Source organism: Neisseria sp. P0014.S002 (assembly GCF_051958295.1).
GTDB classification, from domain to species: domain Bacteria; phylum Pseudomonadota; class Gammaproteobacteria; order Burkholderiales; family Neisseriaceae; genus Neisseria; species Neisseria flavescens_B.
The window spans coordinates 81,498-131,091 of the sequence record NZ_JBQCVO010000006.1 but is presented as its reverse complement, the minus strand read 5'-3'; the positions used below and the strand labels follow the sequence as shown (position 1 = coordinate 131,091).

The following is a 49,594-nucleotide window of genomic DNA, read 5'->3' as shown; positions in this document are numbered from 1 at the left end:
AACAGGGGATAGGCGGGACGGCCGCGGTGGTCTCGAAGGTAACGGGTTCTTTGACGATTCAGGTACTGTTCGATCGGCTGCCAATCAATCACCTGATCCAACTTTAATAGTGGGAAGCGGTCGATGTGTTTGGCAATCATGGCTTGTGCGGTTTGCTGAAAGAAGATGGTCATAAGAAATCCCCTAAATGTCTTAGTAGGAATTTAGGGGATTTTGGGGAATTTTGCAAAGGTCTCGGCCTTTGATATTGAGTTTTGTTGGTACATGACCCAAGCTGCGTTTGCTACCGACTGGATTACGGCATGGTTTGGAATCATTCGGTAGCAACAAAAACCGCGTGCGTGCGTACCGCACACACCCTACACCTTAATCTTAAGGTTTGCGTCGCCCGCAGGTAGGGTGTGTGGCGTAGCCACGCACGCGGTTGGTGGGAATGCTGTACTACAGTCTATTTATCAAAATATTGTGGTACGGTGAAAGTACTCAGTTACACAAAGGAATTAGCAGAGTGGATGAACACATTTAAGATTTGAGCTGCCTGTAGATAGGGGATGTAGTATAGGCTACAGTTTGCTACTATAGTTATTTGACTGTAAGAAATTCGTTCAGTAGAATATTTACAATACTTTAAATAGATTTATTTTATGTTATCCTCCAGCCCCAATAATAGAAAAATTAGAAATTTCCTAATAACGATAAATCAAGATTTGTTTTTAATAAGAGAGAAAATTGAGAAAATCTCTTATATCCAAATAATTAGTTATGATGATTATGATGAACTACACTATCTAGTAATGGCTCTCGAAGATAGACGTTTCTTGAAACATTGTGGAGTAGATTTTCGGTCTATACTTAGAGAATGCAAAAAATTTCTTTTTGGAGAAAAATTCGGTGGTGCAAGCACAATTGATATGCAAATGGTGCGTACTATTACTGGCTTCAAAGAACGTACCTTATATCGAAAGATTTATGAATCAATATTAGCTTTTATTGTTAATTTTAAATTTTCTAAGAAGCAAATTATTGATTGCTATCTAGACAATGCATTTTTTGGTAGCCACCTATATGGAGTTAAAAGGGCAACTCAGGAACATTTTGGTAAAGATATAAGTCAACTTACTTATGATGAAAAAGCACAATTAGCAGCTATGCTACTGAGACCCCGCCCCTTACACCCAAATGATAAATGGCAAGAGAAAATCTTAGTACGATCGAGGTACGCGAAGGACATTCGGGGTGGAATGAAAGATCGCAACCAATAGTGTCCAGTTGGAGGCTTTGTTTAAATTATATGCAGATAACTCTTCGGTATTCCCATTAAGAATTTCTTCTTTTTTATCATGAGCTTCTTTAATTAAGATATTATTTATTTCTTGGGTAGAGGCATAAACTTGATTAAGTCTATCTAATATGCTTTTTAATATATTATTTAACTTATCTTTTCCTTGATTGTTTAAATAAAAATTAAGTTCTTCATGCGCCAGATAAAACTGCCTTTGTACACTATACTCTAAACGGTTTGCTAAACCCTCTAAAGATAAGCTAGATAATTCTAATAATAGTAATTGCAATTCTAAATTCCATGATTGAACTGCTTCCCTATAAGTTACTCTAAGAGGGTCATCCTTTTCAATATTTTTTGTAGTAATAAGCGCATCGATTAGATTTTGTAATGCAAATCTTCTTTTACTTACCGCTTGAATCAATCTAGTGCTAATTGCTGTCAACCTTTCCATCTCTGCTTCTGCATTTTTAATCTTTTGTTGATTGCGAAATGCTTTTTCTTGAAATATTTTAGTAATTTTATTTCCAATCCAACCAGATATTACTACCAAAATAATTTTTTCAAAAAATTCCATTCTTTTTCTCCAAAATACAGAAATTTAGGCTGCCTGAAACCCACTTTCAGGCAGCCTGTACTTTCCTATATTACAGCTTCTCTTTAACCCAACCTTCCACGCTTACCAGCATTTCAGGCAATTTGTCGGCATCTGTACCGCCGGCTTGCGCCAAGTCAGGACGGCCGCCGCCTTTGCCGCCGACTTGTTCGGCTGCGAATTTGACCAAGTCGCCTGCTTTCACTTTTCCGGTCAAGGCTTTAGATACGCCGGCGCACAGGGAAACTTTGCCGTCGTTGACTGCGGCGAGCAATACGATGGCTTGTTCTGATTTTCCGGTCAAGTCGGTCACGATTTCACGCAGGGCTGCGGCATTGGCTTCGATTTGTGCGGCAACGAGTTTGGCTGCGCCCAAGTCTTTTGCATCGTCCAAGAGTTTGGCGCCTGCATGGACGGCGAGTTCGGCTTTGGCGCGTGCCAATTCTTTTTCCAATGCTTTGGCGTGTGCTGCGCCTGCTTGGATTTTTGCCAGTACGTCTTTTTCGGTTTGGGCTTTGGTTTCGGCAATAATATCTTTAACCAAACGCTCTTGTTCTTGTGCCCATTTGAGTGCGTTCAGGCCAGTGATGGCTTCAATACGGCGCACGCCTGCGGCAATACCGCCTTCGCTGATTATTTTGAAGAGGCCGATGTCGCCGGTGCGTGAAACGTGTGTACCGCCGCACAATTCGGTAGAGAAACCGCCCATTTGCAGTACGCGTACTTCGTCGCCGTATTTTTCGCCGAAGAGCATCATGGCGCCGGTTTTTTGGGCATCTTCCATGCTCATAATGGCTGCGTTGACGGCAACGTTGGCCAAAATGGCTTCGTTGACGCGGCGTTCTACTTCGGCGATTTCTTCGGCAGTTACTGCTTGTGGATGGGAAATGTCGAAACGGGTGGATTCGGCGGTAACCAAAGAGCCTTTTTGTTCAACGTGTTCGCCCAATACATCGCGCAGGGCTTTGTGCATCAAGTGGGTCGCGCTGTGGTTGCGCATATTGGCATTGCGGATTTCGTCATCCACTTTGGCGGTAACGCTGTCGCCGACTTTCAGACGGCCTGAAGTTTGTACGCCGAATTGGCCGAATACGGCCGCTTTGATTTTTTGGGTATCGCGTACTTCGAAGCGGTTTTCACCTGCGAAGATATAGCCGACGTCGCCAACTTGGCCGCCGGATTCTGCGTAGAACGGGGTAAAGTCGATAACGACGGCACCTTCGTCGCCTTCGTTCAATTCGTTGACTTGCTCGCCGTCTTTGTAAAGGGCGAGGACTTTGGATTCGGTTTGGCGTTCGCTATAACCTTTAAACTCGGTGTCCTGACCTTCGTAAGGCAGTTGGGCGTTGGCTTTGAAACTTTGTGCGGCGCGTGCGCGTGCGCGTTGGGCTTCCATTTCGCGCTCGAAGCCTGCTTCGTCCAAATCGATACCCAATTCGCGCGCCATGTCGGCGGTCAGGTCGTAGGGGAAGCCGTAGGTGTCGTAGAGTTTGAAGATGTGTTCGCCGCTGATAACGAGTTTGCTGTTGGCGATGTTGTCCATCAAGTAGGTATTCAAGGCTTCGGCAAACGGTTTTTCCGCGTCGGGAATATGGGCGGTTTCCAAAGCAGCCTGCAAATCGATATACATGCCTTCGTTCAGGCTACCTGAAACTCGAGGACGGATAACGATTTGCTTTTTGCTCGGAGCAACACGGGAAGCGGCGGTAAATTCCACACCATCTGCGGTTTTCAATGTCAGAGGTTTGCCTATACCGTCTTGCGGCAACAAGCTTTCCAGTTTCAGGAATTTCATGCCGTTGAGCACTTGGTTGAACAAGCCCATGCCTTTTTCCAGCGTTTCGCCGAAGCGGCTTTCTTCCGCGCGCAAGGCTTCCATAATCTGTGTCTGTTTCTCTTTCAACTCAGGATACGCGGCGCCCATTTCTTTCACCAAATCGGGCACGAGTTTGTAGAAAAACGCCTGTTTCTGGCCTAGTTTGTAACCGTGGCGCACGGCGCGGCGGATAATGCGGCGCAATACGTAGCCGCGGCCTTCGTTGGAAGGCAATACGCCGTCTGCAATCAGGAAGGAGCAGGAGCGGATGTGGTCGGCGATGACTTTCAGGCTGGGTTCTTCCATGCTGAATGGCGCGCCGGTTTCGCGGGCAACGGCTTTGAGCAGGTCTTGGAACAAGTCGATTTCGTAGTTGCTGTGAACATGCTGCATGACGGCGGCCATACGCTCCAAGCCCATGCCGGTATCAACGGAAGGCTTAGGCAGCGGATTCATATTGCCTTGTTCGTCGCGGTTGAACTGCATGAACACGCAGTTCCAAATTTCAATCCAGCGGTCACCATCTTCTTCAGGGCTGCCCGGAATACCGCCCCAGATTTCTTCGCCGTGGTCGTAGAAAATTTCGGAGCAAGGGCCGCAAGGGCCGGTGTCGCCCATTTGCCAGAAGTTGTCGGATGCGTATTTCGCGCCTTTGTTGTCGCCGATGCGGACGATGCGCTCGGCAGGCATGCCGATTTCGTTCAACCAGATGTTGTAGGCTTCGTCGTCTTCTGCGTAAACGGTCGCCAACAGTTTTTCTTTAGGGATGTTCAACCATTCGGGGGAAGTCAGGAATTCCCAAGCGAAGTGGATCGCGTCGCGTTTGAAGTAGTCGCCGAAGGAGAAGTTGCCCATCATTTCAAAGAAGGTATGGTGGCGGGCGGTGTAGCCGACGTTTTCCAAGTCGTTGTGTTTGCCGCCTGCGCGTACGCATTTTTGCGCGGTAGTAGCGCGGTTGTAGGGGCGTTTGTCAAAGCCGAGGAACACGTCTTTAAATTGGTTCATGCCTGCGTTGGTAAACAGCAGGGTCGGGTCGTCGTGTGGCACGAGCGAGGAGGAGCGGACGATGGTGTGGCCTTTAGATTCAAAAAATTTCAGGAATTTTTGGCGTAGTTCGGTGGTTTTCATAATGTCTCGATAAATTTTTTACAAGGATTTCAGACGGCCCGGACGGCGCGTTGCGATTAAAAACGAATGGGCGTTATCTTACCGCAAAACCATATTTCAAGCTATCGGCAGAAAGGTTTTAAGTTGGCGGCAAGCTGTCTTTCAGACGGCCCTAAGCGGGTCGATATCTTTTAACAATGAAGCCTATCCGCCCCGGCTTGCCTGCTTTATAATGCCTTTCTCTTTTCAACCGGATACGCAAGGAATGATAATGGCCAAACATCTGCCCCTCATCGTACTGACTGCGCTGGCGCTGGCCGGCTGCGGCGGCTCGGACAAAAACTCTGCCGACAAGGCGGCGCAAACCGATAATCAAAAGGTATTGAGCATTTACAACTGGTCGGAATATGTCGATCCCGAGACGGTTGCCGCGTTTGAGAAAAAACACGGTATCGCAGTAACTTACGATGTATATGACAGCGATGAAACACTGGAGAGCAAGGTGTTGACCGGCAAGTCGGGTTACGACATCGTGGGTCCTTCCAATGCGTTTGTCGGTAGGCAGATTAAGGCAGGTGCGTATCAGAAAATCGACAAATCCCTGATTCCCAACTATAAAAACCTCAATCCACAATTAATGAAGTTGATGGAAGGCGTTGATCCGAACCACGAATATGCCGTTCCATTTTATTGGGGGACTAACACTTTCGCCATCAATACCGAGCGTGTAAAAAAGGCTTTGGGTACGGACAAACTACCGGACAATCAATGGGATTTGGTGTTTAACCCTGAATACACGTCCAAACTTAAACAATGCGGCATCAGCTATTTGGACAGCGCGGCGGAGATTTATCCTATGGTGTTGAACTATATGGGTAAAAATCCAAACAGTAGCGAAACGGCAGATATTAAGGCGGCTACGGAAGTTTTGAAGAAAAACCGTCCGTACATCAAGCGTTTTACCTCGTCCGGTTTTATCGATGATTTAGCGCGCGGCGATACTTGCGTAACGATTGGTTTTGGCGGTGATTTGAACATTGCCAAACGCCGTGCCGAAGAAGCAGGCGGCAAGGAAAAAATCCGCGTGATGATGCCGAAAGAAGGCGTGGGGATTTGGGTGGATTCGTTTGTGATTCCGAAAGATGCCAAACATGTGGCCAATGCCCATGCGTATATCAATGATTTCTTAGATCCTGAAGTTGCGGCGAAAAACGGCAATTTTGTTACTTATGCGCCGTCCAGCAAACCGGCTCAAGAGCTGATGGATGAAGAGTTTAGAAACGACAATACGATTTTCCCGACCGATGAGGATTTGAAAAACAGCTTTATCATGGTACCTATCCAACCGGCGGCGTTGAAATTTATGGTCCGCCAATGGCAAAGCGTGAAAGCAGGGACATAAGCTGATTTGAACGTATTAAGGCCGTCTGAATGGTGTAATCGAGATATTTGATTTCGTTTTACGGCTGTTCAGACGGCCTTTGGTTCGTGTTAGATTGGCTTGGATAAGGTTTAAAAACAAAGGGCGTGTCTATCAATCACGCCCTTTGTGTTTGTTTCAGACGGCCTTAGAATTTCACACCTTTATGCAGGGCGACGATGCCTGCGCTCATGTTGTGGTAATCCACGCTGTCGAAGCCTGCATCCAGCATCATTTGTTTCAAGGTTTCTTGGTCGGGATGCATACGGATGGACTCGGCAAGGTATTGATAGCTGTCGGCATCTTTTGCAATCAGTTTGCCCATAATCGGTAACAGTTTGAAAGAGTAGAGGTCGTACACGCCTTCCAAAGGTTTGTACACTTTGGAGAATTCCAACACCAGCAGGGTGCCGCCCGGTTTCAATACGCGGTACATTTCTTTCAGCGCGGCATCTTTGTGCGTCATGTTGCGCAGGCCGAATGCGACGGAAACCAAATTGAAATAGTTGTCGGGGAACGGCAATTTTTCAGCGTCTGCCAATGATACGGGCAAAATCATGCCTTCGTTGAGCAGGCGGTCGCGGCCGACCGTCAGCATGGAGGAGTTGATGTCTGTCAGCCAAACTTCGCCTTCTTTGCCCACACGTTTCGCCCAGCCTCGGGACAAATCGCCTGTACCGCCGGCGATATCCAATACTTTGTCGCCTTTTTTCAGACGGGCGGTATTGATGGTGAAATGTTTCCAAACACGGTGCAGACCGCCGGACATTACGTCATTCATAATGTCGTAGTTTTTTGCCACGGAGTGGAAGACTTCGGCAACTTTGCCTGCTTTTTCGTCTTCGTCAACAGTCGTGAAGCCGAAATGGGTTTTGTGGTCGCTCATAGTGTCTGCCTTCTTAAAATAATACGGATTCAGATATCGAATACGTCGAAATCGCCAACCACTTTCGACGCGGGAAATATAGTTTGTACCTGCCGCTCCAGCATCAGGCGTTGCTCTTCTTCAGTATGACGTGCGCTGATGTGGGTCAGGTAAAGTTGTTTCACATTGGCTTGCAAAGCCAGTTTGGCGGCATTGTATACGGTCGAATGGAACACTCGTTCTGCTGTCTCTTCATCGCCTGCGGCAAAGGTTGTTTCATGCAGCAAAATGTCTGCGTTTTGAGCGGCACGCACTGCCTGCGGGTAGGCTTTGGTATCGCTGAAGATAGCCACACCCGTCCTTTTTTGGACGAGGGAGGAACGCTTTGCCGTCAATGATTCTGCCGTCGTCCAATATTACGGTCTCGCCTTTTTTCAGACGGCCTTTCCGCCGCAACCGCCGCTACCGCAGGAATGTGTGTGTTTGGGTTTTAAATCTTCGGCACTTGGCGTTCTGGACGCACCGGCTTTCTCGAGGCGGTCAAGATAGTCTTGCCAAAGCGCATCTTGATTATGCGCCAGTCGGTAGAGATAGTCCCAATCGTAAAGGCCGCTGTCATGGCCGTCTGAAAAAGTAATTTTCAATGCGTATTGGCCGACGGGGTCCAAATCGGTAATGCTGACTTCGGCTTTGCCTGTTTGCAAAACATCTTGGCCTGGACCGTGTCCGCGCACTTCCGCGCTGGGCGAGTACACGCGCAGGTATTCGGCAGGAAGGCTTTTGGCACCGTCAACATAGACCAAAGTCAGTACGCGCCGCTCTTGCTGGAGACGGATTTCTTGTGGAATTTTATCGGCTTGGGTCATGTCATGCTCCGTTCTTTTTACGCAAATAGGCAACGCGTACAGAAAAAATACCGCCAAGTACGGCAAACAGCACGATTGCGTAGAGTGAAAACCGTATCAGGATCACTTGCGTGTCCGCCGTCAGCCCCAAAGGCAACAACATCACGGCAACGAACAGTAAAAACGCGGCCAACATGGCGGCAATGCTGGCAAAGGCATAGCGGGTATTGGCTGCTGTTTGCGGATGTTTGGTCATATTGGATAGCTTGCCGTAGGGTGGTGAGGCGGTATTTTATCAGCTTTTTGGTGCTTCATGCCGTCTGAAAACGGCTTTATTTCCATAAATAAAGTGTAATGGCGCGCCTGTCTTCGCCTTCGGGCATTAAGCGGATGCTGCTGCCTTTGCTTCCGTTGACACGGATAATAATACCGCCGGCCTGCCGTTCGATAATGTCGAGTTGGCTGTCGCGGTTCATGCGGTAGTTGTAGCGTTCGCATTGCTTCAAGCACCAAAAATCCTGCCAATGGATAAAATATTTTTGTCCGGATTCAATGGCCAGCGTTTCGCCGCCTTTGACGATGAAGTAAGGATAATCGGGTTTTTGCGTGCTGAATGTCCATTCGGCCGTTTTGTCTTTTCCGTTTTGATGGTATTGGAACACGGCACGGTAGTCGGTGTCGTATTCCAATGGCTGTAAAGGAAACAGCGCAAATTGGCGTTCGGTCAGGAGGCGGTTTGGGTCATTATCTTTATCTAAGATTTTGACGTCTCTGATTTCTTTTGTGTCCTGATACAGTTTGAACAAACGCATTTTGACCGGAGGCGATTGCTCTGAGAAGGCAATGCTGACCGGATTGCCGGTCATTTCATAATGTGGCATAGGGTCGGGACGTTCGCCGTGGAAAACCGGCGAGGCGAAATTGCCTTGCGGATAGGTGATGTAAGGCCGGAGTTTGCGGTTGGAGATTTCATCCGCATAAACAATGGCATGGCCATGACAGGCATCTTGATAAAACGAGCGACTGAGGTCGGATAGGGGGCGGTTTTTTTGGCAGAGGCTGTTGAATCTGCTGTCGCCTTGATTGATGCTCAACGCAATTTGTTTACCTTGCGATTCAAATGCTGCACCGGCCTCGTCGATATTTTGATCGAGTAAGGAGAGACGGTGATAAATCGCTGTCATCAGATTGTCCAGTTGATGTTGGGCAGGTAGATGGTCGTTGATTTTTTCGTTTGGCGGATGCTGGCCGGTGCTGACGTTTTCATGCACGCCTTTATAGGCATAACCGGCTTTGCGCGTGCGGTCTGATGGGCGTGGGCCTGTATAAAAGGGATTGCGCGTATTGTGTTCGTCATGACCGTCGTCAGGGTTTTGCAGCAGATAGCGGGCATGATTGCGCGCGGCGCGTTCGAGTGTGTCTGAGTGCGCCAGTGCGGGCAGATTGGCTGAGGAGCGGAGGAAGTTTAAATACGCCAAGGCGTCAAAATCGGCAACGGCAGAACGATTTTGCGGCGGTTGGGCGTAGATGAGCTGGTCTTCGGAATAGCGATGGGTTTCGTAGTATTGGAATATACCGAGCGCGACGGCAAAACCACCCAACCAGTAAAGAATGTGTTTCATTATATGTACTGCGTTCAGACGGCCTTGAGCTACGGCTCTTTCCCCTTGAAACTCATGCCGTTAAATGATTATTTTGATAGCGGCTTGACTTGGAATGCTTCAGGATGGGATTTGAAATATTCAACAGCGATAAATCCGCCGCCAATAATAATCAACAGGGCAATGGCCATGCCGATCATCGCTAAAATGAATTTGTCCATATTTGTCCGTTTGAATGAAGGCCGTCTGAAACACTTGAAAGCGTTCAGACGGCCTTAATGTCAGGTTAATTAACGTTCGATTTGCGATACGTCGCGTACTGCGCCTTTGTCGGCGGAAGTCGCCATCGCGCCGTAGGCACGCAGGGCCGCGGAGACGTAGCGGTCGCGGTTTTCCGGTTTCCACGCTTTGCTGCCGCGCGCTTCCATTTCGGCACGGCGTGCGGCAAGCTCTTCATCGGAAATGACAAGGTGGATGCTGCGGTTTGGAATGTCGATTTCGATGGTGTCGCCTTCGTGTACCAAACCGATGGCGCCGCCTTCTGCCGCTTCAGGTGAAGCGTGGCCGATGGACAGGCCGGAAGTACCGCCGGAGAAGCGGCCGTCGGTCAGCAGGGCGCAGGCTTTGCCCAAACCTTTGGATTTCAGGTAAGAAGTCGGGTACAGCATTTCTTGCATGCCCGGGCCGCCTTTAGGGCCTTCGTAGCGGATGATGACGATATCGCCTGCCACAATTTGGTTGCCCAAAATGCCTTCTACTGCATCTTCTTGGCTTTCAAACACGCGGGCGCGGCCGGTAAATTTGAGGATGCTCTCGTCCACGCCTGCGGTTTTTACCACGCAACCGCGCTCGGCGATGTTGCCGAACAATACTGCCAAGCCGCCGTCTTGCGAGTAGGCATGTTCAACATCGCGGATACAGCCTTTTTCGCGGTCGAGGTCGAGGGTTTTCCACATACGGTTTTGCGAGAACGCCTGAGTAGTGCGTACGCCACCTGGAGCCGCTTTGAAACGCTCGATGGCATGAGTGTTTTCAGGGTTGGTCACGTCCCATTTTTCAATCGCGTCTTTCAGTGTCGGCGCGTGGATGGTGTACACGTCGGTGTGCAGTTTGCCTGCTTTGTCCAATTCTTTCAGGATGGCGAAGATGCCACCGGCACGGTGCACGTCTTCCATGTAGTAGTCGTGGTTGTTTGGCGCGGTTTTGCAGATGCAAGGCACAACGCGGCTCAGGCGGTCGATGTCTGCCATTTTGAAATCGACACCGGCTTCGTTAGCAACGGCGAGCAAGTGCAAAATGGTATTGGTAGAACCGCCCATAGCGATGTCCATGGTCATGGCGTTTTCAAACGCTTTTTTGGTGGCGATGCTGCGCGGTAATACGGTTTCGTCGTCTTGCTCGTAATAGCGTTTGGTGATTTCGACAATCATGCGGCCGGCTTCGAGGAACAATTCTTTGCGGCCTGCGTGGGTCGCCAAGTATGAACCGTTGCCGGGCAGGGACAGGCCGAGTGCTTCGGTCAGGCAGTTCATGGAGTTGGCGGTAAACATGCCGGAGCAGGAGCCGCAAGTCGGACAGGCGTTTTGTTCGACTTCTTCGACTTGTTTATCGCTGATATTGTCGTCTGCTGATTCGATCATGGCATCAATCAAGTCCAGACGGCGTTCGGGCTGAATATTGGCCACGCCGATAACTTTACCGGCTTCCATCGGGCCGCCGGAAACAAAGATGGTCGGAATGTTCAGGCGCATGGCGGCAATCAGCATGCCCGGGGTGATTTTGTCGCAGTTGGAAATGCACACCAGCGCGTCGGCGCAGTGGGCGTTGACCATGTATTCGATGGAGTCGGCAATCAGGTCGCGGCTGGGCAGGGAGTAGAGCATGCCGCTGTGGCCCATGGCGATACCGTCGTCAATGGCGATGGTGTTGAATTCTTTGGCAATGCCGCCGGCTTTTTCGATTTCACGGGCAACCAGTTGACCCATATTGTGCAGGTGTACGTGGCCTGGGACGAATTGGGTGAAGGAGTTGGCAATGGCGATAATCGGTTTGCCGAAGTCGGTTTCCATTACGCCGGTCGCACGCCACAATGCGCGCGCGCCTGCCATATTGCGGCCGTGGGTAGAGGTTTTGGAGCGGTATTCAGGCATTTTTGTTCCTTTGTTTTATGCTGAGGCCGTCTGAAATAGGCTGGTTGGTTGGCGGCCCGTTGTAGAAATAACTCGGTATTTTATACCAATTACGAGCGATGAAGCACGCTATTTTGTAATAAAACTAAACTGTATTTGCTTCACCTGAATTTGCTGCTCAATCCTTCAGACGGCCTGAAGTTTTCTTAAAATGAAACGCTGTCTTTCTCAGTTGCAAAAGATGTTGGCATCAAAAAGTGATATGATAGGGAACTTCTCACATTTTTAAGGATAAGACGATGAAAAAAATCATGTTTGCATTGTGTTCGGCCATGTTGGCTTCTGCTGCGTCTGCCGCTGTTTATAAAGTGGACGAATTCCACACCAATGCCCGCTTTGCCATCGACCATTTCAACACCAGCACCAACGTCGGTGGTATTTATGGTTTGATCGGCAATTTGGAATTTGACCGTGCCAAACGCCAAGGCTCCATCGATATCGTATTGCCTTTGTCCAAACTGCAAACCGGTTCTGACCACTTTACCCAACACTTGAAATCTGCCGATATTTTCAATGCAGACAAATACCCTGAAATCCGTTTTGTATCCACCAAATTCAATTTCAACGGCAAAAAACTGCTGTCTGTTGACGGCAATCTGACCATGAACGGCAAAACTGCGCCGGTAAAACTCAAAGCCGATAAATTCAACTGCTACCAAAGCCCGATGGCAAAAGCAGAAGTGTGTGGCGGCGACTTCAGTACCACCATCGACCGCACCAAATGGGGCTTGGATTATTTGGTAGGTGCCGGTATGAGCAAAAAAGTAAACATCAATATTCAAATCGAAGCCGTGAAACAATAATTCTGCTTGATTTCAAAATAAAGGCCGTCTGAACGGAATCTGTTCAGACGGCCTTATGATTAAAGACGTTTAGGATTCTTTATTTTTATCGGCTTTGGCTGCCCAATAAGTTGCCAAAAGCGAGCCGGAGATATTGTGCCACACGCTGAACAATGCACTGGGAACGGCAACAACCGGCGCGGCAGCAAAGTGTGCGGCAGCAAGGGCGGCGCCTAAGCCTGAGTTTTGCATACCGACCTCAATGGCCAGCGTTTTTTGTGCATCATAAGGCAGGCCGGTCCATTTGGCGGCAAAGAAGCCGAGCAGATAGCCGATGCCGTTGTGGAGTACGACAACTGAAAAAATCAGCAGGCCGCTTTCAATAATCTTGCCTTTGCTGGCGCCGACAACCGCGCCGATAATCAGCACGATGGCGGCAACGGAAACCAGCGGCAGCGCATCGGTCAGTTTTTCAGTTTTGTTGCCCAAGACTTTATGGACAATCAAGCCCAAAACGATGGGGAGCAAAACCATTTTGACGATGGACATCAACATACCGCCTGCTTGGATTTCCAGCATTTCACCGGCAAGCATCAGGAAGATGGCAGGAGTCAGCAATGGGGAAATCAGGGTGGAAACCGATGTAACGGCAACCGACAAAGCCACATTGCCGCGCGCCAAATAGGTTATCACATTGGAAGCCGTACCGCCCGGGCAGCAGCCAACCAAAATCACACCGACCGCGATTTCGGCAGGCAGGTTCAACAGTTTCGCCAGCAGATAGGCAGTCGCAGGCATGATGGTGAATTGGGCAATCACGCCGATAATGACGGCTTTGGGGTGTTTGAACAAAATGTCAAAGTCGGAGGGTTTGAGGGTCAAGCCCATGCCGAACATGATGATGCCCAGTAGCCAAGGAATGTAAGGGCCGACCCATTTGAAGGTGTCGGGTGCGAAAAAAGCGATGCCGGCAAAGAGTGCGGCCCAGAGGGAAAAGGTCTTTCCGATAAAATTACTGATTTTGTTGAGGGTGTTCATGATGATATGTTGTGAAGTTGTTTTTAAAGGAAACCAAGGATACACGCCTTAACCTTAATTTGCAAAATGGATTAGAATAAATAAGGCCGTCTGAAGATAAGAATTGATTTTCAGACGGCCTGTGATTTGTATTTGCTATATAGACGGCATTATTCTTTTGATAAAATATTGCGCAGCCATCGGGCGGCAGGTGCGATTTCTCCGGCGAGCATACCGGTTTCGATTTGGCTGCTGTGTTTGATGACATCGGCCGCCGCACCATGCAGCCATACGCCGGCGCAGGCGGCTTGGAATATTGGAATGCCTTGAGCCAGCAGGCTGCCGATAATGCCGCTCAAGACATCGCCGCTGCCTGCGGTGGCCAAACCGGCATTGCCGCTGGTGTTGGTATAGACTATGCCGTCTGCAGTGGCCACTAATGTATGATGGCCTTTCAATACAACGGTCGCGCCATATTTACGGCTGATTTCGGTTACGGCTTTTTGCCTGTCAGCTTGAACTGATTGGGTATTGGTGCCGAGTAAGCGGGTGGCTTCGGCCGGATGAGGTGTCAAGATGATATGTTTGTACAATTTGAGGCGTTCGGCCAATTCAGAAGAACGGGCAAGCAGTGTCAAAGCATCGGCATCGAGCAATAAAGGCTGGTCGTGGTGTGTAGACAGGATTTGGGGCAGCAGCTGCTCTGATAATCCGTCCAAACCAAAGCCGCAGCCGATTACGCGTGCGCTGACATCGTTGTGCTCCATTAGTTGGGCCGTAGTGGCGAGCATAATTTCAGGGCGTTCGGGAATAATGGCAAAAGGCAGCGTGGCTTGGTTGAAGCCCGCCCAAACCTTGCCGCACCCTTGATACATGGCGGCTGTGGCTGCCAAAACCACTGCGCCGCTCATTCCCGTTGCGCCGCCGATAATGGCAAGTGTGCCGTATGTGCCTTTGTGTGATTCTTGGGCGCGGGGGCGGAATACGTCGGGAAATGCTAAGGCCGTCTGAAAAGCCTGAAGCGATTCGGGAAGCGTGTAGATGGGCTGCATGGCGTAACCTTCCAAGATAAGAAATTTAATTTTAAATCAGAAAGTAAAAGGTAATGAAGCAAAAAATAAAAGTTTGGGACGCACCTACGCGCCTGTTCCATTGGCTTTTGGTGTTATTGATGGGTTTTATGTGGTACAGCGCCACCCAAGGCGGCGATATGCTGGTATGGCACTTGCGCGGCGGCTTGTTGATGCTGGCGTTGGTGGTTTTCCGCTTGTGCTGGGGGATATGGGGCAGCGATACGGCAAAATTCAGCCGATTTGTGCGTCCGTTTTCCGAAATCCGCCGCTATACGCAAGGCCGAATGGCTGAAGACGAATTGGTCGGCCACAATCCTTTGGGCGCGCTGATGGTCATCGCTTTATTGGCTGCCTTGGTTTTCCAGACGGCCACAGGCTTATTTGCCGCCGATGAAAATACGTTTACCAATTCCGGCTTTTTGAATCATTTGGTCAGCGAACACGCTGGTACGCTGGCGCGAAAAATCCATGTCAATTTCTTTAATGTCTTAGCTGTTTTGGCGGGCGTACATATCGCGGCTGTTTTGCTGTATCGCTTTGTGAAAAAACAGGATTTGCTTACGCCGATGATTAACGGCTTTAAAACCATCGATGCCAAGCAGCCTAAATTGGCCGGAATGGGACAACTGTTTGTCGCTTTGTTGGTGGCGATTGCGGTGGTGTGCGCAGTATGGATGTTGCGCGGTTGATGTTTTAAGGCTGATACCTAAAAACAAACCGACCCCGATAGCTGAAATGGCTGTTGGGGTCGGTTTCTTTTTAGGGTTTAAAAGATGATGTTCAGACGGCCTTAACGCAGCGCAGGATGCTGTGGCCGCGGCCGATGCCGTCTGAAATTTCCGCGACTTTCAATCCGGCTTTTTCAACGCAACGAATCAGGTCTTCGGAGTGGAAGATTTTGCTGTTGCCGTTGGCCATGGCAGTGAAATACAGGCTGGTCATGGTCAGGCAGTAGGCGGCGGTTTCGTAGCGTTGTCTGTCCCAGAAAGGCTCCATGATGTAGAGGCTGGTGTTTTCACTCATGGATGCAGCGGCGCGTTGAAGAATGCTGGTGGCTTGTTCTTCGGTAAAACAGTCTAGGAATTGGCTCATCCAGATTGCGTCAAAACCGGTTGGGAACGGAATTTCAGGATCAAGCAGGTTGGCCGGATGGGCGTGGATACGGTCCGTGCCGTTTTTGCCTTTGGTCGCTTCGCGCATCAAACCGATTTGTTGCGGCAGATCCATGATGGTTACTTCGACCTCGGCATTGTGGTTGACGCATTGCTCCGCCCAGCGGCCGGTATTGCCGCCGACATCGAGCAGTTTTTTAACCGGTTTGGCGAACACGGTATTCAGTGCTTCGGCGAAGGAATTGTCGGAATAATAATGGTCAAATGCAAACCATTTTTCCTGCGCGATGCTTGGCAATGAAGACAAGCCTTCGTAAATGGTCGGCCAATCGCCGAATACTTTCAGGCCTTCGGGCTTGCCGGTTTGCAGGGTTTTCTCTAAATCAAACATGCCTTGGTAGCAGATTTCCTGCGTGAAATCCATATTGACGCGGGCCATTTTGTCTTTGAGGACAAACCAACCGGCCTTGCTGATGAAATAGCGGTTGTCGCGAGTCAAGACAGTGCCGATAGACAGCGAAGCTTCTAGCAGGACTTGTGCCGCGTAGCTGCTGATTTTCGCTTTTTCAGCAATTTCGGCTTGAGTGAGGCCGTCTGGATGGTCGTTCAGCAAGTCCAGAATGCCAAATTTCACCATCAGGCGGGAAACTTGGAACACAATCGGTGCAAAAGCGATTTCTTGAGCCAGACGTTGAGCCTCGCCTGCGGACTGGTGTTCGTGGGAATAGCGTTGTTCTAGGGCAGGGAAGAGTTGCATATTGTTGGTTTTCCACTAAAAAGTTAATAAGTATATTCAGACGGCCTCAAACACAATCCGTCCTGATGCACACGGATGCTCTCCGTTGTTGATTTTAAAGCTCAGTTTATTTTTACCTTCATCGTATTTCAGCTCTACCGACACTTCATCGTGAGGACGGATAAACTGCTGATATTTCAGATTTTCGATGCGGATGACGCGCTGTTTACTCCATGGCTTGGGCGCGATCAGGTTGCGCACCCATTGCAGCTCGACCACGCCGGGAACCAGCGGGAAGGTGGCAAAATGGCCGCCGAAATAAACCAAATCTAAAGGCACGCGCCCGATAAAAGTTTCGGTATTGGTTTCATCGTCAGATGATGTTTTCGACCAAACGGGCGAAGTTTGGGCAACGGTAAAGGCCGTCTGAAAATCTGCCGCTGCAATTTTGGCTTGGGCATTGCGCGGCAGGCTGTCGGTAAAACGCCAGTAACGCGGCAGGGCAATAGTGTCCTGCGTGGCGGCCAGATGGCGTTTGAGTGTATCGGCAACCGCAGCACGGCCTTTCTCACGCAAGGCGGCGATACCGTCTGCATTCAATGCCGCCCATATGGCAATGCGTTGGTGTTGCGGATGGCGGCCGCAATGGGCATCGGCAATCCAAGGATGTTGTAAAAGTTCGTGTTCGATTTGGGTCAGCGACACGCGTTTGTCCTCAAATTTAATAATGCGGTCTTGGCGACCGAGTAACAGAAAACCGTCATCTTGCGGCTCAATCAAATCGGCTGTTTGACGGCGTTCGGGCGACCAAGGCGAAGAAGCCCAGAGTGCGCCTTCTTCGTTTTGCCCGATTTCCACGCCTTTGAAAGGCTGCCATTCTTGGCGTTCGCAACGTGAGGCAATCACGCCGGTTTCGGTACTGCCATAGACTTCAAACGGGCGGACGGCAGCCTGTTGCAGCAAATCTGCTGTGGCTGCGGGCAATGCGCCACCGGCCGAGACAATGCCTGCAATTTTATGGCCGATACTTTGCCAGTTGCGGTTTTCGCCCAAGCGGTTGAGTACGGCCGGACTGGCAATCCAAACCACTTTATCATATGCAGCCGTGCTGGAAAGCAGGTTTTCCGGATAAACCGCCTGCTGTCGTTCCATAGTCCAACCCATTGTCAGCGCGAGTGCGAAGCGGAACGTGAAGCCGTAAAGGTGTTGCGGAATCACGCTGCCGACCACGGTTTCACCATGTTGTCCAAATGGTAGCGTATTTGCCAAAGTCAGGGCTTCCGCCTGCATTTGCGCGGTGGTTTTCACAATAATCTGCGCTTCGCCGCTGGAGCCTGATGTTTTTAACCATGCTTCGGCATGATCGGGAATCAGATGGTTTTCAGGATAGGTGTGTAGCCCTTCCGATTCTGTTTGAGTCAATACATCAGGCAAGTGCCAGATATTCAGGCCGTCTGAAGACAGCTTTTTATCTGTTGAATCCGTTAAAAACGCTTCTGCCGTTTTGCCCCACTCCAAATTGTCTTGCGCCAAATTGGGCAACAATAACACCTTTCCGCCAGAATGCCATACCGCCAACACGGCGCAGGTAAACAGCGCGGCATCGTCAAACCACAACGCGGCAGTTTGCACGCCTGCCTGTTTCAGACGGCCTGACAGATGGAAAACCGCGCGGTTGAAATCAGCACGCGTCCAATTCGGATGCGTGGCGATAAGGTCGTGTTGGGGTAGGTCGGGGGATAGGATTAGGGTTAGGTGCATGATGGTTCTAAGGTTTTATAATTTTGATGTATTTGCCTTGGTATCTTCTTTGAATTGGGCCAAGCATTCATCGTATTGTTTGTTTGTCGTTTGGCGTACCAATTCGTAATCATTTGCCTGCCACTCTTCCAATGAATGGCTTTCACTTCTTTTGAAGCAATGGAGTAACCGATCGGTTTTGCCGTTTTGTCCGTCTAAAAACAGGCTGACTTCATTGTTCAGAAAGAATCGGTCTCGTTTATTAAATTTTTCATAAACCAAATAGAAACGGCCCGGTTGGACAAATAGTTTTTTATTGGCACTATTGCCTTTAAATGACTGTTTTGCCGCCCAATCGCGAACTTTTGGGGAGAATTGTTCAAAAGCAGGATTCGCAAAATTCGGTTTAATGGGCTTCCCGCTTAAACTGTGTTTGTCCAGCAGGTCAGGGCCTTCATATCCAATATGATTGCTGTTGCGTGCAAGAATCAGTAATGCAAAAGTTGCTGTAAATACGGCTGTTTGTGCAGCCCTTGCTTTTACCGTATTGGATTTACGGATAATCATCAAATTCATGCTGCTGGCTGTAGTATCGTCAGAATAACTATTGTGTATTCGGTCAATGACGGTCAGGTTTCCCGAGCGCGTTTTGATGGTGTGGCTGGCAACTTCCGTATAATTTTTCTTGTATTCGGCTTCTGCCTTTTCTTCAGGGGATAAAGGCGTTTTAGACGTTGAAGAACATGCGGTAAATGTGAAGGAAATCAGGGTAAGTAGGATGATTTTTTTCATTATGGTTATTCGTCTAATTGGTGAAATATTTTTAATGGTTTAAACCTTCAAAACCAATTTCCGATAAATCCACTCTCCGGCAAATAAGATTCCCATTAACACATACGACACAATGCCTGTATAAGCCGCCCACCAATCGTAATATTGCAAGCCTGCCAAAATGGCGGCGGTTGCGCCGTTGAAGATAAAGAACGCGCACCAGATTTGCGTAACCCGACGGGTATGCAGCACACCTTCGGGCGGCAGGTCGGGGTGTTGCAGTCGAGCGAGGCGTTCGATAACCGTTTGTTTGGCAAACAGGCTGCCGCCGAAAACGGCAAGCATCAGCGCATTGACGGCAACGGGATACCAATACATCGAGTCGGGCCATCTGAAAACAAGTACCGCCGCAAAAAAGGCTGCAAGGATAATCGCCGTAATGCGTTGGGCTGTGGTTTGCGGCATGGCGGCGCGTATCAGCCATAACACACACATGGCCACTGCAAGCCAGAAAAATGCGCCGTTTTCCCTTCCGTAATACCATAGAAGCGGATAGGCGAGGCTGGCGAGGGTCAGTAGGAGTTTTCCCAGTGTTTTCATAATGGTGTTCGGTTTCAGACGACTTTTGGGGTTTTTTGAGGGGGAAAGGTCGTCTGAAAGTTGTTTGTAAAATAGCAGGGTCAGTTCAACATGGCAATGGCGGCGGACAGAAAAAACGGTGCGACAAGGGTCAGGATAAAGCCGCTGACGATGGCGTATTTGATGTATTCGACACGGCAGTTTTCTTTGACAAAGGGTAGGGCGGAGTCCATTGCCGCTGCGCCAGAAATGCCGATTGCCGCCATAGGCTGCTTTCGTCCGTAGAAATACAGGAAGACGATGCTGATCATTTCGCGGAAAAAATCGGTCATAAACGCTGCCGCACCCATTTCGGGCGATACAGCTTTTCCAACCATAGGACCCGAAAGGGAGAACCAGCCGAAACCGCCAGACAATACCAGGCTTTGGGCAAACGAATAGGGCGAACATAGCGAAAAAACGAAACACGCGGCGGCGGTTGCAGCAACGGTCAGAAGCGGCAGCAGGAAAATCCTACGTCCGAATCCGCCAAGCTGGAAATGAACCAAGTCTATGCCAACCATGAAAATCAGCAGATAGAGGATATGGGTGCTGTCGATGGGCAGATTGCCGACCTGTCGCCCGAAAAAGGCAAATGTCGCGACACCCAAACCGAAAAAAGCAAAGGCTTTGAAACAGCCGTAAAAGGGTTTGATAAAGCTGCCCGATGGAGTGGGAGCAGTCGAGGCTTCGGGTTTGCGATAAAGCGCAATCAAGGTAAACGCGCTGATAATCAGTGCGAGCAGCAGGGCATATTTGACGATGTCCGCGCCCAGATTCGGGTCGGTAAAGACGCCGCCGAACTCATAGCCCATGAAAAAGAGCAGCAGCAGGACAATAAAGGACAGGGGTTTGAGTAGGACTTGTCGAAGGGGTGGTGCAAGAAATTTACCAGATAGGAAACCGGTAGATAACAATGCAAGAACAATAAAGATCGATGATAAAGATGATTCCATATTTATAACTCTCCAGTTGAAAATTATTGATTTGATATTAAATATTTTGTTTCGTAAGAGAGAAGTCAATTAATATCATTGTTCTTTGAGCAGGTTTGCCGGTTGCAGTTTGCGGTCGCTTTCGCGTTTGATGTGGTCAATAAGGTCGATGGCGTCTTGGGTTATTCGTTTTCTTCCTTATTTTTATTTTTTTCAAAGGCTTCATATTCTACGAGCAGCTTATAGTATTTTGGATAGAGCTTGGCAATGTGTTTGCGGTTTTTCGGGGTACAGAATTTTGCCACCTCTTTGGGTTCATGAGATTGTGGATAGCGGGAATAAAATTGAGTTTGCTCTTGTTTGGTCATTTTTTTGACTGTTGGGCAGATGGGCGACATTGCTGATTTACTGTTGATAAATCCAGCCATAGTCGATGCCAGCGAACCGTTGTCTTCAGCCTCATCGTTTGCCTCTTTTTCACAAAAAACTATATCGTTATACATATCCAATGAATCACGGATGACTTGCATACACTCGGTATGTGTCATTTTTTTGATGAGAGAAATTTCAGCGTGCGCAGACAAGGCGGGGAGTAAGAGCAGTAGGGAAATGAATTTTTTCATGGTGTCAGTTGTATATTATGGATAAGTGAGAAAGGTTGATGTTGTTTATTGATGTTCAGACGACCTTGCGGATTGACAAGGCCGTCTGAAAATATGCTGATTCAAAGCGGAATCAGGAATCTTGTTGTACTTTAAAAACCGCTTGAACCACGTCTTCTACGGTGCGCACATTACGGAAGTCTTCGGCTTGCAGTTTACGGCCGGTTTCGCGTTTGATGTGGTCGATAAGGTCGATGGCGTCGATGCTGTCGATTTCCAAATCTTCGTAGAGGTTGGTTTCGGGTTTGATGCGTTCTGGTTCGATTTCAAACAGGTTAACCAGTGCATCGGTCAGCAGGGTGCGTACTTCTTGTTCGGTCATCTTGTCTCTCCCTTATGCTTGGCGGCTCTTGACGAACTCGGCCAGAGTTTTGACGTTGGCAAAGTTTTCGCGCAGGTTGTCGTTTTCACCGTCGAGCTGGAAGCCGAAGGTTTTTTGTACGGCCAAACCAAGTTCCAATGCGTCAACCGAATCCAGACCCAGGCCGTCGTCGCCGAAAAGCGGATCTTCGCTGCCGATGTCGGCAACGGTAATGTCTTCCAGACCTAAGCTGTCGATGATTAATTGTTTGATTTGGTTTTCTAAATTGCTCATGTGGTTTTCCTTGTAAAATAGTCTTGCAGGTATTCGTTTAAACGGCGTGCGGCGATGGGCAGGGGTTTTTCTGCCAGCCATTCTTCTGGCAGGATGTCGTCGCCGACGGTAATTTCATAATGAATTTTTTGTGGCGGGATTTTGTACCACGGTTGCCCCTTTTTAAAATTGGGCGGCGTCATCTTGATGCACACGGGCGTGATGACTGATGCGCTGCGCAAACCGAGCGATACCGCGCCACGGTGCATTTTAACCTGTCCGTCCCAGCCTGTGCGCGTGCCTTCGGGGAAAATCAGCAAACTTTGTCCGCTTTTGAACACGGCGTCGATTTCTTCCAGCATTTCCATGCTTTCATCGTTAGGGATGTAGCCGGAAGCGATAATCTGGCTTTTCATGCTGGGGTTGTGCAACAGGTCTTTTTTAACCAGTACGTTCGGCTCGGAATAGTGGCTGATCAGCAAGACGACATCCAAAAGCGAGGGATGGTTGGCAAGAATGAGCTGGCCGGGCCTGCCGAGTTTTTCCAAGCCGTTGAAGCGGACGCTCAATACGCCCGACCATTGCAGATAGCCGACAAAGAAACGCCAAACTCTGCCTATCATGCGTCTTGCTTCAAGTTGGCGTTTGATGTCGCCTTTGGTCGATTTTAGCGTATAGGGCAAGAGTGCGATTTTGAACAATACGCCTGCAACGCCGAAGAGGATGAAGCCGAAGAGTGTGGCAAAAAAGCGACGGAAATAGTCTAAAGTCTTCATACGTTTTTCTGCCAGTGCCAGTTTCTACCGGCATAGTGTTGCGTGTGTTGTCGGTCGTCTAAAAGCAGGAAGCGTACCCACTCCAAGCTGCTCCAATAGGGCTCGACTGTTGTATCGTTAGGGTTTTCAGACGGCCTTTCGGATGTGGTTTCCAAGCTTAAGGTATAGTCTTCGCCCTTTGTGATGACCAGTGCCAATGCATAGGCAAACGGCGCACGTGTAGCCAAGACGGGATAGTCTTCAGACAACGGATCATCGGCAACAATCACTAAAACGGATAGTGCGCCGTCTTGCAAAAGCGCGAATGCCTCGGTCAGCGCGGTTTCAAAGGAATCGGCGGCAACGGCCAACGCGGTATGCTCGCTCATGTCTTTACGCAACATCGACCATTGCCCAATTGTTGCGTTGTGGACGGACAGGCCGAATGAGGTCGGCGATACGGTATGCGTGTTCAAAAGCTCTTGCCACAATTCAAAGCTGCGGTTGCTTTCGCCGTCGTGAGAAACGTACACCGGTACGCTTTCAGGATATTGGTCGGCCAGATTCCATGCGGCATCACAAACCAAGCGCGCCGTTTTTCCCAAGCGGCGGCGTTGCATAGGCGGCAAAAAGGAGAGCGCGGGTTTGCACTCCGGTAGTGAGGCGGTATCGAGTTTTCCCTGCGCCCAGTCCTGCCATTGCTCCGGCGTACTGATTTTGCTGGAGGAGGCCTGCCATGCGGCGATATTGAAGCTGAAACGGCAAACGTTTTGAGGCATGATATCTTTCAATGTTTTACATTTTCATACATTGTAATGAAATGGGTTAGTAAAAGCTAGGCTCTGTTATAATGCATATTGTAACGTAATTTATTCCCGGATGACATTTTATGCCTTCAATACCGAGTGCCCCGATTTATGATGTGGCTTCGCTGCTTCCGCACAGCGGACATATGGTGCTAATCGATTGTGTGAAAGAATTTGGCGATGACTATACGGTTTGCCGTGCGCCGGTTGGCGACAAGCATATTTTGCTGCAGGATGGTGTGTTGCCGTCTATGGCTTATATGGAATTGATGGCGCAGGGCATAGGCGCGTTCGCAGGCATTGAGGCTTTAAAGGCCGGAGAGCCTGTCCGCTTGGGTTTTTTATTGGGAACGCGCAAGCTGGATTTGTTTGCCGATTCCGTGCCTGTCGGTACTGAGCTGGAAGTTAGGGCGCATGTGTCCATTCAGGATTTGGTCGGTATGGGCGTATTTGATTGCGAGTTGCGTTGGACGGATGCGCCGGAAGATGTGAAGCATCTGTTGCCGCCGGACGGTTTGCTGGCAAAAGCTTCTTTAAATGTGTACAGTCCGAAAGACGGTCAAATCATTTAAACCGTTTACAAGGCCGTCTGAAAAGACAAAGATTCAGACGGCCCGTCGATATAGTGAGAAAATGTATGAGTGAAACTATTTTAATTACAGGGTCTAATCGCGGTATTGGCAAAGCCATCGCGCTTGGTTTGGCGCAGGACGGCTTTGATATTGTCGTCCACTGCCGCAGCCGCCGCGATGAAGCAGAAGCCGTCGCGGAAGAAATCCGTACATTGGGTAGAAATGCGCGCGTGTTGCAGTTTGACGTGTCCAACCGCGAAGCCTGCCGAGAAATTTTGACTGCCGACATTGAGGCAAACGGCACATATTACGGCGTAGTACTGAATGCCGGTCTGACGCGAGACAATGCGTTTCCTGCTTTTACAGATGATGATTGGGACTTGGTACTGCGTACCAATTTGGACGGTTTTTATAATGTGTTGCACCCTTTGACCATGCCGATGATCCGCCGCCGCAAAGCCGGACGGATTGTGTGCATGGCATCGGTGTCCGGTTTGACGGGCAACCGTGGTCAGGTCAATTACAGCGCGTCCAAAGCGGGCCTAATCGGCGCGGCAAAAGCCCTGGCGGTTGAGTTGGCTAAACGCAAAATTACCGTCAACTGCGTGGCGCCGGGCCTTATCGATACCGATATTATCGATGAGAACGTGCCTGTCGAAGAAATCTTAAAGGCCGTCCCTGTCGCGCGTATGGGATTGCCCGAGGAAGTGGCGCATGCGGTGCGCTTTTTGATGGATGAAAAAGCGGCGTACATTACGCGCCAAGTGATTGCTGTGAACGGAGGTTTGTGTTGAATACCAGAAGAGTCGTAGTAACAGGTATCGGCGGTATTACCGCTTTCGGCCGTGATTGGCAAAGTATTCAGACGGCCTTTAAAGCCGAAAAAAATGCCGTCAAATACATGGACTGGAGAGAACGTTTTCCTGAATTGGAAGCGCAACTGGGGGCGCCGATTGAAGGCTATTCTCCTCCCGAACACTGGACGCGCAAGCAGCTCAGAAGCATGGGACGCGTGTCGCATTTGTGTGTCGATGCGGCGGAACAAGCTTTGACGGATGCAGGCTTGCTGGGCGATGAAAGCATTACCGACGGCCGTATGGGCGTGGCGTGCGGTTCGTCTGTCGGCAGTACCAAAGACATTGGCGATATGGGTGAGCTTTTGCTCACCGGCACATCGCGCAATTTCAACACCAATACTTATGTGCGCATGATGCCGCATACGACTGCCGCCAATATCGGTATTTTCTTCGGCTTGAAAGGCCGCATTATCCCGACTTCGAGCGCGTGTTCTTCGGGTAGCCAAGGCATTGGTTATGCTTATGAAGCGATTAAATACGGCCTGATTGATATGATGTTGGCCGGCGGAGGCGAAGAGTTTTGTCCGTCTGAAGTTTATGTTTTCGACTCGCTTTATGCAGCCAGCCGCCGCAACGGCGAACCTGAGCTGACGCCACGCCCTTACGACAACGCTCGAGACGGATTGGTCATCGGCGAAGGAGCAGGCATTTTTGTATTGGAAGAATTGGAACACGCCCGTGTGCGCGGTGCGAAAATCTATGCCGAGCTTGTCGGCTATGGTGCCAACAGCGACGGCAGCCACGTTACTCAACCGCAAAAAGAGACCATGCAAAAATGTATGGAGCTTGCGCTGAAAGACGCCGGTATTACGCCTGATAAAGTCGGCTATGTCAGTGGCCACGGTACGGCGACCGAAAAAGGCGATATTGCCGAAACATTGGCGACTGAGGCAGTATTTGGTTTTGTGCCGATGAGTTCGCAAAAAAGCTATCTCGGCCATACACTCGGCGCGTGCGGGGCATTGGAAGCCTGGTTTACCATCGAAATGATGAACAACGGCTGGTTTGCGCCGACCGTTAATTTGGAAAACATCGATCCGCGTTGCGGTAAGGTGGATTACATTCAAACAGGCGGACGCGAGATTCAAACCGATTATGTGGTCAGCAATAACTTTGCTTTTGGCGGTGTCAATACATCACTGGTGTTCAAACGTTGGCAAGAATAATTATTGCTTGATGTTATGATTAAAGGCCGTCTGAAACTTATCTTGAGTTTCAGACGGCCTTTATTTTATTAAGAATTAGAGATGCTTGCGGATTTTATTCGTTTGTTTTCTTCTGATTCAAATCCACCAGCCTTGTTCCGGCCAAAAAGTCATAGAGGAACTGGTGGTCGGGCTGGAACAGGGCGAAGCCCCATGGCAGGATGAGCCAAATGAGCGCGGCGCCGAATGCGCCTTTAGGAGGGATATTGAGCAGATGGCGCAATCCGGCGTAGGCAAACAGGGGAATGAAAACAATAAAAATGCTTGCCCAAATAAAGCGCAGGCGCAGCTGCGGCAGGGGCGGCTGGGTATCGTTTTTATCGGCTAAACCGATTTTCCATGTCTGCATGGCGAGGGTTTGGCCTTTTTTGTGCCAGTTGGCGCGGAAGTAGAGCCACCATGCGTAGAACAGAATCAGACAGGTTGCCAGCATGGACAGGCGCGTGGAAACGGGATTGAGAAAGATGGCGACAATACCGGCTGCAAGGGCGGCAATGCTGGTCACGGCGCCGGTCAGCAGAAGTTCGTAAACCAGTGCGGCGAGGCGGCGTTTGAGTGGGGCGGTAGGAAGACGGGTCATAATGCGATGGAAACGGAAATGGGTTTGATGGAAATAAAAACAGGCCGTCTGAAACGGGATAGGATGTTCAGACGGCCTGTTACTGTCGGGATTAGCGATGTGGACGTTTTTGACCGCGTGCCTGTTGGGCAGCCATTTGGTTCATTTCCTGACGGGTCGGACGTTTTTTGAAGATGGCGTGCGCTTCGTCAACGGAACATTTTTGTGACAGGCAAACCAAGGTAATCGCGTCTTTTTGATGTTGGCCGCCGCTGTGGTACATACGGCGCAGGTTGGCTTCGTTGATACGGCCTTTTTCCGGATCGATGTCGAATTTTTTCAGGCGTTCGAGGAATTGGCGTTGCTGACGGCGTGAAGTCCAAACGAAACCGCCTGCGGCAGCGGCCACGATGATGACGGCCAACAGGATGGCCAGCGGCCATGAATCGACGATCAGAACGATGATGAGGCTTAATACGGCAGTGGTCAGCAGGGCCAGACCGCCGATGCGAAGTTTGGTTTTATTATCCATATGGTTGGTGTTTCCTTGTTTTTTGCTGGAAGAGGCCGTCTGAAATGCGAGGTTCAGACGGCCTGAATTTAAGTTTACGCTATTTTACAGTATTTTCTGTTTTTGGGGCGTATTGCGTGCAAGTTTCTTGACACGTGGCAACGGTTTCAAGCGGCCAGCGAGGTAATGAGTTGTTTGAACTCAGTCCATGCATCGCCTTCTTCCGCGCCTTTGATGATGCGGTCGATTTTGGCGCAGGTTTTGAGTGCGTCGAGCAGGCGGTTGATGGAAATGCGTTTGGCCGCCATCGGTGCAAGGGTCTGCTTGTCGCCCCATAAGCGCAGGCTGTTGCGCAGGCTTTGGATGTTTTGTCCCTGCTTGAGTGCGGCAGTCAGGCGGATTAGGGTGCGGATGTCTTCGGCAACCGCCCACAACAGCAAAACCGGCTCTTCGCCTTCTTCTTCCAAGCCGTCCAGTAAACGGGAAACGCGCAGGGCATCGCCTTTCATCCATGCGCCTGCCAGTTGGAATACGTCGAAGCGGGCGACGGTGGCAACCGCGGCCTCTGCATCGGCAATATTGATTAAATGGCCTTGGGGGTGGAGCAGGGCGAGTTTTTCGATTTCCTGACGGGCGGCCAAAAGATTGCCTTCGACGCGCTCGGCAAAAAGGGCGAGTGCTTCAGGTTCAATATCTAAACCCTGCTGTTTCAGACGGCCCTGTATCCATTGCGGCAAAGCATGTGGCGCAACGGCTTTGGCTTCTAAGATGATGCCTTTGCCTGCCAATGCGGAAAACCATTTGGACTGGATTTGCGCTTTTTCAAGCTTGGGCAGGAGGATGAGCGTAACCGTATCTTCGGGCAGGCGTTCGGCGAAGGCTTGCAGGGCATCGCCTCCGTTTTTGCCGGGTTTGCCGTTGGGAATGTGGATTTCCAGTAGTTTCAAATCGGCAAACAAACCTGCGCTGCCGGCACTTTGCAACAGCTCGTTCCAGTCAAAATTGTTTTCGGCGGTATAGACTTCGCGGTTGAGATAGCCTTGTTTTTTTGCGGCCGCGCGCAGGGTATCCAAAGCCTCGATGCGCAACAAATCCTCTTCGCCGTGAATAATGTACAACGGTTGGAGCGGCGTATCGGGGCGCAGGCTCTCAATGGACGCGGCAGCCATTATTGTGCTTTCAGGAAAGTCAGGCGGCGGACGATTTGATCTGCGGCGTCGATGCGCATTTCAGACCAAATGGTTTCTTCCTCTTCCTGTTTGCCCAAAACTTCGCTGTCGGCGTAGTCCATGGTGCGGTGAACCTTAACTTCCATCGGTTCGCCAACCGGCTCGCCGTTACGGAAGGCTTGGGCTTTGATGGTCATGGCCAGCAGGTATTCGTTGATTGCGGCGGCGCGGGTGATGGTGTAGATATCGCGGCGTTTTTGGAAGTCGACAACGCGCAGGGTGATTTGTGATTCGGCTTCGCTAACCGGATGACCGTCGGCACGGCGTAAGGCATTTTCCAGCGCTTTTTGCATGACAGCTCCGCCTTCTACATGCCAATTTTGATAAGGCAGCGGCTGCGAAGTCACGCCTGTGCCTTTCAGGTGGAAACCGCAAGAGGCAAGCAATAGGGCGAGTGCAGGCAATAGGATTTTTTTCATTGGATATTCCTTCGTTGAAACCGGTTACGGTATCGTCGGATTATAACGAATAATGTTTAGGCCGTCTGAAACCGCAAACGGAAAATATTTCAGACGACCTTGTCTTTGATGGTGCAAATCTTATTTTTCCAACCAAATCAGGCTGACCATGCGGCCGGTTTGTCCGTCGCGGCGGTAGGAGAAGAAAGTATCGCGTTCCAAGACGGTGCAATGAGTGCCGCCATAAATCATGTTCACGCCTTCGCGGTGCAGAACCATGCGCGCCAAAGCATAAATGTTGGCAAGGTATTTGCCGCCGCCGATGTCTTCAAACGCATCGGCAGCTTCCGGCATAGGTGTGCAAAACGCATCAAATACATCTTGCCCCACCTCAAACGCATCAGGGCCGATGGCAGGCGCGAGATAGGCCATGATTTCCAACGGCTCGACATTCATTGCTGCAATGGTATTTTGCAAAACGCCGCCGGCCAAACCGCGCCAACCTGCATGAGCCGCCGCAACGACTGTACCTGCTTTGTCACAAAACAAGACAGGCAGGCAATCGGCAGTCATTGAAGCGCAGGCAACCGTACCCGTCGTATCAACCGAAGCATCGGCATCGGGCGTATTGCCTAACGCTTCTGCGGCATTTACAACAATGGTGCTGTGGATTTGATTAAGGTAGGCAACGGGCAGGCCGACTTGTTCCTGTACGATTTCGCGGTTGCGGAGCACGGCTTCCAGATTGTCACCGACGTGCGAACCGACATTCAGGCTGCGGTACACGCCTTCGCTGACACCGCCGTTGCGTGTGGTAATAAGCGTTTTAATATTGGTAGGGGCAGGCCAGTCGGCAGTCAAAAAATTCTTACCTTGCGGGGCGAGGTTTAGGGTATCTGTGATGGTTTTCATAATTTTAGAATCGCTGAAATATTGGAACGGATTGATTTCAGACGGCCTCAAATAATATTTTAGGCCGTCTGAAAAATGGGTTTAATCCCTTACATAAACGACTTCGACATCGTAGTCGTCTTCATTCCAATCGTCGTCATCGTCCATGCCGAATTTCTCTTGCCATTCTTCCTCGTTACTCAAAGACGAATCCAAACCGGCTTCCAGACGCAGGACGGAAAGCAGGTGGTACATATCGTCAGGCATAGGCGCTTCAAAGGAAACGGTTTCGCCGGTTTTCGGGTGCACAAAGCTCAAGCGGTAGGCATGCAGGGCTTGGCGCGCGCCGAGGGCTTTGATGGCTTCTTTAACCGCGTCGCTGCATGGATGGCGCAGGTTGCCGTAAACAGGGTCGGCGGCCAGCGGATGGTTGGCTTCGCGCATATGAACGCGGATTTGGTGCGTGCGGCCGGTTTCGAGCGAGCATTCGATGTAACTGTGCGCCAGATAACGTTCCAACACTTTGACGTGGGTAATGGCAGGTTTGCCGCCGAATTTGACGACTGCCATTTTCAGGCGGTTGTGCGGATCGCGGCCGATTTGGGTTTCGATTTTGCCGTCAAAAGGGACGATGCCGTTGGCGACTGCACGGTAAATGCGTTTGACTGTACGCTCTTGAAGCTGTTGAACCAGTGAGTTTTGTGCCGGCAGGGTCTTGGCGATCACCATCAGGCCGCTGGTTTCTTTGTCCAAACGGTGTACGATGCCCGCACGCGGCACTTGGCTTAATTCGGGACAGTGCGCCAACAGGCCGTTGAGCAGGGTGCCGCTCCAGTTGCCTGCGGCAGGATGAACGACCAATCCGGCCGGTTTGTTGATGACGATGACGGTATCGTCTTCATAAATAATGTCCAAATCCATAGGCTCGGGCATGAACGCGAGGTTTTCTTCGCTCGGACGTACCGTAACGGCAATCAATTCGCCGCCTATCATTTTATCTTTGGGTTGCGCGGGCTTATCGTTTACAATGACAGCACCCTCTTTAATCCACGAACTCAGGCGGCTGCGCGAGTAGTCGGGCATGAGTTTGGCCAATACGGCATCCAGCCTTCCGCCCGCCATTTCGAGCGGAACGGTCAAATTAACACAACTTTCTGTTTCAGGGGATGACGGAAAGTCTAAATCATCGCTATAATCGGCTTCGTTATCAAAGGAAGTATTCTGCATGAAAAAAATTCTTTTAGTAGTTTCTTTAGGTTTGGCACTGAGTGCCTGCGCAAATAAAGGCACAATCGATAAAGACGCCCAAATTACTCAAGATTGGAGTGTGGAAAAGCTTTATGCCGAAGCGCAAGACGAATTGAACAGCAACAATTATACGCGAGCTGTCAAGTTATACGAAATTTTAGAATCCCGTTTTCCAAACGGCCGCTATGCACAGCAGTCCCAGTTGGATACGGCGTATGCCTATTATAAAGACGATGAGCCGGAAAAAGCCTTGGCTGCCATTGCGCGCTTCCAACGCCATCATCCGCAACATCCGAATATGGACTACGCGCTGTACTTGAAAGGTTTGGTGCTGTTTAACGAAGACCAGTCTTTCTTGAACAAGCTGGCTTCCCAAGACTGGTCCGACCGCGACCCGAAAGCCAACCGTGATGCTTATCAGGCGTTTGCCGAGTTGGTTCAACGTTATCCAAACAGCAAATACGCTGCTGATGCAACCGAGCGTATGGCCAAGCTGGTGGACGCTTTGGGCGGTAACGAGATGTCTGTGGCGCGTTATTACATGAAACGCGGTGCTTATGTCGCAGCGGTCAACCGTGCGCAAAAAATCGTCAGTCGTTACCAAAATACCCGTTACGTCGAAGAAGCTTTGGCGATGATGGAATTGGCGTACAAAAAACTGGACAAGCCGCAACTGGCTGCCGATACACGCCGTGTTTTGGAAACCAACTTCCCGCAAAGCCCGTTCTTGCAACACGAATGGCGATCTGACGATATGCCTTGGTGGCGTTACTGGCGTTAAGCGTCGGGTTGTTCAGGCATGAATAAGGCCGTCTGAAAACGATGCAGCTATGCATTTGGTTTTCAGACGGCCTTTGTTTTTAATGTTTTTTTACGTTCTCTGTAAACAGGGTGCAAAATTCGTTTTAATATGGTAAAGTCTGATTTTAATAACTCGACGGTTTGAAGCCGTTACTCAGGGGCTGTTTAAATTTAAAATCAGTTTTGTTGAAGCTGCATCGGATTTGCTATTGATGCATTCAGGAAAATTTCAGTCGTTAGGCTGATTTGGTTTTAAATTTAAGCAGCCCTTTATGTTTACAAAAAAAAACAGAGGTAGATTCTCATGAAGTCTTGGCAGCTTCCTGAACACGTTGCCGACGTGTTACCGACCAATGCCCGACAACTGGAAAGCGCCCGTGAGCGGCTATTGGCTTTGTTTTGCGTGCATGGTTATGAATTGGTGCAACCGCCGTTGATGGAATACAGCCATTCCTTATTGACGCATATCGATGCTGGTTTGTCTTTGAAAACCATTTTGGTCGTCGATCAGCTCAGCGGCCGTCAGCTCGGTATCCGCGCGGATATTACGCCGCAGGTGGCGCGTATTGATGCCCACTTGCTTTCTGCCAACCAAGGCATCAACCGTTTATGCTATGCCGGTTCGGTGCTTCATGCGCGGCCTGACGGATTGCTCAATATGCGCGAGCCTTTGCAGGCGGGTGCGGAAATGTATGGCTTGGAAGGCATTGAAGCGGATATTGAATTGATTGATTTGATGCTGAAAAGCATGAAGATTGCCGACATGGGCGAAGTTTTGCTTTCGTTGGGTCATATCGGCGTATTCCGTGCTTTGGCAAATGCCGCGCATTTGAATGAGCAGCAATCGGCAATCCTGCTTTCATCAATGCAGGACAAAGATGCCGAGGCTGTCAGCCAGTTGGTCAAAGAGTGGAAACTCGACGGTATGTGGGCAAAAGCTTTTTCACTGTTGCCCCGGCTGTACGGCGGTCGTGAAGTGCTGACTTTGGCTAGAGAGAAATTACCGGAATTGTCCGCAGTCAGTGCGGCCTTGGATGAATTGCAGGCAGTATGCGATGCGTTCCCAAATCAAAAAGTGCATATTGATTTGTCGGAATTGCGCGTTGACAATTACCATACCGGTTTGCTTTACGCGGCTTATGGTTCAAACCGTCATGATGCCGTGGCACGCGGCGGCCGTTATGATGGATTAGGCGGATACTTCGGACGCGCGCGTCCTGCGGCCGGATTCAGTTTTGATTTGCGCAGCTTTATCGGCCGCCTTCCTGCTATCGGACGGGAATCCGTGGTGGCTGTCGATGTAAAAGACGTGCCTGCGGCTCAAGAAGCGGTAGATGCTTTGCGCGAACAAGGACAATGTGTCGTTATCGATTACGGTATCGGCTATAACGGTTCGGAAGAGGTTACAGGCCGTCTGAAACAGGTAGACGGCATTTGGAAAGTAATCGCTTTGAACGATTGAGTTTTATTTTGAAATTTTGTATCTGAAATAAGGTTAGATGGCTATGGCTAAAAATGTTGTCGTAATCGGTGCCCAATGGGGTGATGAAGGCAAAGGTAAGATTGTTGACTGGCTGGCGGAAGAAACCAGCGGTGTTGTACGTTTCCAAGGCGGCCACAATGCCGGCCATACTTTGGTCGTCGGTGGCAAAAAAACCATTTTGCGCCTGATTCCAAGCGGCATTTTGCATGAGACTTTGGACTGTTTCATCGGCTCAGGCGTTGTCGTTTCTCCTGAAGCATTGTTGGGCGAAATCGACGAATTGAACGCTGCCGGTGTGAAAAACGTTGAAGGCCGTCTGAAAATTGCGCCGACCTGCCCATTGATTCTGCCTTACCACATTGCGCTCGACCAAGCACGCGAAGCTTCCCGCGGTAAAAGTAAAATTGGTACAACCGGTCGCGGCATCGGCCCAGCCTATGAAGATAAAGTTGCCCGTCGCGCGATTCGCGTGGTGGACTTGTTGCACCCTGAAAAACTGGTTGAAAAACTGGAAGCTGTTTTGGCTTATTACAATGTTCAGTTGCAACACCTGCACAATGCCGAGCCGGTAAAAGTTGAAGATGTAATGGCGGTCATTGAAAAAGTTGCGCCGCGCATTACGCCGATGATTACCGATGTTTCCCGTGTTTTGAACGAGAAAAACCGCAAAGGCGAAAGCCTGTTGTTTGAAGGTGCGCAAGGTACGTTGCTGGACATCGACTACGGCACTTATCCGTTTGTAACTTCCTCCAACTGCTTGGCAGGTGCTGCTTCTGCCGGTGCAGGCGTAGGTCCGCAAATGCTGGATTACGTTTTGGGTATCGTTAAAGCCTATACCACCCGCGTGGGTTCCGGTCCATTCCCGACTGAATTGTTTGACGAAGTGGGTGCAGGCTTGGCTGAGCGCGGCCATGAATTCGGTTCTGTAACCGGTCGTGCGCGTCGTTGTGGTTGGTTTGACGCGGCTGCTCTGAAACGCTCTATTCAAGTTAACGGCATTTCCGGTATGTGCATTACCAAGCTGGACGTGATGGACGGTATTGAGAACATCAATATCTGTGTAGGTTATGAATTGCCTGATGGCAGCAAAACCGATATTCTGCCTTGCGGCTCTGATGCGGTAGAAACCTGCAAACCGATTTACGAAACCATGCCGGGTTGGAGTGAGTCGACTTTCGGTGTGAAAGAATATGACAAGCTGCCTGAAAACGCTAAAGCTTATCTGAAACGTATTGAAGAAGTTTGTGGTGCGCCTGTGGCTATTGTTTCAACCGGTCCTGATCGTGAAGAAACCATCGTTTTGCATCATCCGTTTGCTTAATTGATTAAGTGAATAAAAGGCCGTCTGAATGTTTCAGACGGCCTTTTATATGAAATGCCATAAAAATTCAGCCCTGAAGGACATCTGTCTTCAGGGCTGAATTTTGTATTTTACGCCGTTTTTAAACGTGAGTGTTTGGAAACCGAGATGTAGTGTCAAGTAACAATTATTCTCATTGATGTAAGTCAAGAAAAGGCTAGTCTGTAATTTTATTTCAAGAAAACCCCTGTAAATGGAAGGGTATTAGTGCTATCCTTTCAGAAAATTTACGGTCTATATTTTCAATAAAATTAGGAGCTTGATATGTCAAATGATGTTCAGCAACGTCCTGCCGCTTGGGAAGGTTTTACCGGCGGTAACTGGGAAACCAACGTAGATGTTCGCGATTTTATTCAGAAAAACTACACGCCTTATGAAGGCGATGCTTCTTTCTTGGCACCTGCAACCGAAGCCACAACCAAACTGTGGGCAGACGTATTGGAAGGCATTAAAGTAGAAAACCGTACGCACGAGCCGTATAAAATCGACGCGCAAATCGTGTCCGGTATTACCAGCCACGCTCCAGGCTACATCAACAAAGATTTGGAAACCATCGTCGGCCTGCAAACAGACGAGCCTTTGAAACGTTCCATCATGCCGTTTGGCGGTTTGAAAATGGTGCAAGACGCGTGCAAAGTGTACAACGTTGAGTTGAACCCTGAAGTTAGCGAAATCTTCACCAAATACCGCAAAACCCATAACCAAGGCGTGTTTGACGTTTACACTCCCGACATCCGCCGTTGCCGTAAATCAGGTGTGATTACCGGTCTGCCGGATGCTTATGGCCGTGGCCGTATTATCGGTGACTACCGTCGTGTTGCATTGTACGGTATCGACTTCTTGATGAAAGACAAACTCAACCAGTTCAATTCACTGCAAGCCGATTTGGAAAACGGTGTGGACTTGGAAGAAGTGATCCGCCGCCGCGAAGAAATCAATGAGCAATACAAAGCATTGGGCCAAATGAAAGAAATGGCGGCTTCTTACGGTTACGATATTTCCGGCCCTGCAAAAAATGCACAAGAAGCCATCCAATGGACTTACTTTGCCTACCTCGCTGCCGTTAAATCCCAAAACGGTGCGGCGATGTCTTTCGGCCGTGTATCTTCATTCTTGGACATCTACATCGAACGCGACCTGAAAAATGGTGTGATTACCGAAACCCAAGCGCAAGAATTCATTGACCACTTGGTGATGAAACTGCGTATGGTTCGTTTCCTGCGTACTCCGGAGTACGATCAACTCTTCTCCGGCGACCCGATCTGGGCAACCGAATCTATCGGCGGTATGGGCTTGGACGGCCGTACCTTGGTAACACGCACCAACTTCCGCGTGTTGCACACCTTGTACAACATGGGTCCGTCTCCTGAGCCGAACATCACCGTATTGTGGTCTGAACAACTGCCACAAGGCTTTAAAGAGTACTGCGCCAAAGTATCCATCGACACTTCGTCTATCCAATACGAAAACGACGACTTGATGCGTCCTGATTTCAATAGCGATGATTATGCTATTGCCTGCTGCGTGAGCCCAATGATTGTCGGCAAACAAATGCAGTTCTTCGGCGCCCGTGCCAACTTGGCAAAAACCCTGCTGTACGCAATCAACGGCGGTGTGGATGAAAAATCTAAAGAACAAGTTGGTCCGAAAACCGAACCGATTATGGACGAAGTCTTGGACTACGACACTGTCTTTGCGCGCATGGACAAATTCATGGATTGGTTGGCAACCCAATACGTTACCGCGTTGAACATCATTCACTACATGCACGACAAATACAGCTACGAAGCTGCATTGATGGCATTGCATGACCGTGATGTGATCCGTACGATGGCTTGCGGTATTGCCGGTCTGTCTGTGGCTGCCGACTCTCTGTCTGCCATTAAATACGCCAAAGTGAAACCGATTCGCGACGAAAACGGCATTGCCGTTGACTTTGAAATCGAAGGCGAATACCCACAATTTGGTAACAACGACGACCGCGTTGACGAGATCGCCTGCGATTTGGTTGAACGCTTCATGAAAAAAGTGGCAACCCACAAAACTTACCGCAACGCCACTCCGACTCAGTCCGTACTGACCATTACTTCCAACGTTGTTTACGGTAAGAAAACCGGTAATACTCCAGACGGCCGCCGTGCAGGCGCTCCGTTTGGTCCGGGTGCAAACCCAATGCACGGCCGTGACGTCAACGGTGCAGTCGCTTCATTGACTTCCGTAGCCAAACTGCCATTTGAGTTTGCTAAAGACGGTATTTCTTATACCTTCTCCATTATTCCAGGCGCGTTGGGTAAAGATGAGCATTCTCGCGAACGCAACCTCGCCGGTCTGATGGACGGTTATTTCCACCATGAAGACGGTATTTTGGAAGGCGGTCAACACTTGAACGTCAACGTATTGAATCGCGAGACTTTGGAAGATGCGATGCACCATCCGGAGAAATATCCGCAGTTGACCATTCGTGTGTCCGGTTATGCGGTTCGCTTCAACTCGCTGACCCGCGAGCAACAGCTTGACGTGATTACCCGTACGTTCACAGAAACCATGTAATCCGGGTTGAGAAACAAACCAGAAGCTAAATTTGCATTTGGTTTGTTTTGAAACAAAGCTCCGAGGCCGTCTGAAATGTTCAGACGGCCTTCATTATCGTACAATCCATATAAGCAAAAACATTTTTGAGCCGAACACTATGTCCACGACTTTTGCCATTACCCCCGAGCCGGAACTGAAAGACCTTGGCCACCGTCACTATAACGGCAAAGGCATTATTCATTCGATTGAATCTTGCGGTGCTGTCGATGGTCCGGGCTTGCGCTACGTGCTCTTTTTGCAAGGTTGCCTGATGCGCTGCCTGTATTGCCATAATCGCGATACTTGGGATCTCCATACCGAGCAGGCGCAGGAATTGGATGTGGCAACTGTGATGAAGCAGGTCATGACCTATCGTCATTATCTGCGTGCGACAGGCGGAGGCGTAACAGCAACCGGCGGCGAGCCGTTATTGCAATATGAGTTTGTACGAGATTGGTTTACGGCCTGTCGGGAACACGATATCCATACTTGTCTCGACAGTAATGGCTATGCTTTGCACTATGATTCGATTTTGGATGATTTGCTCGATCATACCAATTTGGTCATGCTCGACTTAAAACAAATCGATCCTGAAATTCATAAAGTGCTTGTCGGTATTCCAAATACTAAAACGCTGAAATTCGCGCGCTATCTTGCCGAACGCAATCAGCCGACGCGGGTGCGTTATGTGGTTGTTCCCGGTTATACCGATGATGAGCGTTCAGCGCATTTATTGGGCGAGTTTATCGGTGATATGGAGAATGTCGAAATGGTTGAGCTTTTGCCGTATCACGAATTGGGCGCACACAAATGGGCTTTGTGCGGCGACGAATACAAATTAAAAGGCGTACATCCGCCACCTAAAGAAACCATTTTGAAAATCAAAGAAATATTAGAGAGCTACGGAAAAAACATTATTTATTAAAATAGAAAAAGGCCGTCTGAAACGAAATAATCAGTTTCAGACGGCCTTTTCATGATTGAAAAAGACTTAAGCGTTCAATGCGGCCAAAACCTTGGCGACAACTTCTGATACTGCAACGGCTTGAGCCTGATTGTCACGGCGCTCGGCATATTCGACATTGCCTTCTTTTAAGGCGCGATCGCCGATTACGATGCGGTGAGGAATACCCAACAGCTCGGAGTCATTCAGCAATACGCCCGCACGTTCGTCGCGGTCATCCAACAATACATCCGCACCGGCAGCCAAAAGCTCGGCATAGATTTTGTCAGCGGCTTCACGTACGGATTCAGATTTTTTGTAGTTCATCGGTACAATCACGACTTCAAACGGCGCCATTGCTTTGGTCCAAACAATGCCTTTTTCGTCGTTGTTTTGCTCGATGGCGGCGGCAACAACGCGGGTAATACCGATACCGTAGCAGCCCATTTCCATGATTTGGGATTTGCCGTTATTGTCCAAGAAGCTGACATTCATGGCTTGGGTATATTTGTCGCGCAATTGGAATACATGGCCGACTTCAATACCGTGCGCCAGTTTCAGACGGCCTTGTTCGTCGGGGCTGATGTCGCCTTCGATGACATTGCGCAGATCGACAAATTCAGGCTCGGCAGCATCGCGGCCGAAGTTGAAGCCGGTATAGTGGTAGTCGTCTTCGTTCGCGCCAATCACCCAGTCTGCGCCTTTTTCGGTGGCGAAATCGGCATAGACTTTACCTTTGAAGTTTACAGGGCCGAGAGAGCCGCCGTTTGCGCCGAACTGTTCAACAATTGCGGCAGGGCTTGCCATGGTCAGTGGCGATTTCACGCCGGCCAGTTTTTCTGCCTTGATGTCGTTAAATTCATGGTCGCCACGCAACAGCAGCAGGACGAGTTCGCCTTCGTTTTCGCCTTCAACCACGATGGATTTGAGGGTTTGTTCAACCGGAATATTGAGGAATTCAACCAAAGACTCAATGGTTTTGACGTTTGGCGTATGTACTTTGGTCAACTCGGCCTGAGCAGCGGCGCGTTCGCCTTTAAGCGGCAAAGTCGGTGCCAACTCAATATTGGCGGCGTAATCGGAAGTGTCACTATACGCAATAACGTCTTCGCCGCTTTCAGCCAATACTTGGAATTCGTGAGAGCCGGTACCGCCGATGCTGCCGGTATCCGCAGCAACAGGACGGAATTCCAAACCCAAACGGGTGAAGATACGGCAGTAAGCGTCGTACATGTCTTGATAGGTCATCTGAAGCGAGGCATAGTCGGCATGGAAGGAATAAGCGTCTTTCATGACAAACTCGCGCGCGCGCATCACGCCAAAGCGCGGACGTACTTCATCGCGGAATTTGGTTTGGATGTGGTAAAAGTTTTTTGGCAGTTGTTTGTAGCTGTTGACTTCTTTGCGCACGATGTCGGCAATCACTTCTTCACAAGTCGGACCCATACAGAAATCGCGGTCATGACGGTCTTTCAGGCGCAGCAGTTCTTTACCGTAAAACTCCCAGCGGCCGGATTCTTGCCACAGTTCGGCAGGTTGTACCACCGGCATCAGCAGCTCCACGCTACCCGCGCGGGCCATTTCTTCACGCACGATATTTTCAACTTTGCGCAATACGCGCAGACCCATCGGCATCCAAGTATAAAGACCGGATGCGTTGGCTTTGATCAAGCCGGCACGAATCATCAGCTTGTGGCTGGCAAGTGTGGCTTCGGCAGGGGCTTCTTTAAGGGTAGAAATGAAGAACTGGGAGGCTTTCATGGCGTATTTTTCTTTCTTAAAAATAAGTGCGTATTGTAACGCAAAATGTGTGGCCGCGCGTCTTTTGAATGGCATCTGATGAAATCGGCCGTTGTTTCACAGCGCTTTTGATTCGGGGCGATTTTTAGGGATGTCAACCCTAATTTATGCACAAAGCCGCATAACCTTGTTTTACCTATAAATTTTCACTGTATGATTATAGTAAAATCTTATAAATATAACTATTTGATTTTATTGTGTTTTATTTGATTAAATTTTAGTCAATTTAAGACTTGGTTTGTTCCTAAAGAAAATTTTACGATTACCCAAAGCTTATCAACAGATTTATCCACAGAGATTGTGTATAGATTTTAAATGCCGTCGGCGTAATGATTTCGCATGATTGGTAAGTCTTGTTTAAAGCAGATTTGGTTGCCCTAATAAAGATGGAGCAACAACACGATGGACAGGTTTTGCGCTAACATTCTGCTTATTGCTGTTTCCTTACAAGGAATAAAATGAAAAATTCAGAATTGCATTTGCTGGAACGCAGAAAGATGTTTAACGGGCATCAGGAACGCTACCACCACTTTTCTCAAACCTGCCAGACGGATATGGTATTTGATGTCTATCTGCCGCCACAAATCTTAAAAGGTTATCCCGCGCCTGTTTTATATTTTCTTTCCGGCTTAAATAGTGATGGTTCTGAATTGGTTCGGCAAAGCGGAATTCAACGTTTTGCGGCGCAATGGAATATTATCGTGGTTTTTCCGGATACCTCGCCACGCGGTCAGCATGTTGCCGACAGTGAGGAACATTATCTTGGACAGGGTGCCGGATTTTATGTTAACGCAACTGAAGCACCTTGGGCGCAGCATTATCAAATGGAAAGCTATATTAGCCAAGAATTGCCTGATTTGATTGAGCATAATTTCCCGGTAACGAAAGAGCGCAGCATTACAGGTTTCAGCATGGGTGGGCATGGCGCGCTGCAGTTGGCTTTGAAGCATCCCAGCCGATATGCTGCAGTTTCTGCCTTTGCGCCTTTATGTCATCCTATCGATACGGAAGGCGGCAGGCAGGCGTTTTCAGCTTATTTGGGTCAAAACGTAGAAACATGGAAATGCTATGACAGTACAGAGCTGCTTCAGGCGGCCTCGCATAAATTGCCTGTTTTGATTGATGTCGGCAGTGAAGATGCTTTGTATCCTGAAGTCCTGCAACCGGAAGCATTTGTCCGCTCAGCGCGTGAAAAAGGTTTCAATATCCAATATAAAGTACGTCCGGGCTATGGGCATGACTATTTCTTTATTGCCAGCTTTATCGATTCGCATATTGAGTTTCACGCTCAGGCATTAGGTCTTTAAGCAGCATTGAATAAAAGGCCGTCTGAAATCCGATTAATGGTCGGATTTCAGACGGCCTTTATTTGGTCTTTTTTTAACCTTTAATTTCAAACAGACTTATTCCTCAGGACGTTCTCCGTCGGTATCGTCCAATTTGCCTTCGGTAATATCGACATTGATACCGACTGCCGCACGGATTTTGGCATCGATTTCGTTGGCGATATCAGGATTTTCTTTCAGCCAAACGCGTACATTGTCTTTACCTTGGCCGATTTTTGCGCCGTTGTAGCTGTACCATGCACCGGATTTCTCAACGATGTCATGTTTGACGCCCAAGTCGATCAATTCGCCTTCCCAGCTGATGCCTTCGCCGTAAAGAATATCGAATTCGGCTTGACGGAACGGAGGCGCAACTTTGTTTTTGATGACTTTGACTTTGGTTTCGTTACCAATAACGTCATCGCCTTTTTTAATCTGACCGGTACGGCGGATGTCGAGGCGGACGGAGGCGTAGAATTTGAGCGCGTTACCGCCGGTTGTGGTTTCAGGGCTGCCGAACATCACGCCGATTTTCATACGGATTTGGTTGATGAAAACAACCAATGTATTGGTGCGTTTGATGTGGCCGGTCAGTTTGCGCAGGGCTTGGCTCATCAGGCGGGCTTGCAGGCCGACATGGCTGTCGCCCATTTCGCCTTCGATCTCGGCTTTAGGCACAAGTGCGGCTACGGAGTCGACAACGACCATATCGATACCGCCTGAGCGTACCAATGTATCGCAGATTTCCAATGCCTGCTCGCCGGTATCCGGTTGGGAGAGATAGAGTTCTTCGACTTTTACGCCGAGTTTGCGGGCGTAAATCGGGTCAAAAGCATGCTCGGCATCGATGAATGCGCAGATGCCGCCATTTTTTTGGCATTGGGCAATGGCTTCGAGACAGAGTGTGGTTTTACCGGAGGATTCCGGGCCGAAAATTTCAACCACGCGGCCGCGAGGCAGACCGCCAACGCCGAGTGCCAAGTCCACGCCGAGGGAGCCGGTGGAAATAACATCAAGGTTTTCTTCCTGTTGGCTGCCGTCCATTTTCATGATGGAGCCTTTGCCGAAGTTTTTTTCGATTTGGGCAAGGGCGGCGGCTAAGGCTTTGCTTTTTTCGTCTGACATGTTTTCTCTCCGAAAGGAAATATGAATAGCTAAGAATTTATTTAGCTATTATCGCATAAATTAAGAAAAAGTATAGTTTTATTTTTATTTTTCAGACGGTCTGTGTTTTTTGTATGCAACAGGCCATCTGAAATATTGAATAATCAATCAGTTGGTCAATGATGCAAAAACTTGGAAATAGTTGGGGAAAGTTTTATGCGTACATTTCGGGTCGTTGATGATGACGGGGATGCCCAAGAGCGAAGCCAGCGAGAAACACATGGCCATGCGGTGGTCGTCATAAGTATCGATGACGGCATCAGGGGTAAGTGTTTCGGGCGGCGTAATATGAATAGCTTCGGCTTCTTCAACGACTTCTGCACCCAGTTTGCGCAGTTCGGTTGTCATGGCGGCGATACGGTCGGTTTCTTTGACGCGCCATGAGCCGATATTACGCAGGGTGCAGGGCTGTTTGGTGGCCAGTGCGACGATGGCCAAGGTCATGGCCGCGTCTGGAATATGGTTGGCATCCAAATCAAAAGCCTGAATCTTGCGCTCGGCAGGGCGGGAAATTTCAACAAAATTTTCTCCCCAAATCACATCTGCACCGATTTTCTCCAATTCACGCGCAAAGGCAACGTCGCCTTGAATGCTGTGTGCGCTGATGCCAGTCACGCGGATGGGTGTACCTGCAATCAGGCCTGCACCCAAGAAATAAGACGCGCTGGAGGCATCGCCTTCTACATATAAATTTTCGGGCGCATGATATTTGGCACCGACCGGGATTTTAAATACACGGTAGTCTTCATTGATGATGTCCACACCAAACTGCGCCATCAGTTTGAGCGTGATATCGATATAAGGTTTGGAAATCAACTCGCCTACCATGTGAATTTCAAATGCTTGTCCGGTCAAGGGCAAAGCCATCAGCAGGGCCGTCAGGAATTGGCTGGACACATTGCCTTTAATCGGAATAACGCGCTCGCCGTTATCTTGGCGTTTGCCGATCTGAAGCGGAGGGTAGTTTTCATTGCCTAGATATTGTACGTCCGCGCCAGCAATGCGCAACGCGTCCACCAAATCGCCGATGGGGCGTTCGTGCATACGCGGTACGCCATGCAGATGATAGTCGCCACCCAAAACGGCAAGCGCGGCAGTCAAAGGGCGGAATGCCGTACCAGCGTTGCCTAAAAACAAATCGGCGGTTTGGTTGGGAAAGCGGCCGCCGGTGCCATGAACTTTCAGACGGCCTTCAGGTAAAGATTCAATTGGTACGCCGAGTTTGTCGAGTGCTTCAAGCATCCGATCGGTATCGTCGGATTTGAGCAAAGAATGGATTTCGCAAACGTTATCGGAGAGTGCGGCCAAGAGCAGCGTGCGGTTGCTGATGCTTTTGGAACCGGGTAGGGCTACGGTGGAAGGCTTGAGTGTAGAAGCGGGCAGGCGGATGAATTCGGTCATGGCTGGACTAAGCTCGTTTGAATTGTAAATTAGACCGATATTATACGCAGGCAAAGGCCGTCTGAAAAATGAAGAGGACGCAATTTATTTGTGAAAAAATGAATTTTTATATTGTTACACTATTTTCCAATCGCTTATTTTGAAATTTTCTGCTCCTGTTTTGTGTTTGCCGCTATAACTTATTTTGTTGTGGCAGGTATATAACCAAACACCATAAGAAAATCAGAAACCATTCTTTCCTATTTTTTCAGACGGCCTTTAATATCGGCGGACAATCATTGATAAAGCAAGAGCACGACCATGAGCCATTATCCTTTGTTTGCCGATTTGAGAAACCGTCCTGTTTTACTGGCAGGCGCTGGCAAGGTTGCCGAGCGCAAGGCGGAAAGTCTGTTGTCTGCCGGAGCGCGCGTGCGTGTTGTTGCGGAAACTTTGAATCTGCAGTTTCAGCAATGGGCGGCTGAAGGGAAAATAGTTTGGCTGGGCGGCTTGTTTGAAGAAGCCATGCTGGACGAGGTGTATTTCGTTATTGCGGCGACGGATGATGATGGGTTTAACCGCCGTGTTTTTGAAGCGGCGGAGCGACGGGCAAAATTATGCAATACGGTAGATACGGCGGATTTGTGTTCGTTTATCGTGCCTGCCGTAGTGGATAGAGGGCCGTTGAAGATAGCCATATCCAGTGGTGGTACTGCGCCTGTATTGGCGCGTAAATGGCGGCAGATTATTGAAACATTGATTCCGCTGCATACGGGCACGATGGCGCGTATTGCCGGAAAATGGCGAGAAAAGGTTAAACAGACTATTCATCATGTCGAACGCCGCCGTTATTTTTGGGAAAAGTTGTTCGACAGCCGTTTCAGTGTTTTCGCGGCTCAAAACAATATCGAAGCGGCAGAGCGTGAATTGATAACGCAGTTGAATCGGGAAACGCCGTTTGGCGGCGAAGTGGTTTTGGTGGGCGCAGGGCCGGGCGATCCGGGCTTGCTGACCATACATGCTTTGCAGGCGATACAGGCTGCGGATACGGTGTTTTACGATGCTTTGGTGTCGGATGAGATTTTGGCGATAGTGCGCAAAGATGCGGTGAAAATCAGCGTGGGCAAACGCGCCGGTGCGCACCATGTCCAGCAGGAAGAAACCAATCGTCTATTGGTTGAACACGCTCAAAAAGGCGAGCGCGTGGTGAGGTTGAAAGGTGGCGATCCTTTTGTGTTCGGGCGTGGCGGTGAGGAAGTGCAAACCCTGCATCAGGCCGGAATCGCTTACCGCATTGTGCCGGGCATTACTGCTGCACTTGGAGCTATTGCTTATGCCGGTATTCCGTTAACCCATCGCGATTGCGCCCAAAGTGCTTTATTTGTAACCGGCCACAGCAAACACGAGGGCAATCAGCCTGATTGGCAGACTTTGGCTTTAAGCCGTCAAACGCTGGTAATCTATATGGGTACGCTTAAAGCGGCTGAGATTGCGGAAAAGCTGATGGCTTATGGCAGGCAGCCTTCTACACCTGTTGCCGTGATTTCCAATGGAACTTTACCGCATCAAACCGTGCGGACAGGCCGTCTGAAAGATTTGGGCTTGTTGGCTGCCGAGGCAGAACGTCCGGCTTTAATGGTAATTGGCGAAGTGGTTGCCCTGCGCGATGAGATGAAATGGTTTGGAGAATTTGTCGAATGCTATGAAGAAGCTGCATAAAGAGGATTGATCAAACAAGGCCGTCTGAATATTGGTTTTCAGACGGCCTTGCCTTATTTAAAAGCTTGGCAATATTGCTGATAACGATCTGCCAGTCCATATAGGATGATTGCTGTCAGCCCCCAGATGTCGTAGTGCCGAAAAGGTAGGGCGGGGAGGGCGAGGGTTTGATTGTTGTGATGAAGATGACGGTATGAGTAGTTTTGCGGGTTTAAGGCGAAATCCAAAGGCAGATAAAAAATTTCAGCTACTTCATCGGGATTTGCTTTTGGGTTGATGGGCTGGGTGCAAATTGCCGGAACAGGCGTAACACAGTAGCCAGAAGGCGTGTCATAAAAGGGTAGTGGCGCAAAAGTCTGCCATGCGGCAATCGGAATGGCGGTTTCTTCATAAGTTTCTCTTAACGCTGTTGCCGTTAGACTGTCGTCCTGAACATCTTTGCGTCCGCCGGCAAAGGCGATTTGTCCGGTGTGCTGCCTTAAGGTTTCGGCCCTTTTGGTCAGTAAAATCTGCCACGCTCCTTCATGCAAGACAATGCCGACCAAAACGGCTGCTTCTTTGACCGTTTGGGCGCTAACTAATTGATTGCGCTCTGCTTGCATACGGCTGCTGAAGTGTGAAGCTTGAGTTAGGAAGTGGATAAGGTGGTCAGTATTCATTTTTGGCGCTGATCGTTTTATGCAGATGAGGATTACACAAGGTTTACGGTTACCGTGTCAACAAAATAGGGTGCGTGTGTTACAGTTATGCCTGAATGATAAATAAAGCTTTGCGTCTGTTCTGCAAGTGCTTAGGCCGTCTGAAAATGCCGGCAGATTCTCAAAAAGGATAGTTATGTTGTTTTCCCCATCCCGTATTCGAGTAGCAGCTGCGGCTGTCATGATGTTGTTTGCTACACAAACTTTTGCCGCGCCCGGCGATTCAAATACAGTTTTTGAATCGGCTAAGATTATTAAAAAGAAAAGCCGTGCCGACCGTTTTTCTCCTGAAGAGCGCGAGCAGGAGCGGATACGTCTGTTGGGTATACAAAACCGCACCTCGCAGGTTTTTACTTTGTTAAATTCAGAACTAGCCCTGCAAAAGGGCGATGCGGCTTCTGCTTTGTTTACTTATATTTTGACTTTGCATCGCACCAAATCTCCCGAAGTGGCCGAACGGGCTTTGGAGATGGCGGTTTCTTTAAACGCCTTTGAACAGGCTGAAGCCATTTACCAAAAATGGCACGAAATCGAGCCGGAGCCTGGTGAAGCACAAAAGCGTATGACTTGGTTGCGCAATTTGCTGCTGGGCAAAGCCGATAAGAATTTGAGCGGATTGGATAAGGTGATTGCCGGCGGTAGTGAAGGCGAGCAAAAGCGCGTGTTCCTGCTTTTGGCACAAACCGCAGCACAACAGCCGAATCTGACCAGCGATGCAGTCAAACAGGTGCATAAAACAGCACTGAATTATAAAGACTTTCCAGAAGCAGCGATTGCAGATGCAATTTTTAGTGCAAAAGACGGTCAAAAGAAACACGCCATTGCGGCATTGCAGCGCTTGGCCAAGTTGGACAACGAAATTTTGCCGCCGACTTTTGTTACATTGAGACTGATGGCGCAACGGCATCCTGATATTTTGGACGGCTTCTTCAAAGAGACAGACACCAAAACCTTATCTCCGATTTGGCAGGAATTGGATATCGCCAATTTGATCGCCCATGGCCAAAATGATAAGGCATTCAAGCGCTTGCAGACTTTATTGGAAGAAAATCCCAACCCTGATTTGTATATTCAGGCTGCCTTATTGTCAGCCAGCAAGACGGAAAATATTTCTGCAGTAAACAGCTATCTGGAAAAGGCTTATAAAGCCGGTACGGAGGAGCAGCGCAGCCGTGCGGCGTTGATTGGTGCGGTGTCTTATAATGATGCCGAGGATTTTGCCAAAGCCAAACAATGGCTGGACAAGGTAACGGCTACGGCTTATACATTTGATAAAACCATTTTGGCCGCTTCTATCGAAACCAAACAGGGCAACCATAAAGAGGCTTGGGCTTTGGTGCAACGCGCACAAAAAATGCCCGAGCAAAGAGGACGTTATTTTGAAGCCAGTGATTTGCTGAATACGGCTTTGTTTGTATTGTCTAAAAATACCAATCTTCAAGAATCGTTGAACGCTTTGAATAGCTTGGTAAATTCCACCGAAAAATCCTTGAAAACCCAAGCCTCTCCCGAGCTGCTTGCCAATGTGTTGTATCAGCGTTCGATGGTGTACGAGAAGCTGAATCAGCCAGGCAAGGCGATTGCCGATTTGCGCCGTGTGGTAGAGCTGTATCCGGATAATCCGCACGGTTGGAATGCTTTGGGCTATACCCTACTGACAAGTGGCAAGGATTTGGACGAGGCTTTCAAAATGGTTCAGACGGCCTATCAGATGGAGCCGGAAAGCGCAGCAATTAATGATAGTGTAGGCTGGGCGTATTATCTTAAAGGCGATGCCCAAATGGCTTTGCCGTATATCCAATATGCCTATGAAAAAGAACCTGAAGCCGAAGTCGCCGCGCATTTGGGCGAAGTCCTATGGACGCTTGGCGACCAAGATAAGGCCAAAGAAATCTGGAATGACGGCTTGAAACGTGGAAGCAATCTCCGAGTATTAAAAGAGACAATGTCCAAATTCGGTATAACGCCCAGCAAACCGCATACTCAAAAACACAAATAAAACCAAAAGGCCGTCTGAAAAGTGTTTGATTTCAGACGGCCTATGAAGGAATATCCATGAATTTAAAACAATTATCATCGGTTGCAGCCTTATTGCTTTTGGCTGCCTGTGCGCAGCCAAACTTACCTCAGCAAAACAGTTGGCAAGCAGCAGAACAGGTGCAGGATTTTAGCGCAGATGGTCGATTGGCTGTCAAAGTAGAAGGTAAAGGCTCTTATGCCAATTTCGACTGGACTTATCAGAACACGGTTCAAACCATTGATGTGAATACACCATTGGGCAATACCGTAGGCCAGCTGTGTCAAGACAGTGAGGGTGTATTGGCAGTAGACAGTAAGGGTAAAGTTTATCAGGCGGAAACGGCTGAGGAATTGAGCAGACAGCTTTTGGGCTTTGCTTTGCCGGTTCAATATCTACATATTTGGGCGGATGGTAAACGCGTTGCCAATGCGCCATACAAAATCCTGCCTGATGGCCGTCTGGAGCAGTTTGACTGGACAATATCGCGCACTTTAAATAGTTCAGGACAGCCCAAAACGCTTCAACTTGAGAATGCCAAGTTTAATATCCGCTTGGTGTTTGACACGGTAAACCACTCTTTAGATAAGAATGGACAAACCCGATGCGCAGCACGCAAATAGAGGATGCCATGTCTGTTTCAGAGGAAATCCAAGCCTTTCCTGCGCCGGCCAAATTAAATTTGGATTTGAGGATTACCGGCCGCAGGAGCGATGGTTATCATAATTTGGAAAGTATTTTCTGTTTGATCGGCTTATACGATACCGTTCATCTGAAAATGCGTACTGATGGGCAGATTATTCTGCATACGCCGGTCGAAGGGCTTGAGCCCGAACAGGACTTGGCTTATCGGGCGGCTAAATTATTACTGCCATATGCAAGCGTACCGCACGGCGTCGAAATCTGGTTGAATAAAGTGATTCCGACCGGAGGCGGATTGGGCGGCGGCAGCTCTGATGCGGCCACAGTTTTAATGGTTTTAAACCAATGGTGGCAATGCGGTTTGAGCAGGCAGCAACTGATTGATTTAGGTGTAAGTCTTGGTGCGGATGTTCCTTTTTTTATTTTTGGAAGAAGTGCTTTTGCCAAAGGCGTAGGCGAGAAGCTGGCTGAAATAGATGTCCCTGAACAATGGTATGTTATCGTTAAGCCCCCCGTCCATGTGGCAACAGCTAAAATTTTTGCACATGAAGGCTTGACACGGGATTCCAAACCCAGCATAATGCCGACTTTCCAATCGTTACAGCCGTTTCAAAATGATATGCAGGCTGTTGTGTTTCAGGAATATCCTGAAGTTTGGAAGGCTTATGTTGAGTTATCCCAATATGGTTATGCATTAATGACCGGTTCCGGAGCTTGTTTGTTTATAGCAAGTGCATCTCATCAAGAAGCAAATACAATTTACCAACAGGTTTCTCAATCATATGAAGCTTATTGTGTGGAAGGATTAGATATTCATCCGCTGTTTCATATGATTTAGTAAGTTGGGGAGTCGTCAAGCGGTTAAGACACTGGATTTTGATTCCAGCATGCGAAGGTTCGAATCCTTCCTCCCCAGCCAA

At 49.2% G+C, this 49,594-nt stretch carries 48 protein-coding genes, 1 tRNA gene and 1 pseudogene; 18 read left to right on the top strand and 32 right to left on the bottom strand.

Annotated elements, in window-relative coordinates:
* Positions 1-173, bottom strand: a pseudogene (locus ACTHSX_RS07665) (IS5/IS1182 family transposase); the annotation flags it as partial.
* Between the two features lie 471 nt (positions 174-644).
* Between ACTHSX_RS07665 and ACTHSX_RS07660 the strand changes: the two are divergent.
* On the top strand, positions 645-1,262 hold the full coding sequence (locus ACTHSX_RS07660) for a biosynthetic peptidoglycan transglycosylase (RefSeq protein ID WP_440377292.1): 618 nt from the start codon (positions 645-647) through the stop codon (positions 1,260-1,262).
* Here ACTHSX_RS07660 and ACTHSX_RS07655 read toward each other — a convergent pair.
* Together ACTHSX_RS07655 and alaS are read right to left on the bottom strand one after the other, a co-directional pair.
* Positions 1,203-1,859, bottom strand: coding sequence for a hypothetical protein (locus ACTHSX_RS07655; protein ID WP_440377291.1), 657 nt, complete (start codon positions 1,857-1,859; stop codon positions 1,203-1,205). The two genes, ACTHSX_RS07660 and ACTHSX_RS07655, sit on opposite strands and share 60 nt — an antisense overlap.
* A 70-nt stretch (positions 1,860-1,929) precedes the next feature.
* Complete coding sequence (gene alaS / locus ACTHSX_RS07650) at positions 1,930-4,821, bottom strand: alanine--tRNA ligase (protein WP_440377290.1); 2,892 nt, start codon at positions 4,819-4,821, stop codon at positions 1,930-1,932.
* 250 nt (positions 4,822-5,071) lie between these two features.
* Between alaS and ACTHSX_RS07645 the strand changes: the two genes are divergently transcribed.
* Complete coding sequence (locus ACTHSX_RS07645; RefSeq protein ID WP_440377289.1) at positions 5,072-6,202, top strand: polyamine ABC transporter substrate-binding protein; 1,131 nt, start codon at positions 5,072-5,074, stop codon at positions 6,200-6,202.
* Positions 6,203-6,368: 166 nt separating this feature from the next.
* Here the strand turns inward: ACTHSX_RS07645 and ubiE are convergent, their stop codons facing one another.
* The 7 genes from ubiE to ilvD all read right to left on the bottom strand — a co-directional run bounded on the left by ubiE (position 6,369) and on the right by ilvD (position 11,681).
* Positions 6,369-7,106 carry a bifunctional demethylmenaquinone methyltransferase/2-methoxy-6-polyprenyl-1,4-benzoquinol methylase UbiE gene (gene ubiE / locus ACTHSX_RS07640; protein WP_003746386.1) on the bottom strand — a complete coding sequence of 246 codons (738 nt, stop codon included), beginning with the start codon at positions 7,104-7,106 and terminating at the stop codon, positions 6,369-6,371.
* A 29-nt stretch (positions 7,107-7,135) separates the two neighbouring features.
* Positions 7,136-7,438 (bottom strand): ribonuclease Z, encoded by a 303-nt coding sequence (locus ACTHSX_RS07635; RefSeq protein ID WP_440377288.1) that lies wholly within the window; start codon positions 7,436-7,438, stop codon positions 7,136-7,138.
* 81 nt (positions 7,439-7,519) lie between these two features.
* A complete protein-coding gene (locus ACTHSX_RS07630) occupies positions 7,520-7,951 on the bottom strand; it encodes a gamma-butyrobetaine hydroxylase-like domain-containing protein (RefSeq protein ID WP_063075864.1) in 432 nt (143 codons plus the stop codon).
* A 1-nt stretch (position 7,952) separates the two neighbouring features.
* Positions 7,953-8,186 (bottom strand): cytochrome b6, encoded by a 234-nt coding sequence (locus ACTHSX_RS07625; protein ID WP_250580234.1) that lies wholly within the window; start codon positions 8,184-8,186, stop codon positions 7,953-7,955.
* Between the two features lie 76 nt (positions 8,187-8,262).
* Positions 8,263-9,552 carry a CAP domain-containing protein gene (locus tag ACTHSX_RS07620; RefSeq protein ID WP_440377287.1) on the bottom strand — a complete coding sequence of 430 codons (1,290 nt, stop codon included), beginning with the start codon at positions 9,550-9,552 and terminating at the stop codon, positions 8,263-8,265.
* A 68-nt stretch (positions 9,553-9,620) separates the two neighbouring features.
* A complete protein-coding gene (locus ACTHSX_RS07615; RefSeq protein WP_256388404.1) occupies positions 9,621-9,752 on the bottom strand; it encodes a hypothetical protein in 132 nt (43 codons plus the stop codon).
* A gap of 69 nt (positions 9,753-9,821) precedes the next feature.
* Positions 9,822-11,681, bottom strand: a complete 1,860-nt coding sequence (ilvD, locus tag ACTHSX_RS07610; RefSeq protein WP_003746398.1) for a dihydroxy-acid dehydratase — start codon at positions 11,679-11,681, stop codon at positions 9,822-9,824.
* Positions 11,682-11,959: 278 nt separating this feature from the next.
* On the opposite strand from ilvD, the gene ACTHSX_RS07605 reads away from it, so the two are divergent.
* Entirely contained in the window at positions 11,960-12,523 is a 564-nt protein-coding gene (locus ACTHSX_RS07605; RefSeq protein ID WP_440377286.1) for a YceI family protein, read from the top strand.
* Positions 12,524-12,592: 69 nt separating this feature from the next.
* On the opposite strand, the gene ACTHSX_RS07600 is transcribed toward ACTHSX_RS07605, so the two are convergent.
* A complete protein-coding gene (locus ACTHSX_RS07600) occupies positions 12,593-13,540 on the bottom strand; it encodes a bile acid:sodium symporter family protein (protein WP_440377285.1) in 948 nt (315 codons plus the stop codon).
* Between the two features lie 149 nt (positions 13,541-13,689).
* Positions 13,690-14,571 carry an NAD(P)H-hydrate dehydratase gene (locus ACTHSX_RS07595; protein ID WP_440377284.1) on the bottom strand — a complete coding sequence of 294 codons (882 nt, stop codon included), beginning with the start codon at positions 14,569-14,571 and terminating at the stop codon, positions 13,690-13,692.
* 53 nt (positions 14,572-14,624) lie between these two features.
* Here ACTHSX_RS07595 and ACTHSX_RS07590 point away from each other — a divergent pair, with 53 nt between their 5' ends.
* Entirely contained in the window at positions 14,625-15,281 is a 657-nt protein-coding gene (locus ACTHSX_RS07590) for a cytochrome b/b6 domain-containing protein (protein ID WP_440377283.1), read from the top strand.
* Positions 15,282-15,372: 91 nt separating this feature from the next.
* Here ACTHSX_RS07590 and ACTHSX_RS07585 read toward each other — a convergent pair whose 3' ends face one another.
* The 10 genes from ACTHSX_RS07585 to ACTHSX_RS07540 all read right to left on the bottom strand — a co-directional run bounded on the left by ACTHSX_RS07585 (position 15,373) and on the right by ACTHSX_RS07540 (position 23,274).
* Positions 15,373-16,461, bottom strand: coding sequence for a class I SAM-dependent methyltransferase (locus ACTHSX_RS07585; RefSeq protein WP_440377282.1), 1,089 nt, complete (start codon positions 16,459-16,461; stop codon positions 15,373-15,375).
* Positions 16,462-16,497: 36 nt separating this feature from the next.
* On the bottom strand, positions 16,498-18,201 hold the full coding sequence (locus ACTHSX_RS07580; RefSeq protein ID WP_440377281.1) for an AMP-binding protein: 1,704 nt from the start codon (positions 18,199-18,201) through the stop codon (positions 16,498-16,500).
* Positions 18,202-18,216: 15 nt separating this feature from the next.
* The gene (locus tag ACTHSX_RS07575; RefSeq protein ID WP_440377280.1) at positions 18,217-18,972 is read right to left on the bottom strand and encodes a hypothetical protein; all 756 of its coding nucleotides are present in this window, start codon (positions 18,970-18,972) and stop codon (positions 18,217-18,219) included.
* 39 nt (positions 18,973-19,011) lie between these two features.
* Complete coding sequence (locus tag ACTHSX_RS07570; RefSeq protein ID WP_440377279.1) at positions 19,012-19,551, bottom strand: hypothetical protein; 540 nt, start codon at positions 19,549-19,551, stop codon at positions 19,012-19,014.
* Positions 19,552-19,631: 80 nt separating this feature from the next.
* Positions 19,632-20,525: a lysine exporter LysO family protein gene (locus ACTHSX_RS07565; protein WP_440377278.1), complete on the bottom strand. Its 894-nt coding sequence runs from the start codon at positions 20,523-20,525 to the stop codon at positions 19,632-19,634.
* 161 nt (positions 20,526-20,686) lie between these two features.
* Positions 20,687-21,127 (bottom strand): hypothetical protein, encoded by a 441-nt coding sequence (locus ACTHSX_RS07560; RefSeq protein ID WP_070585687.1) that lies wholly within the window; start codon positions 21,125-21,127, stop codon positions 20,687-20,689.
* Positions 21,128-21,239: 112 nt separating this feature from the next.
* Positions 21,240-21,488: an acyl carrier protein gene (locus ACTHSX_RS07555; protein ID WP_070585688.1), complete on the bottom strand. Its 249-nt coding sequence runs from the start codon at positions 21,486-21,488 to the stop codon at positions 21,240-21,242.
* 12 nt (positions 21,489-21,500) lie between these two features.
* The gene (locus ACTHSX_RS07550) at positions 21,501-21,761 is read right to left on the bottom strand and encodes a phosphopantetheine-binding protein (RefSeq protein WP_003680822.1); all 261 of its coding nucleotides are present in this window, start codon (positions 21,759-21,761) and stop codon (positions 21,501-21,503) included.
* Positions 21,758-22,516, bottom strand: coding sequence for a lysophospholipid acyltransferase family protein (locus tag ACTHSX_RS07545; protein WP_049322183.1), 759 nt, complete (start codon positions 22,514-22,516; stop codon positions 21,758-21,760). Before ACTHSX_RS07545 ends, ACTHSX_RS07550 begins: the two co-directional genes overlap by 4 nt.
* A complete protein-coding gene (locus ACTHSX_RS07540) occupies positions 22,513-23,274 on the bottom strand; it encodes a beta-ketoacyl synthase chain length factor (RefSeq protein ID WP_440377277.1) in 762 nt (253 codons plus the stop codon). Before ACTHSX_RS07540 ends, ACTHSX_RS07545 begins: the two co-directional genes overlap by 4 nt.
* Positions 23,275-23,384: 110 nt before the next feature.
* Here ACTHSX_RS07540 and ACTHSX_RS07535 point away from each other — a divergent pair, with 110 nt between their 5' ends.
* From ACTHSX_RS07535 to ACTHSX_RS07525, 3 genes are all read left to right on the top strand, one after another.
* Positions 23,385-23,873, top strand: coding sequence for an ApeP family dehydratase (locus ACTHSX_RS07535; RefSeq protein ID WP_440377276.1), 489 nt, complete (start codon positions 23,385-23,387; stop codon positions 23,871-23,873).
* A gap of 65 nt (positions 23,874-23,938) precedes the next feature.
* Complete coding sequence (gene fabG, locus ACTHSX_RS07530; protein WP_440377275.1) at positions 23,939-24,667, top strand: 3-oxoacyl-ACP reductase FabG; 729 nt, start codon at positions 23,939-23,941, stop codon at positions 24,665-24,667.
* Positions 24,661-25,896, top strand: a complete 1,236-nt coding sequence (locus tag ACTHSX_RS07525) for a beta-ketoacyl-ACP synthase (protein ID WP_440377274.1) — start codon at positions 24,661-24,663, stop codon at positions 25,894-25,896. Before fabG ends, ACTHSX_RS07525 begins: the two co-directional genes overlap by 7 nt.
* Before the next feature lie 94 nt (positions 25,897-25,990).
* On the opposite strand, the gene ACTHSX_RS07520 is transcribed toward ACTHSX_RS07525, so the two are convergent.
* The 6 genes from ACTHSX_RS07520 to rluD form a co-directional block, all read right to left on the bottom strand.
* Positions 25,991-26,515, bottom strand: coding sequence for an RDD family protein (locus ACTHSX_RS07520; protein WP_440377273.1), 525 nt, complete (start codon positions 26,513-26,515; stop codon positions 25,991-25,993).
* 91 nt (positions 26,516-26,606) lie between these two features.
* Complete coding sequence (locus ACTHSX_RS07515; protein ID WP_003746427.1) at positions 26,607-27,026, bottom strand: hypothetical protein; 420 nt, start codon at positions 27,024-27,026, stop codon at positions 26,607-26,609.
* Between the two features lie 146 nt (positions 27,027-27,172).
* Positions 27,173-28,174, bottom strand: a complete 1,002-nt coding sequence (gene holA, locus ACTHSX_RS07510; RefSeq protein WP_440377272.1) for a DNA polymerase III subunit delta — start codon at positions 28,172-28,174, stop codon at positions 27,173-27,175.
* On the bottom strand, positions 28,174-28,653 hold the full coding sequence (locus ACTHSX_RS07505; RefSeq protein ID WP_070747970.1) for an LPS-assembly lipoprotein LptE: 480 nt from the start codon (positions 28,651-28,653) through the stop codon (positions 28,174-28,176). Before ACTHSX_RS07505 ends, holA begins: the two co-directional genes overlap by 1 nt.
* A gap of 120 nt (positions 28,654-28,773) precedes the next feature.
* Positions 28,774-29,544, bottom strand: a complete 771-nt coding sequence (gene pgeF, locus ACTHSX_RS07500; protein WP_440377271.1) for a peptidoglycan editing factor PgeF — start codon at positions 29,542-29,544, stop codon at positions 28,774-28,776.
* Positions 29,545-29,625: 81 nt separating this feature from the next.
* Positions 29,626-30,750 carry a 23S rRNA pseudouridine(1911/1915/1917) synthase RluD gene (gene rluD, locus ACTHSX_RS07495; RefSeq protein ID WP_440377270.1) on the bottom strand — a complete coding sequence of 375 codons (1,125 nt, stop codon included), beginning with the start codon at positions 30,748-30,750 and terminating at the stop codon, positions 29,626-29,628.
* On the opposite strand from rluD, the gene ACTHSX_RS07490 reads away from it, so the two are divergent.
* From ACTHSX_RS07490 to pflA, 5 genes are all read left to right on the top strand, one after another.
* Positions 30,749-31,552: an outer membrane protein assembly factor BamD gene (locus ACTHSX_RS07490; protein ID WP_049328486.1), complete on the top strand. Its 804-nt coding sequence runs from the start codon at positions 30,749-30,751 to the stop codon at positions 31,550-31,552. The genes rluD and ACTHSX_RS07490 overlap by 2 nt on opposite strands.
* Before the next feature lie 324 nt (positions 31,553-31,876).
* Positions 31,877-33,034, top strand: a complete 1,158-nt coding sequence (locus ACTHSX_RS07485) for an ATP phosphoribosyltransferase regulatory subunit (RefSeq protein WP_440377269.1) — start codon at positions 31,877-31,879, stop codon at positions 33,032-33,034.
* Between the two features lie 43 nt (positions 33,035-33,077).
* A complete protein-coding gene (locus ACTHSX_RS07480) occupies positions 33,078-34,376 on the top strand; it encodes an adenylosuccinate synthase (RefSeq protein ID WP_070585699.1) in 1,299 nt (432 codons plus the stop codon).
* Positions 34,377-34,679: 303 nt separating this feature from the next.
* On the top strand, positions 34,680-36,965 hold the full coding sequence (gene pflB, locus ACTHSX_RS07475; RefSeq protein ID WP_440377268.1) for a formate C-acetyltransferase: 2,286 nt from the start codon (positions 34,680-34,682) through the stop codon (positions 36,963-36,965).
* A 139-nt stretch (positions 36,966-37,104) separates the two neighbouring features.
* Positions 37,105-37,911 (top strand): pyruvate formate lyase 1-activating protein, encoded by an 807-nt coding sequence (gene pflA, locus ACTHSX_RS07470; RefSeq protein ID WP_049328490.1) that lies wholly within the window; start codon positions 37,105-37,107, stop codon positions 37,909-37,911.
* Positions 37,912-37,977: 66 nt separating this feature from the next.
* Here the strand turns inward: pflA and ACTHSX_RS07465 are convergent, their stop codons facing one another.
* Positions 37,978-39,690, bottom strand: coding sequence for a proline--tRNA ligase (locus ACTHSX_RS07465; RefSeq protein WP_440377267.1), 1,713 nt, complete (start codon positions 39,688-39,690; stop codon positions 37,978-37,980).
* 497 nt (positions 39,691-40,187) lie between these two features.
* Between ACTHSX_RS07465 and fghA the strand changes: the two genes are divergently transcribed.
* On the top strand, positions 40,188-41,036 hold the full coding sequence (gene fghA, locus ACTHSX_RS07460) for an S-formylglutathione hydrolase (RefSeq protein ID WP_440377266.1): 849 nt from the start codon (positions 40,188-40,190) through the stop codon (positions 41,034-41,036).
* Between the two features lie 96 nt (positions 41,037-41,132).
* On the opposite strand, the gene recA is transcribed toward fghA, so the two are convergent.
* Complete coding sequence (gene recA, locus ACTHSX_RS07455) at positions 41,133-42,179, bottom strand: recombinase RecA (protein WP_003680794.1); 1,047 nt, start codon at positions 42,177-42,179, stop codon at positions 41,133-41,135.
* A 147-nt stretch (positions 42,180-42,326) separates the two neighbouring features.
* On the bottom strand, positions 42,327-43,619 hold the full coding sequence (gene aroA / locus ACTHSX_RS07450) for a 3-phosphoshikimate 1-carboxyvinyltransferase (RefSeq protein WP_440377265.1): 1,293 nt from the start codon (positions 43,617-43,619) through the stop codon (positions 42,327-42,329).
* A 300-nt stretch (positions 43,620-43,919) separates the two neighbouring features.
* On the opposite strand from aroA, the gene cysG reads away from it, so the two are divergent.
* A complete protein-coding gene (cysG, locus tag ACTHSX_RS07445; RefSeq protein WP_440377264.1) occupies positions 43,920-45,317 on the top strand; it encodes a siroheme synthase CysG in 1,398 nt (465 codons plus the stop codon).
* Between the two features lie 53 nt (positions 45,318-45,370).
* On the opposite strand, the gene ACTHSX_RS07440 is transcribed toward cysG, so the two are convergent.
* Positions 45,371-45,976 (bottom strand): CoA pyrophosphatase, encoded by a 606-nt coding sequence (locus tag ACTHSX_RS07440; RefSeq protein WP_440377263.1) that lies wholly within the window; start codon positions 45,974-45,976, stop codon positions 45,371-45,373.
* A gap of 175 nt (positions 45,977-46,151) precedes the next feature.
* Here ACTHSX_RS07440 and ACTHSX_RS07435 point away from each other — a divergent pair, with 175 nt between their 5' ends.
* From ACTHSX_RS07435 to ACTHSX_RS07420, 4 genes are all read left to right on the top strand, one after another.
* A complete protein-coding gene (locus ACTHSX_RS07435) occupies positions 46,152-48,014 on the top strand; it encodes a tetratricopeptide repeat protein (RefSeq protein WP_440377262.1) in 1,863 nt (620 codons plus the stop codon).
* A gap of 56 nt (positions 48,015-48,070) precedes the next feature.
* Entirely contained in the window at positions 48,071-48,655 is a 585-nt protein-coding gene (gene lolB / locus ACTHSX_RS07430) for a lipoprotein insertase outer membrane protein LolB (protein WP_311477146.1), read from the top strand.
* 8 nt (positions 48,656-48,663) lie between these two features.
* On the top strand, positions 48,664-49,512 hold the full coding sequence (gene ispE, locus ACTHSX_RS07425; protein ID WP_440377293.1) for a 4-(cytidine 5'-diphospho)-2-C-methyl-D-erythritol kinase: 849 nt from the start codon (positions 48,664-48,666) through the stop codon (positions 49,510-49,512).
* Between the two features lie 5 nt (positions 49,513-49,517).
* Positions 49,518-49,593: transfer RNA gene (locus tag ACTHSX_RS07420), tRNA-Gln, on the top strand.
* Position 49,594: the final 1 nt, after the last annotated feature.

Bases quoted from the DNA above. Each gene is read 5' to 3' on its own strand.
- ACTHSX_RS07505 (WP_070747970.1), bottom strand. From the start codon at position 28,653: ATGAAAAAAATCCTATTGCCTGCACTCGCCCTATTGCTTGCCTCTTGC.
- ACTHSX_RS07480 (WP_070585699.1), top strand. From the start codon at position 33,078: ATGGCTAAAAATGTTGTCGTAATCGGTGCCCAATGGGGTGATGAAGGC.
- ACTHSX_RS07560 (WP_070585687.1), bottom strand. From the start codon at position 21,127: ATGAAAAAATTCATTTCCCTACTGCTCTTACTCCCCGCCTTGTCTGCG.
- alaS (WP_440377290.1), bottom strand. From the start codon at position 4,821: ATGAAAACCACCGAACTACGCCAAAAATTCCTGAAATTTTTTGAATCT.
- ACTHSX_RS07550 (WP_003680822.1), bottom strand. From the start codon at position 21,761: ATGAGCAATTTAGAAAACCAAATCAAACAATTAATCATCGACAGCTTA.
- ACTHSX_RS07570 (WP_440377279.1), bottom strand. From the start codon at position 19,551: ATGAAAACACTGGGAAAACTCCTACTGACCCTCGCCAGCCTCGCCTAT.
- ACTHSX_RS07575 (WP_440377280.1), bottom strand. From the start codon at position 18,972: ATGAAAAAAATCATCCTACTTACCCTGATTTCCTTCACATTTACCGCA.
- ACTHSX_RS07520 (WP_440377273.1), bottom strand. From the start codon at position 26,515: ATGACCCGTCTTCCTACCGCCCCACTCAAACGCCGCCTCGCCGCACTG.
- ACTHSX_RS07590 (WP_440377283.1), top strand. From the start codon at position 14,625: ATGAAGCAAAAAATAAAAGTTTGGGACGCACCTACGCGCCTGTTCCAT.
- recA (WP_003680794.1), bottom strand. From the start codon at position 42,179: ATGTCAGACGAAAAAAGCAAAGCCTTAGCCGCCGCCCTTGCCCAAATC.
- pflA (WP_049328490.1), top strand. From the start codon at position 37,105: ATGTCCACGACTTTTGCCATTACCCCCGAGCCGGAACTGAAAGACCTT.
- aroA (WP_440377265.1), bottom strand. From the start codon at position 43,619: ATGACCGAATTCATCCGCCTGCCCGCTTCTACACTCAAGCCTTCCACC.
- lolB (WP_311477146.1), top strand. From the start codon at position 48,071: ATGAATTTAAAACAATTATCATCGGTTGCAGCCTTATTGCTTTTGGCT.
- pflB (WP_440377268.1), top strand. From the start codon at position 34,680: ATGTCAAATGATGTTCAGCAACGTCCTGCCGCTTGGGAAGGTTTTACC.
- ACTHSX_RS07465 (WP_440377267.1), bottom strand. From the start codon at position 39,690: ATGAAAGCCTCCCAGTTCTTCATTTCTACCCTTAAAGAAGCCCCTGCC.
- ubiE (WP_003746386.1), bottom strand. From the start codon at position 7,106: ATGAGCGACCACAAAACCCATTTCGGCTTCACGACTGTTGACGAAGAC.
- ACTHSX_RS07620 (WP_440377287.1), bottom strand. From the start codon at position 9,552: ATGAAACACATTCTTTACTGGTTGGGTGGTTTTGCCGTCGCGCTCGGT.
- ACTHSX_RS07555 (WP_070585688.1), bottom strand. From the start codon at position 21,488: ATGACCGAACAAGAAGTACGCACCCTGCTGACCGATGCACTGGTTAAC.
- ACTHSX_RS07435 (WP_440377262.1), top strand. From the start codon at position 46,152: ATGTTGTTTTCCCCATCCCGTATTCGAGTAGCAGCTGCGGCTGTCATG.
- ACTHSX_RS07630 (WP_063075864.1), bottom strand. From the start codon at position 7,951: ATGACCCAAGCCGATAAAATTCCACAAGAAATCCGTCTCCAGCAAGAG.
- fabG (WP_440377275.1), top strand. From the start codon at position 23,939: ATGAGTGAAACTATTTTAATTACAGGGTCTAATCGCGGTATTGGCAAA.
- holA (WP_440377272.1), bottom strand. From the start codon at position 28,174: ATGGCTGCCGCGTCCATTGAGAGCCTGCGCCCCGATACGCCGCTCCAA.
- ACTHSX_RS07580 (WP_440377281.1), bottom strand. From the start codon at position 18,201: ATGCACCTAACCCTAATCCTATCCCCCGACCTACCCCAACACGACCTT.
- ACTHSX_RS07440 (WP_440377263.1), bottom strand. From the start codon at position 45,976: ATGAATACTGACCACCTTATCCACTTCCTAACTCAAGCTTCACACTTC.
- ACTHSX_RS07595 (WP_440377284.1), bottom strand. From the start codon at position 14,571: ATGCAGCCCATCTACACGCTTCCCGAATCGCTTCAGGCTTTTCAGACG.
- ACTHSX_RS07540 (WP_440377277.1), bottom strand. From the start codon at position 23,274: ATGCCTCAAAACGTTTGCCGTTTCAGCTTCAATATCGCCGCATGGCAG.
- fghA (WP_440377266.1), top strand. From the start codon at position 40,188: ATGAAAAATTCAGAATTGCATTTGCTGGAACGCAGAAAGATGTTTAAC.
- ACTHSX_RS07645 (WP_440377289.1), top strand. From the start codon at position 5,072: ATGGCCAAACATCTGCCCCTCATCGTACTGACTGCGCTGGCGCTGGCC.
- ACTHSX_RS07515 (WP_003746427.1), bottom strand. From the start codon at position 27,026: ATGGATAATAAAACCAAACTTCGCATCGGCGGTCTGGCCCTGCTGACC.
- cysG (WP_440377264.1), top strand. From the start codon at position 43,920: ATGAGCCATTATCCTTTGTTTGCCGATTTGAGAAACCGTCCTGTTTTA.
- ACTHSX_RS07660 (WP_440377292.1), top strand. From the start codon at position 645: ATGTTATCCTCCAGCCCCAATAATAGAAAAATTAGAAATTTCCTAATA.
- ACTHSX_RS07605 (WP_440377286.1), top strand. From the start codon at position 11,960: ATGAAAAAAATCATGTTTGCATTGTGTTCGGCCATGTTGGCTTCTGCT.
- ACTHSX_RS07585 (WP_440377282.1), bottom strand. From the start codon at position 16,461: ATGCAACTCTTCCCTGCCCTAGAACAACGCTATTCCCACGAACACCAG.
- ACTHSX_RS07600 (WP_440377285.1), bottom strand. From the start codon at position 13,540: ATGAACACCCTCAACAAAATCAGTAATTTTATCGGAAAGACCTTTTCC.
- ACTHSX_RS07615 (WP_256388404.1), bottom strand. From the start codon at position 9,752: ATGGACAAATTCATTTTAGCGATGATCGGCATGGCCATTGCCCTGTTG.
- ACTHSX_RS07565 (WP_440377278.1), bottom strand. From the start codon at position 20,525: ATGGAATCATCTTTATCATCGATCTTTATTGTTCTTGCATTGTTATCT.
- ispE (WP_440377293.1), top strand. From the start codon at position 48,664: ATGTCTGTTTCAGAGGAAATCCAAGCCTTTCCTGCGCCGGCCAAATTA.
- ACTHSX_RS07535 (WP_440377276.1), top strand. From the start codon at position 23,385: ATGCCTTCAATACCGAGTGCCCCGATTTATGATGTGGCTTCGCTGCTT.
- ACTHSX_RS07625 (WP_250580234.1), bottom strand. From the start codon at position 8,186: ATGACCAAACATCCGCAAACAGCAGCCAATACCCGCTATGCCTTTGCC.
- pgeF (WP_440377271.1), bottom strand. From the start codon at position 29,544: ATGAAAACCATCACAGATACCCTAAACCTCGCCCCGCAAGGTAAGAAT.
- ACTHSX_RS07545 (WP_049322183.1), bottom strand. From the start codon at position 22,516: ATGAAGACTTTAGACTATTTCCGTCGCTTTTTTGCCACACTCTTCGGC.
- ACTHSX_RS07490 (WP_049328486.1), top strand. From the start codon at position 30,749: ATGAAAAAAATTCTTTTAGTAGTTTCTTTAGGTTTGGCACTGAGTGCC.
- ACTHSX_RS07485 (WP_440377269.1), top strand. From the start codon at position 31,877: ATGAAGTCTTGGCAGCTTCCTGAACACGTTGCCGACGTGTTACCGACC.
- ACTHSX_RS07655 (WP_440377291.1), bottom strand. From the start codon at position 1,859: ATGGAATTTTTTGAAAAAATTATTTTGGTAGTAATATCTGGTTGGATT.
- rluD (WP_440377270.1), bottom strand. From the start codon at position 30,750: ATGCAGAATACTTCCTTTGATAACGAAGCCGATTATAGCGATGATTTA.
- ilvD (WP_003746398.1), bottom strand. From the start codon at position 11,681: ATGCCTGAATACCGCTCCAAAACCTCTACCCACGGCCGCAATATGGCA.